The sequence below is a fragment of the Streptomyces sp. NPDC088354 genome, from assembly GCF_044753585.1.
GTDB lineage: Bacteria > Actinomycetota > Actinomycetes > Streptomycetales > Streptomycetaceae > Actinacidiphila.
On the sequence record NZ_JBIVNJ010000040.1, the window covers coordinates 1 to 57671 of the forward strand.

Annotated in this window: 50 protein-coding genes, 1 tRNA gene and 2 pseudogenes (1 of these 53 running past the window's edge); 27 read left to right on the forward strand and 26 right to left on the reverse strand. The window is 71.5% G+C overall.

Going from position 1 to position 57671, the window contains the following annotated elements; genetic code table 11:
- The first annotated feature begins 532 nt into the window (after window positions 1-532).
- From ACIP98_RS35135 to ACIP98_RS35145, 3 genes are all read left to right on the forward strand, one after another.
- Window positions 533-1135: an HNH endonuclease gene (locus ACIP98_RS35135; protein WP_401980056.1), complete on the forward strand. Its 603-nt coding sequence runs from the start codon at window positions 533-535 to the stop codon at window positions 1133-1135.
- A gap of 5 nt (window positions 1136-1140) precedes the next feature.
- The gene (locus ACIP98_RS35140) at window positions 1141-1782 is read left to right on the forward strand and encodes a hypothetical protein (RefSeq protein ID WP_401980057.1); all 642 of its coding nucleotides are present in this window, start codon (window positions 1141-1143) and stop codon (window positions 1780-1782) included.
- Window positions 1783-2172: 390 nt separating this feature from the next.
- Window positions 2173-4938, forward strand: coding sequence for a P-loop NTPase fold protein (locus ACIP98_RS35145; RefSeq protein ID WP_401980058.1), 2766 nt, complete (start codon window positions 2173-2175; stop codon window positions 4936-4938).
- A gap of 417 nt (window positions 4939-5355) precedes the next feature.
- Here ACIP98_RS35145 and ACIP98_RS35150 read toward each other — a convergent pair.
- The 4 genes and pseudogenes from ACIP98_RS35150 to ACIP98_RS35165 form a co-directional block, all read right to left on the reverse strand.
- Window positions 5356-5618: pseudogene (locus ACIP98_RS35150) on the reverse strand (tyrosine-type recombinase/integrase); the annotation flags it as partial.
- 45 nt (window positions 5619-5663) lie between these two features.
- A complete protein-coding gene (locus ACIP98_RS35155; protein ID WP_401980060.1) occupies window positions 5664-7169 on the reverse strand; it encodes a hypothetical protein in 1506 nt (501 codons plus the stop codon).
- A 642-nt stretch (window positions 7170-7811) separates the two neighbouring features.
- Window positions 7812-7934 (reverse strand) — tRNA-Lys (locus tag ACIP98_RS35160).
- Between the two features lie 320 nt (window positions 7935-8254).
- A complete protein-coding gene (locus ACIP98_RS35165; protein ID WP_401980062.1) occupies window positions 8255-9268 on the reverse strand; it encodes an NAD(P)H-dependent glycerol-3-phosphate dehydrogenase in 1014 nt (337 codons plus the stop codon).
- Between the two features lie 869 nt (window positions 9269-10137).
- Between ACIP98_RS35165 and ACIP98_RS35170 the strand changes: the two genes are divergently transcribed.
- Window positions 10138-10359, forward strand: a complete 222-nt coding sequence (locus ACIP98_RS35170; protein WP_319662546.1) for a hypothetical protein — start codon at window positions 10138-10140, stop codon at window positions 10357-10359.
- Window positions 10360-10399: 40 nt separating this feature from the next.
- On the opposite strand, the gene ACIP98_RS35175 is transcribed toward ACIP98_RS35170, so the two are convergent.
- Entirely contained in the window at window positions 10400-10852 is a 453-nt protein-coding gene (locus ACIP98_RS35175; RefSeq protein ID WP_401980065.1) for a DUF3592 domain-containing protein, read from the reverse strand.
- A 292-nt stretch (window positions 10853-11144) separates the two neighbouring features.
- On the opposite strand from ACIP98_RS35175, the gene ACIP98_RS35180 reads away from it, so the two are divergent.
- From ACIP98_RS35180 to ACIP98_RS35230, 11 genes and pseudogenes are all read left to right on the forward strand, one after another.
- Window positions 11145-11411: a hypothetical protein gene (locus tag ACIP98_RS35180; RefSeq protein ID WP_401980068.1), complete on the forward strand. Its 267-nt coding sequence runs from the start codon at window positions 11145-11147 to the stop codon at window positions 11409-11411.
- 368 nt (window positions 11412-11779) lie between these two features.
- Window positions 11780-12055: a hypothetical protein gene (locus ACIP98_RS35185; protein WP_319662549.1), complete on the forward strand. Its 276-nt coding sequence runs from the start codon at window positions 11780-11782 to the stop codon at window positions 12053-12055.
- 24 nt (window positions 12056-12079) lie between these two features.
- Window positions 12080-12532, forward strand: a complete 453-nt coding sequence (locus ACIP98_RS35190) for a hypothetical protein (RefSeq protein ID WP_401980071.1) — start codon at window positions 12080-12082, stop codon at window positions 12530-12532.
- Window positions 12533-12947: 415 nt separating this feature from the next.
- The gene (locus ACIP98_RS35195; protein WP_401980074.1) at window positions 12948-13514 is read left to right on the forward strand and encodes an RNA polymerase sigma factor; all 567 of its coding nucleotides are present in this window, start codon (window positions 12948-12950) and stop codon (window positions 13512-13514) included.
- Window positions 13511-14755, forward strand: a complete 1245-nt coding sequence (locus tag ACIP98_RS35200) for a CU044_5270 family protein (RefSeq protein ID WP_401980077.1) — start codon at window positions 13511-13513, stop codon at window positions 14753-14755. The genes ACIP98_RS35195 and ACIP98_RS35200 overlap by 4 nt, the downstream gene beginning before the upstream one ends.
- A 462-nt stretch (window positions 14756-15217) precedes the next feature.
- Window positions 15218-16015, forward strand: a complete 798-nt coding sequence (locus ACIP98_RS35205) for a L,D-transpeptidase family protein (protein ID WP_401980080.1) — start codon at window positions 15218-15220, stop codon at window positions 16013-16015.
- Window positions 16012-17268 carry an Ig-like domain-containing protein gene (locus ACIP98_RS35210; RefSeq protein WP_401980081.1) on the forward strand — a complete coding sequence of 419 codons (1257 nt, stop codon included), beginning with the start codon at window positions 16012-16014 and terminating at the stop codon, window positions 17266-17268. The genes ACIP98_RS35205 and ACIP98_RS35210 overlap by 4 nt, the downstream gene beginning before the upstream one ends.
- 168 nt (window positions 17269-17436) lie before the next feature.
- Window positions 17437-17906 (forward strand): annotated as a pseudogene (locus tag ACIP98_RS35215) (NUDIX hydrolase).
- Between the two features lie 10 nt (window positions 17907-17916).
- Window positions 17917-18546, forward strand: coding sequence for a DUF6461 domain-containing protein (locus ACIP98_RS35220; protein ID WP_401980082.1), 630 nt, complete (start codon window positions 17917-17919; stop codon window positions 18544-18546).
- A gap of 120 nt (window positions 18547-18666) precedes the next feature.
- Complete coding sequence (locus ACIP98_RS35225; protein WP_401980084.1) at window positions 18667-19272, forward strand: GNAT family N-acetyltransferase; 606 nt, start codon at window positions 18667-18669, stop codon at window positions 19270-19272.
- Window positions 19273-19276: 4 nt separating this feature from the next.
- Window positions 19277-19900 carry a YrhB domain-containing protein gene (locus ACIP98_RS35230; protein ID WP_401980086.1) on the forward strand — a complete coding sequence of 208 codons (624 nt, stop codon included), beginning with the start codon at window positions 19277-19279 and terminating at the stop codon, window positions 19898-19900.
- 34 nt (window positions 19901-19934) lie between these two features.
- Here the strand turns inward: ACIP98_RS35230 and ACIP98_RS35235 are convergent, their stop codons facing one another.
- Window positions 19935-20222 carry a hypothetical protein gene (locus tag ACIP98_RS35235; protein ID WP_319662558.1) on the reverse strand — a complete coding sequence of 96 codons (288 nt, stop codon included), beginning with the start codon at window positions 20220-20222 and terminating at the stop codon, window positions 19935-19937.
- A 178-nt stretch (window positions 20223-20400) separates the two neighbouring features.
- Between ACIP98_RS35235 and ACIP98_RS35240 the strand changes: the two genes are divergently transcribed.
- Window positions 20401-20673: a hypothetical protein gene (locus ACIP98_RS35240; RefSeq protein ID WP_401980090.1), complete on the forward strand. Its 273-nt coding sequence runs from the start codon at window positions 20401-20403 to the stop codon at window positions 20671-20673.
- 157 nt (window positions 20674-20830) lie between these two features.
- Window positions 20831-22942 (forward strand): restriction endonuclease, encoded by a 2112-nt coding sequence (locus tag ACIP98_RS35245; RefSeq protein ID WP_401980093.1) that lies wholly within the window; start codon window positions 20831-20833, stop codon window positions 22940-22942.
- 87 nt (window positions 22943-23029) lie between these two features.
- On the opposite strand, the gene ACIP98_RS35250 is transcribed toward ACIP98_RS35245, so the two are convergent.
- Window positions 23030-25822 carry an AAA family ATPase gene (locus ACIP98_RS35250; protein ID WP_401980096.1) on the reverse strand — a complete coding sequence of 931 codons (2793 nt, stop codon included), beginning with the start codon at window positions 25820-25822 and terminating at the stop codon, window positions 23030-23032.
- Between the two features lie 307 nt (window positions 25823-26129).
- Between ACIP98_RS35250 and ACIP98_RS35255 the strand changes: the two genes are divergently transcribed.
- Entirely contained in the window at window positions 26130-27329 is a 1200-nt protein-coding gene (locus tag ACIP98_RS35255) for an epoxide hydrolase (RefSeq protein WP_319662562.1), read from the forward strand.
- A 72-nt stretch (window positions 27330-27401) separates the two neighbouring features.
- Here the strand turns inward: ACIP98_RS35255 and ACIP98_RS35260 are convergent, their stop codons facing one another.
- The 4 genes from ACIP98_RS35260 to ACIP98_RS35275 all read right to left on the reverse strand — a co-directional run bounded on the left by ACIP98_RS35260 (window position 27402) and on the right by ACIP98_RS35275 (window position 32414).
- Entirely contained in the window at window positions 27402-28517 is a 1116-nt protein-coding gene (locus tag ACIP98_RS35260) for a ricin-type beta-trefoil lectin domain protein (RefSeq protein WP_401980098.1), read from the reverse strand.
- 831 nt (window positions 28518-29348) lie between these two features.
- A complete protein-coding gene (locus tag ACIP98_RS35265) occupies window positions 29349-29948 on the reverse strand; it encodes a helix-turn-helix domain-containing protein (protein ID WP_401980101.1) in 600 nt (199 codons plus the stop codon).
- A 49-nt stretch (window positions 29949-29997) separates the two neighbouring features.
- Window positions 29998-31629, reverse strand: coding sequence for an alkaline phosphatase D family protein (locus ACIP98_RS35270; protein WP_401980104.1), 1632 nt, complete (start codon window positions 31627-31629; stop codon window positions 29998-30000).
- Window positions 31630-31742: 113 nt separating this feature from the next.
- Complete coding sequence (locus ACIP98_RS35275; protein WP_319662565.1) at window positions 31743-32414, reverse strand: HNH endonuclease family protein; 672 nt, start codon at window positions 32412-32414, stop codon at window positions 31743-31745.
- A gap of 556 nt (window positions 32415-32970) precedes the next feature.
- Between ACIP98_RS35275 and ACIP98_RS35280 the strand changes: the two genes are divergently transcribed.
- Window positions 32971-33552, forward strand: coding sequence for a TMEM165/GDT1 family protein (locus tag ACIP98_RS35280; protein WP_319662566.1), 582 nt, complete (start codon window positions 32971-32973; stop codon window positions 33550-33552).
- Between the two features lie 27 nt (window positions 33553-33579).
- Here ACIP98_RS35280 and ACIP98_RS35285 read toward each other — a convergent pair whose 3' ends face one another.
- The 6 genes from ACIP98_RS35285 to ACIP98_RS35310 form a co-directional block, all read right to left on the reverse strand.
- Window positions 33580-34548: an SDR family oxidoreductase gene (locus tag ACIP98_RS35285; RefSeq protein WP_401980108.1), complete on the reverse strand. Its 969-nt coding sequence runs from the start codon at window positions 34546-34548 to the stop codon at window positions 33580-33582.
- A gap of 342 nt (window positions 34549-34890) precedes the next feature.
- Window positions 34891-35625, reverse strand: a complete 735-nt coding sequence (locus tag ACIP98_RS35290) for a Mut7-C RNAse domain-containing protein (protein ID WP_319662568.1) — start codon at window positions 35623-35625, stop codon at window positions 34891-34893.
- Between the two features lie 65 nt (window positions 35626-35690).
- A complete protein-coding gene (locus ACIP98_RS35295; RefSeq protein ID WP_319662569.1) occupies window positions 35691-36350 on the reverse strand; it encodes an HAD-IA family hydrolase in 660 nt (219 codons plus the stop codon).
- Between the two features lie 126 nt (window positions 36351-36476).
- Window positions 36477-37427 carry an SDR family NAD(P)-dependent oxidoreductase gene (locus ACIP98_RS35300; RefSeq protein ID WP_319662570.1) on the reverse strand — a complete coding sequence of 317 codons (951 nt, stop codon included), beginning with the start codon at window positions 37425-37427 and terminating at the stop codon, window positions 36477-36479.
- 849 nt (window positions 37428-38276) lie between these two features.
- Complete coding sequence (locus ACIP98_RS35305) at window positions 38277-38789, reverse strand: hypothetical protein (protein WP_401980137.1); 513 nt, start codon at window positions 38787-38789, stop codon at window positions 38277-38279.
- Between the two features lie 98 nt (window positions 38790-38887).
- Window positions 38888-39808: a peptidoglycan-binding domain-containing protein gene (locus tag ACIP98_RS35310; RefSeq protein WP_319662571.1), complete on the reverse strand. Its 921-nt coding sequence runs from the start codon at window positions 39806-39808 to the stop codon at window positions 38888-38890.
- Between the two features lie 183 nt (window positions 39809-39991).
- Between ACIP98_RS35310 and ACIP98_RS35315 the strand changes: the two genes are divergently transcribed.
- Window positions 39992-42046: an MFS transporter gene (locus ACIP98_RS35315; RefSeq protein ID WP_401980112.1), complete on the forward strand. Its 2055-nt coding sequence runs from the start codon at window positions 39992-39994 to the stop codon at window positions 42044-42046.
- Here ACIP98_RS35315 and ACIP98_RS35320 read toward each other — a convergent pair whose 3' ends face one another.
- Both ACIP98_RS35320 and ACIP98_RS35325 read right to left on the reverse strand, forming a co-directional pair.
- The gene (locus ACIP98_RS35320) at window positions 42047-42562 is read right to left on the reverse strand and encodes a hypothetical protein (RefSeq protein ID WP_401980115.1); all 516 of its coding nucleotides are present in this window, start codon (window positions 42560-42562) and stop codon (window positions 42047-42049) included. It abuts the gene before it with no gap.
- A 24-nt stretch (window positions 42563-42586) separates the two neighbouring features.
- Window positions 42587-42907 (reverse strand): antibiotic biosynthesis monooxygenase, encoded by a 321-nt coding sequence (locus ACIP98_RS35325; protein WP_319662573.1) that lies wholly within the window; start codon window positions 42905-42907, stop codon window positions 42587-42589.
- 97 nt (window positions 42908-43004) lie between these two features.
- Here ACIP98_RS35325 and ACIP98_RS35330 point away from each other — a divergent pair, with 97 nt between their 5' ends.
- Window positions 43005-43271 carry a DUF2087 domain-containing protein gene (locus ACIP98_RS35330; RefSeq protein WP_401980117.1) on the forward strand — a complete coding sequence of 89 codons (267 nt, stop codon included), beginning with the start codon at window positions 43005-43007 and terminating at the stop codon, window positions 43269-43271.
- Between the two features lie 6 nt (window positions 43272-43277).
- Here ACIP98_RS35330 and ACIP98_RS35335 read toward each other — a convergent pair whose 3' ends face one another.
- Window positions 43278-43907: a hypothetical protein gene (locus ACIP98_RS35335; protein WP_401980119.1), complete on the reverse strand. Its 630-nt coding sequence runs from the start codon at window positions 43905-43907 to the stop codon at window positions 43278-43280.
- 106 nt (window positions 43908-44013) lie between these two features.
- Window positions 44014-44685 (reverse strand): VTT domain-containing protein, encoded by a 672-nt coding sequence (locus ACIP98_RS35340; protein ID WP_319662576.1) that lies wholly within the window; start codon window positions 44683-44685, stop codon window positions 44014-44016.
- A 534-nt stretch (window positions 44686-45219) separates the two neighbouring features.
- On the opposite strand from ACIP98_RS35340, the gene ACIP98_RS35345 reads away from it, so the two are divergent.
- The 5 genes from ACIP98_RS35345 to ACIP98_RS35365 all read left to right on the forward strand — a co-directional run bounded on the left by ACIP98_RS35345 (window position 45220) and on the right by ACIP98_RS35365 (window position 52418).
- Complete coding sequence (locus ACIP98_RS35345; protein ID WP_319662577.1) at window positions 45220-46641, forward strand: family 2B encapsulin nanocompartment shell protein; 1422 nt, start codon at window positions 45220-45222, stop codon at window positions 46639-46641.
- A 220-nt stretch (window positions 46642-46861) separates the two neighbouring features.
- A complete protein-coding gene (locus ACIP98_RS35350) occupies window positions 46862-47638 on the forward strand; it encodes a DUF4097 family beta strand repeat-containing protein (RefSeq protein ID WP_401980122.1) in 777 nt (258 codons plus the stop codon).
- A gap of 89 nt (window positions 47639-47727) precedes the next feature.
- Complete coding sequence (locus ACIP98_RS35355) at window positions 47728-48972, forward strand: hypothetical protein (RefSeq protein WP_319662579.1); 1245 nt, start codon at window positions 47728-47730, stop codon at window positions 48970-48972.
- 672 nt (window positions 48973-49644) lie between these two features.
- Window positions 49645-51567 (forward strand): multicopper oxidase family protein, encoded by a 1923-nt coding sequence (locus tag ACIP98_RS35360; RefSeq protein WP_401980125.1) that lies wholly within the window; start codon window positions 49645-49647, stop codon window positions 51565-51567.
- 155 nt (window positions 51568-51722) lie between these two features.
- Window positions 51723-52418 (forward strand): type 1 glutamine amidotransferase domain-containing protein, encoded by a 696-nt coding sequence (locus tag ACIP98_RS35365; protein ID WP_319662582.1) that lies wholly within the window; start codon window positions 51723-51725, stop codon window positions 52416-52418.
- 612 nt (window positions 52419-53030) lie between these two features.
- Here ACIP98_RS35365 and ACIP98_RS35370 read toward each other — a convergent pair.
- The 3 genes from ACIP98_RS35370 to ACIP98_RS35380 form a co-directional block, all read right to left on the reverse strand.
- Window positions 53031-54272 (reverse strand): aminoglycoside phosphotransferase family protein, encoded by a 1242-nt coding sequence (locus ACIP98_RS35370; protein WP_401980127.1) that lies wholly within the window; start codon window positions 54270-54272, stop codon window positions 53031-53033.
- Between the two features lie 62 nt (window positions 54273-54334).
- A complete protein-coding gene (locus ACIP98_RS35375; RefSeq protein ID WP_319662584.1) occupies window positions 54335-54553 on the reverse strand; it encodes a zinc ribbon domain-containing protein in 219 nt (72 codons plus the stop codon).
- A 20-nt stretch (window positions 54554-54573) separates the two neighbouring features.
- Window positions 54574-55233: a class I SAM-dependent methyltransferase gene (locus ACIP98_RS35380; RefSeq protein WP_319662585.1), complete on the reverse strand. Its 660-nt coding sequence runs from the start codon at window positions 55231-55233 to the stop codon at window positions 54574-54576.
- Between the two features lie 23 nt (window positions 55234-55256).
- Between ACIP98_RS35380 and ACIP98_RS35385 the strand changes: the two genes are divergently transcribed.
- Entirely contained in the window at window positions 55257-55892 is a 636-nt protein-coding gene (locus ACIP98_RS35385) for a nucleoside/nucleotide kinase family protein (protein ID WP_319662586.1), read from the forward strand.
- Here ACIP98_RS35385 and ACIP98_RS35390 read toward each other — a convergent pair.
- Window positions 55873-56697: an HAD family hydrolase gene (locus ACIP98_RS35390; RefSeq protein WP_319662587.1), complete on the reverse strand. Its 825-nt coding sequence runs from the start codon at window positions 56695-56697 to the stop codon at window positions 55873-55875. The genes ACIP98_RS35385 and ACIP98_RS35390 overlap by 20 nt on opposite strands.
- A protein-coding gene (locus tag ACIP98_RS35395; protein ID WP_401980132.1) for a phosphoribosyltransferase crosses the window boundary here: on the reverse strand, window positions 56694-57671 show its end. The gene runs 1446 nt beyond the window's last position; only the last 978 of its 2424 coding nucleotides appear in the window; its start codon lies beyond the right edge, outside the window; the stop codon is at window positions 56694-56696. Before ACIP98_RS35395 ends, ACIP98_RS35390 begins: the two co-directional genes overlap by 4 nt.

Here is a 57671-nt window from a genome sequence, read left to right on the forward strand (position 1 = left end):
GCCTCCACCACTGCCTGACCAAGCGCATCCCCTACAGCGAAGAGATCGCCTTCCCCACCATGGCTTGACAGATCAACCGCATCGGATGTCTGCCTTCGTCCCGCTCCGGCCCGGCCGCCGGCCGCCCGCCACACGGCGAAGGGGTGCTGAGGAGACAACCCGCTGTGGCTGGGGCGGCCGACTCCGCGGCTTTACGCAGCCACCATGGGGCGAGCCTCGAAGATCGGGGCCCATATCGGGCTATTGCGGGCAGGTCAACAGACTGCCCGAGTCGCCAGCAGCTTACGGGCCCCGATCTCTCACCCCATGGCAGCTCCCGCCCAAAGCCGCTTCGCTTGAACCAGTAGTGCGGATTCGATGGGCAGGCAACACCAACGTCTGGCATCATTCAGGCCTACACACACAATCTTCACCTAAGGGGGCCCGAGTGGCGTGCTCTTCGGGACGGCCGAGCTTCAGCCAAGACGCCGATCGAGCCCTGTTTGCCGAATCTGCTGGCACTTGCCTCCTTTGCAATAACACCCTCTTCCCAATGGACCCGAAGCGCAAGAGATCAATTTCAATTGCCGAACGAGCTCATGTCGTGGCTCACAGCGATGAAGGTCCGCGCGCAAATTCTGAAATCCCACAGGAACAGCGTGACGATCCTTCCAACATAGTGCTCCTCTGTCCGAATTGTCACACGAAAGTAGACAAAGCGCCAGAGGGCTATCCGGCCGAATACCTGCTTAGAGCGAAAGAATCCAGACGGCAAGCCGTAGCCCTAATAGGCGGAACGCCTTCATTTCTCACCCGCGCCGACGCGCACAGAGCAGTGAAGCGCATACTATTGAAAAACAGACTCTCCTTTCAAGAGAAGGGCCCCGATCCCGAAAATGGAAACATTGAATCGCGAGAGCGGGCAGCAGTCTGGTCGAGTTGTGTCATTAATGAAATTGTGCCGAATAACCGCCTGATCGTGGCGCTAGTGGAAATAAATGAAGATTTGGCGTTCGAAGGCGAAATCGAGGTCGCGGAAATCCTTAGACAGCATACCGACGCCCTGGAGAGTAAGCATCTGGGCGAGGCCCTCCTGGGGCCGGCACCTCGTTTTCCTAGCGGGGTCGAAATGCTCTTTGCGGAGAGGGAAGAGTGAGTCCAGTGAAATATCTTGTCGATTGGTTTGGGCCGAAAATTGAAACGCATAGCGCGGTGGAATCGACCTCTTGCATCTCGGCCAATCGCCTCGGTGTGCACCGAAAGGGTGGGGACTTCCTGACAATCGCGCCAATACAGGTCGACGTCCTGACCCAGGCGGTGGCAGAAGAAGTGCTCAGAGATGGAGAGGCAACCATTATCTGTCTGGTGCCGAAAACCTCTCACTACCTGTGGGTGGCGCGGGAGCGTGCTAATCAACTAGGGTCTGACGTTCAGACGATGCGTGAAGTCTTCTGGGCGCTAGGCATGGTTGATCCGCAGGGATTCCTGGATAAAGATGTCGACTCGACAATAAGGATTTTGGGTCAGCACTCGCGCGTAGAGCGGGTCCAGATGATCTGTGAATCCACCATGAAGGTCGTACGACTAGGAGGGATGTCAGACGTCAAGGTCTCGGTCGCGTACGGATATGAGTTCGGTGAAGAGACCTTGGTGAAGGAACTGGAGCGTCACCCGGACGTCGATGTTGTGTTGAACTCAAATCCCAATGGGCGGGCGACTGCGTCGGCACTAGAGCATGCCAAGCATGCAGGCGTACGCCTCCTCGATTTGAGTTCTTTGATGGGGGAGTTGAGAAATTCCTAATCAAAACCCCTCTGCGCATGTTACAGAAGTGCTTGCCGAAGTTGTTTCACTCTGCTCAGAGCACAGACTAAGATCACATCTTTACGTCTTTGGTTCCGCTGTTCGGGGCTGCCAGTCACCGGGCGACATCGATATCCTACTCCTCTATAGAAGTGGAGATTTGAAGCTGGCACACGAAGTCTGTAGTCGCATGCGAGCACTTATTGTGTATCCGCCAGTCGACGTCCTGGCTCTTAGCGAAGCAGAAGAAAAAGAGACAGATTTCGTCAGGAGTGTCGGAGCGATGAAACTGTGGCCAAGGCTGGAGTAGCGCTAAACCAGAATTAAAACTTCCGGGGGGGGATCTCGGTGCTGCTATCGCTATTGAACGAACCGTGGCTGCGCCCTGTGGTGCGGTCCGTTCAACTCTTTGCGACACCGGGCCGTGATGACGTCTACGAGTGGTGTGTTGACGCCGCACTGGATGAATCCTCACGCGCACGAAAAATGGGAAAGAGGCCAGGAACGTCGCGGCTCGACGTCCGCCGTGAGATGCATCGGCCGATTTACCGCACTGCTACCTACACCCACGCCGATGGTCCGGAGCGGAACGAATACGATAAATCGATTTCCAATCTGGAACGTGCACGGACAAAGCAGCAAGCCGCTGCAGAGGAATCCGAGTGGAACTGGAAGATCGCCTGTAGCTTGCTCGTCGCAGCCAGCTTGATCTTGCTCATCGTCGGCGGCCTAATGACCCTGATGGTGGCGGTGTTCAGCGCAGCGCTGCTGGTCTTCATCCTTTTCTGGTGCGGCACCTCAGTATGGTTCAATCTCCGCTACTGCCTGATCGCGGCGATGCTCGGCTTCTCATGTGCCGCCGGACGCGTAGAGCTCGGCTATCGAGCGGTGCGCTGGGGTGTGGTCCTCCTGGACGCCGGCATCGTTCCCGTGATGGATGGCATGATCCGCCATCTCATGGGCGAAGACCCAGACTCTCTCTTCATCCCACAGGGAACGTCGAAGGGCCTGCGAGCACCACGCGCACCTGGGTTCGTCGTCCAGACCGAAGCCATGCAGCAGCTGCAACGTAAACTCAGCCACCTGGAAGAGGGCACCATCGCAGTCTGCGGCCCACGCGGAGTGGGCAAATCCACCATGTTGGAGAAGGCCAAAGAGGAAGCAGACTTCGGCGTCCTGATCCAGGCGCCAGCCACCTACGCTCCGCACGACTTTCTGGTATCGCTCTCGGTTCGCCTATGCCAGGATTATATCGATCATGAGGGATATCAAGCCCCGGATTTTGCGCGCCTTTCACCATTTCATCGAATGCTGAGAAGTGCACGCCGCAGAATCAGGATTCTAGGCATCTGGTTGTCCTTTGCGCTGCCAGCGACTGCACTACTCGTATTGGGCACCTCCTCGGCGGTTCGCTCATTGTACGCCCAGTACATAGCCTCAGCTTCCGGCCATGCCCACGCCTGGGAACGCATCTCCCAAAACTGGATCCAGGAAGTGTGGAGAGGTCACGCCGTGGTCACCAGCGTCGTGATCAGCATCGCGGGAATCACCTGGTGGCTCTCGCGTCATGATCCATGGCTCCCACGGTCGCTGTTGCGCTTGTTCAGGGTTCTGGGGCCCACACTGGGCATAGTCGTAGCTATCGGCAGCTTAGCCAGTGCCTACTTCGACCCTCAGATACGTGAGCTTGCACCCGATGTGCCTGCCAATAGCTTGCTCGGGGCTTTGGGGTTGAGTGTCGGATGGTTCTATGCTTTCGCGGCAAGTCATTTGGTTAAGGCAAACCTCGATGTGGGCCGATGGACCATCCATGCCAGTGACGTCTGCAAGATCCTCGCCACCTCTTTGATTATTTACCTTCTCTACTTTCTCGTCCGTACGCCACAGACCTACGCACTCCTCTCAGATTCTCAAAATCCCCTGCGGATAGCCGGCCTGGTCCTAGGCGCCCTGCTAGCCCGCGCTGCCGGATGGCATCCCACTCCTACAGAACCCGACCTCGTTACCCGCTGCCGCAACCATCTGTACCGGCTACAGACCATCCAGACGACAACGAACACCCTGACCAACAGCACTGCCCAGATCATGGCGGTGGGCGGCTCACACGCCACGTCCATCGCAACGGTTCCGCCCAGCTATCCGGCCCTAGTGGAGGAGTTCCGCAGCCTCCTGTCCGCCATAGCCAATACCTTGGCAGCCAGAAGACAACGCGTCCTCATCGCCATCGACGAGGTCGACCGGCTCGGCTCCGATGCGCAGGCTTTGGCTTTCCTTGCCGAGATCAAAGCAATCCTTGGCATCCGCCACGTCTACTACCTGATCTCCGTCGCCGAGGACGTTGGTGCAGCCTTTGTCCGCCGCGGCATCCCCCACCGGGACGTCACCGACAGTTCCCTCGACGACATAATTCATGTCGAAGCCTGCACCTTGGAAGAGTCCAAAACTATCCTTAAGAAACGTTCGGAGGACCACACTGCGCACACAGCACTCTTAGCTCATAGCCTCTCTGGTGGCCTCCTCCGCGACCTGCTGCGCTACAGCCTGCAGATCGAAGAGATACAGGCCCGAACCAACACATACGAACTCGCCCACATCTCACGCCAGCTAATCCTTGAAGAACTCTCCGAGACACTCGCTGGCTTCCGCACACTGCTAAGCAAACAACAGTGGTCGCAGGACACTAGCGGCATCCTCAGTGATTTCCGCACTCTCTGCGGACACCTCAAGTCGGCACAGTGCCCCTGTTCTGATGAACCCCTTCTTCAGGCCCTCGCACATTTCGCGCACCAGCCTAATGGCGGACACTCGGCTTCTGGTGAGATCACCGACGGCGCTAGGCAACTAATCGACGAAGCCGCCGCCTACAGCTTCTTCTCCCTCACTCTGCTTGAGATCTTCACTGCACCAGGACTCGATCGCCGCACCGTACGCGCCATAATGCAGGGTGAATGCGGCGGTCAGGAACAACTGGCGGAGGCCCGTCTAGAATTGGGAATATCCCCGTACAGTGCGCGTACTCTAATCATCAACATACGTAAATCGTGGTCTCTCAACGACATCCCCAGCATTGATGTCATGGGAGCCGCGCTGCGCTCACTGTCGTGCCACCTGCACGGATCGCGACCTGATGCTTTTGGCTTGAGAAGAAACAACTAAGGCCTGTCCCGTAATGATCGGGTACTACCCCATGAGACTCCTTCGTGCGCTGCAGAGGGGGAGTCGGTTGATCTGGGAAGGCTGAGCAAAGTTTTTGGCGTGGCGGTGGGGCAACATCAACCAGTGGTGTAGACGCCCGCTCCCTCGCATGGGAACCGAAGGAACGTTGGCATGCCACAACCGTGCCACATTGGGCGGTCAGCCACGGTCAACGACGGGGCACCGGGGTCGCGATGACTGGCTGGGCTGGGGACTCTGCAAAGTTGCACTGACCTGCGTGCCCTCAATGGCCCTGACCACCAGGCTTACAAGGCAGATGTCGGCGGTTCGAAACCGTCCACGCCCACCAGCGAGAAGACCCCCAGCCGGGCAGGGCTGGGGGTCTTTGACATCCCGATCTGACATCAACGGCCACGCTCACTCACCGCCGGGACGCCTCCGGAGCAGCCGGTCCATGTGGCTCACGGCCTCACGCCGGGTGTCCCGCACGACGTGTGCGCAGACGTTCATCGTGACCGCGATCTGGCGGTGCCCCAGGATCTCCGTCACCACGCGGGACGCGACGCCCGCCGCGGTCAGCAGCGCGGCGCAGCCGTCCGGGCGTCATGCAGCCGGATCACGCGACGACCGGCGCTGCCGGCGACGCGCGTGAACGAGCGGTGCAGGTTCCGCGGCTCGACGATCCCGGAGGAGGAAGCGCGGCTCTTCCATCCGGCATTCCGACGTCATGGCGATGTTCCTGGCCTGCTGCGCGGTCCACTGGGCGGTGATGTCGGCGAGGTGGACGCGCCGGGTGCGGCGGTGGCCCCAGCTGCTGTTTTCGCGGGCCACGGGCAGGATGGGCCGTTTGACGGCCGGTGCGGTGGATGGGCGGCCGGGGCCGCGGTGCTGGGCGAAGGTCCATTTGCGGTGGGCCACTTGCCCATGTCAGCGCAGCAGTGCGGTCGCGGTGACGGCGAAGGCCTCCCGCCATCGCCCGCGAGGGACCAATCGCGACAGCACGACCCGCCGGATCCGCTCGCCACGGTGACGGAGGTGGGGTTGCCGTTCACGGTCGCGGTGAACGTACCGGCAGCGTATGTGTGGCTGGTCTGCCCGCTCCCGGTGGCGTCCAGGGCGACGGTGACCGTCGGGCTGCCGTCCCCGAAGTCCACCACCGCCGTCCCGCTCGGAGTGCCCCCGGAAATGCTGAAGGTCACCGGTTGCCCGCACGTCGGCGACGTGGGTGAGGTCGTCACCGTCAAGGGCGAAATCTCCGTCACGTTGGCCGAATTGGCGTTGGTGACGTAGACGTTGCTGTTCTGCGCCGCCGCCACCGAGAACGGGAACGCGCCGGCGGGGACGGTGGCCAGGACCGTGTTATTGGTACTGTCGATCACCGTCACGTTGTTCGAATTCGAGTTGCCGACGTAGACGTTGCCGGTCGGCGCCACCGCTATCCCGAACGGGCCCCCGCCGGTGGGGACGGTGGCGAGGACGGTGTTGGTGGCACTGTCGATCACCGTCACGTTGTTCGAAACGGTGTTGGTGACGTAGACGTTGCCGTTCTGGGCCACCGCGAACACCCCCGGGACCGAGCCGGCGGGGACGGTGGCCACGACCGTGTTCGTGGAACTGTCGATCACCGTCACGCTGTTCGAGGTCTGGTTGGCGATGTAGACGTTGCCGTTCTGGGCCACCGCCGCCGCGCCCGGGAACCCGCCGGAGGGGAGGGTGGTCACGACGGTGTTATTGGCGCTGTTGATCACCGTCACGGTGTTCGCGTTGCGGTTGGCGACGTAGACGTTGCCGTTCGCCGCCACTGCCACCGCGTCCGGGACCGCGCCGACGGGGACGGTGGCCAGGACGGTGTTCGTGGTGCTGTCGATCACCGTCACGCTGTTCGACGTCGAGTTGGCGACGTAGACCCTGCCGTTGGGCGCCACCGCCAACGCGAACGGGCCCCCGCCGGTGGGGACAGTGGCCAGGACCGTGTTATTGGCGCTGTTGATCACCGTCACGTTGTTCGAGCTCTGGTTGGTGACGTAGACGTTGCCGTTCTGCGCCACCGCAATCATGGCCGGGTCCGAGCCGACGGGGACGGTGGCCAGGACGGTGTTCGTGGTGCTGTCGATCACCGTCACGTTGCCCGAATTGGCATTGCCGACGTAGACGTTGCCGTTCTGCGCCACCGCCGCCGCCAGCGGGGTCGTGCCCGCCGGGATCGTCACCGTGGAGAACGCCGCGCTCAACGCCTCAGTTTCTCCACCGGGTTTCAAGCGTTTGTGGAGCAGGTCTTTGCGTATTGCTGCGGAGGCGTGGGGAGCAGCGGTGGGCAGGAGGGCGAGGGAAAGCACAGCCAGGATGACGCTCAACCGGGTGAGCCATTGGTGCCGTGCGCTGCGGCGTAGGCCTGCGCAGAGGCCGCCGGATATGAGCTCAGGGGGGATGAGGGGCATCGTTCCTCCAGGCCGGTCGGCTCTTGGGAGCCGTCATGATGAATTGCGACGGCTGAGCAGTAAGAAGAGCCCAGCCGTCCGTCAATGCACATCCTTTGGGCCGCCACAGTGCTCTGCCAGCCGGAATGCTCTGAACGTGACCGCTTCCCGGGACTTCTCCCCCGGAAGCCTGCCGGCGCGAGCTACAGGGGGGAGCCCGCATCTTCCGAACGCCGGCTCGGTCGTGGCTGACATCACTGGATGACATCAGCGCCCGGGAACGACGACGGCACGAGGCAGCCGAAGACCGACCAGAGCGCGCCCGTGTGGGCGCCCTCTTGGGGCCCGCCCAGAACCCGCCCGAACTGACAAAGCCACGGATCGGCAACGAAGCGGAACGTGAGCCTGCCTCGGGGCATGACGCTGTCCGCTCGTGCCGAGGGGAGCGGTCGGGTGCGGCGCCGGCGGGATTCGAACCCGCGGGCTGGGTAGGGCAAGGGCCGCCCGGACCCGCACTGGAGCGTCGTAGGAGGGACCTTCCCCTACGACGATCGCAATCGACCGCTCTGCCACGGCGCCGCAACCTACGGGACCGCGCGATCCCGCTTCGGCGAGCGTGGAGGCAGTCTCGTGCGAAGGGCGACCACATTGTTCGCGGATGCGGGCCCAGCTCGCAGGACACGACCGTCCGACCCTCACTGCGGGTCGCGCAGGACGTGTTCCTTGCCACAGCCGTACCACAGCAGGCGGTCAGCCACGAACAGCGAGGTGTCGCCTTGGTCGCGATGACCGGCTGAGCTGGGGACTCTCCAAAGCCCCCTCTGACCTGCGCAACCTCGACAGCCCTGACCACCAGGCTCACGAGGCAGGTGTTCAGCGCGCACACGATTCCATGGAAGTCAGAGCTCGGGCTTGGGCGGCCGCTGCATCAGTACGGCGGCTGCCTCATCGAGGCTGACCTTCGCGTTGAGCAGGTCGGAGACGATTTCCGAGATCGGCATCTCGACACCGTGGGTATGAGCCAGGGCGAGGACCGCTTCAGCGGACTTGACGCCCTCAGTGGTCTGTCGAGTGGCGGCCGCTGCCTGTTCCACGCTGAGGCCCCGCCCGAGGTGGGTGCCGAACGTGCGGTTGCGCGAGAGCGGGGAGGAGCAGGCGGCCACCAGGTCGCCCATCCCCGCCATACCGGCCAGGGTGGCCGGGTGGGCGCCCATAGCCGTGGCCAGCCGGGTGCTCTCGGCAAGCCCGCGGGTGATGAGCATGGCTGCGGCGTTGTCGCCCAGGCCCATGCCCGAGGCGATGCCGGCCGCGAGACCGATGACGTTCTTCACCGCGCCGCCCAGCTCGCAACCCACCACGTCGGTGCTGGTGTAGGGCCGGAAGGAGGGACCATGGCACGCCTGCTGGAAGCGGCGTGCGACGTCCTCGTCGGGGCACGCGATAGTCGCGGCAGCGGGATGTCCGGCCATGATCTCGGGAGCGAGGTTCGGACCCGAAAGCACCACGACACGGTCCGCGCTCACGCCGGTCACCTCGGCGATGACCTGACTCGCCCGCAGGCCGCTGCTCCGTTCAATGCCCTTCATCAACGACACGATCACGGCGTCGGACCCGATGTGCGATGCCCAAGAGGCGAGACTGGCCCGCAGCGACTGCGCGGGGATGGAGAGCACGAGGAAGTCGGCACCGCGCAGCGCGGTGGCCGGATCGGTCGTCGCGGTCACGCAGGCGGGCAGCTCGAAGTCCGGAAAGTACCCAGGGTTGCGGTGAACCGTATTGATCGCGTCGGCGATCTCGCCGCGGCGGGCGTGCATGATGACGTCGGTGCCGGCATCAGCCATGATCTTGGCGACAGCGGTGCCCCAGGAACCAGCCGAGAACACTGCCGATCGGACAGGACGGTGCTGGGGCAAAGCGGGTCCTCTCGCTGTGCGTCGGCATACGGCCGGCCCGACGGCCGGACCCGGGCAGCCTATCGACCGACCCAGGCACGGCAGCGGCGTAGCGTCGCCCCGCCGCTGTCGCCCGCAAAGGACTCGACGGCTCGGCGCCTGCTCCCGTTGCGGCTGGCATCAGCGCAAGAGGACGACCCCCGGAGCCAGGCTCACCGGAGACTGACCAACGGCCGCCCGTGCAGGCCTCTTCCGGCAGGACGCAGAGAGCTTGGCCCGAACCCGCAAGGCAGATGCCGACGGTTCGGGACCGTCCTTTTGAGGCCAACAGCCCAGGCCGCCCGGCATGACCGGCCGCCGGCTCCCGCTCGAGCGGGCCGGCAACCCTGGCGGCACATTCGGGTGACGGCACCCTTGCGGGGGGATGCGGTGAGTCGGCAAGGGCCGTGGAGACGATGCCGGTGCCCATGACGAAGGCGAGCGCACCCGCGTTGACGTCGGCCACCGCGGCGGAGAGCGCCGCGCGGCGTCCGGAAGGCGCCTGCTCATCGTTCCTGCGACGGATGATCTTGACCATCGGGCATCCTCCGGTCGCTGAAGCGGTAGCAGCATTGTGCCGATCTGCGCATTCCATCACCTTTCGGGCATGGCCGCGGCGGCCCGCGCCAGAGCCTCCATGACGCTGTCCGTGACGGCCCGTGGAGTCAGGCCCGCGTCCACGAGGATCGGCACGGGTGGCCTGCCGGGGAATCAGTCAACCCGCGTGCGCCGGTGCCGCCGGCGCGGGCCAGGACCTGTCCGGTCGATCGCGGTTCGACTGCCCGGGGACCTGAGCCCTCCGGTACAGCGGTTGCCCGTGACCAGGCGTTGGCAGGTCTTACGATCAGTCCGTGACTGATACTCCGACGCATTGGACCGTGCGCCATTTCTCGCAGGCCAACCCCGCCGGCCCCGGCTGCGACAGCGTTCCGGCTCTCCTGCGGCGGCTGGCCGACTCCATCGAGGAGTTGGGCCCGGTTGAGATCCAGCACGTGGTCATCGAGGACGAGATGACCGAGCACGGACCCTGGCGCTCGGGCACCGTCTACTTCCACCTGCCGGAAGACGAATGAGGACTGAACCGCGGCCACATACCGGCCGGGCAGCTTCTGGCTAGCCGAGGACGAGCAGGGCGAGCGAGAGCACAAGCGTCGTTGCCGAGCCGACCACGAAGAAGAGCGCCACTTTGCCGCTCCCCACGTTGTCGGGAGTCAGCACGTTGACCGGTTCCCGCGGGTCGTAGACCACCTCGACCACGCCCCCCACGCGGGCGGGCGGGAAGTTGAACGGCCCGATCGTGGTGCGTATGTCCTCACCGCTGTCCGACGTGAACCGGATCATGAGCGTGACGCTTCCATTCGGCCCTCCTCCGATGTTCACGCACGTCGCTCGGGTCCGGACCCCGCGCTTGCGCAACGCGGCACCTCCCTGGCGGACGCGCCACGAGAGCCAGAGGACGGGAATCGACACCACGGCCACCGGAATCGCCGGACCGAACACTTCATCCCCCCAGATGTCAGCCACCGGACCGCCCAGCGGCGGACCTTCGCAACCGGCGGCAACCACGCGTCACTCCAGGGCTGTCGGTCCCCGCGCGTCACGGACGTGATCCACACGCCCGACACGGGCAGGCAGTCCGAGTCGTCGCCGCGTCTCGCGTGGGGCCTGGCGGTTCGGCCTCGGGTGACGCTTGACTGCTCAGTGGGCAGGTTTACGGACCGCCCGAGCCGCCGCAGGCTTACGGGCGGCTTCCGTCCGAACGCCGCTCCCCCGTCGCCCGCCCCGGCACGTGCCTCTTGACGGCGCGAAACCGCGCGTGAGGTGATCACCCCACACGTCAGCCTCATCGGGATGGGCCATGATCCGCTCGTACGCCGCGGCACAGCAAGGTTCGCCGTCAGCAGGCCACTTGCTCTTCATCGCAGTGGGTTTCCTGCTGGCCGGGGGCTACCTCGTCCACTGGGTCGGTCAGTGGAAGGGCGAATCCCCCGGCCTTGATCGGTCCGTTGGGCAGGCAGCCGTCACGGCCTTCGGGCGCAAGGCGTACCTCGTGTGCGGATGGACGTGCCTGGCCTTCGGCACGTTGTGCCTCGTCTCGGCGGTCGGCATCGCGCTGACCGGTTGATCCGGCGGTCGGAAGCAGCGCCGTGGGCCGTCTCCGCGCCGATGACAGGCGATCGCGGCGTCGACGCGGGCGTGAAGCCGTGCGCGGCGCCGCCTGCCTGGCGCAGGTCCGCCGCAATGCTCCTTCGAGGGCTCCCACGACACGATGACGCGTCGACCGGTCCCGCTCTTCCCACGTCGTCCAGGGTCAGCCAGGGGGCGACCAGCGGCACCGAGCCGGCGTGCGCGTGGTGGCGCGCTGTTCTAGTGTCGGACCGAGGGGTGGTCTGCCGAGCCGACGGGTACGGGGCCCGGTTCACGGTAGTGCTGCGGTCGTGCCCGCCTCGGCGCCTTGAATCCCCGACCAGCCCCGGAGAGCAGGTGCCTCCCATGCGCACGTCGATCCGAATCGCCGAAGTCCTCACCGGTCTGGCCGTCGCCCTCGGCGGTGCGGCTTTCGCCGCGCCCGCCGCCCACGCGGACATCCCGGCCTGCACGAACATGGTCCAGCAGACGGGCGTCGAGGTCTCCGGCGCCGTCACGTCGGCATGCACCCTCGGGGTGCACGGCGATCTGCAGGGCTGCGTGAGCGGCCTGACCGCGCTCGGTGTACCGGGCGGCGCCGCCACCGGTGCCTGCCGGGCAGCGGCCAACCCTCCGCGGTAGCATTCGGGCGCCATGGGGGGGTGGATGGCTTCTCTTACGTTGACGTGGACGCCGCACCATCACGGCTGGGCCTTCGTCAACATCGCTGACGGTCACGGTGAGGCCGAGGTCTTCGCCTCCTACGTCACGGATGCGCCGGGGCAGTTGTTGTCCGCGATCACACGGCTTCTGCGTGGCGACGAAGACGCGGGAGCCGAGTTCGAGGGGGAACCTCAGGTCTACCGGTGGTTCTTCCACCGAGACGGGTCCGACGTCGGTATCCGGCTGGTCGAGGTGAAGGACCGTCGCACGCCCGACGGTTCAGGGACCGTCCTGTGGTCGGGACGCCACGCCGTCAGGGCACTCGCACGGGTGGCTGTGCGCGCATTCGACCAGGTCGTTCATGAGCTGGGTGAGGAGGGCTACGCATCCCGATGGGGCCGTCCCTTCCCCCGATCCGAGCTCGAGGCGCTACGGGCCGGGATGCGCGCCCACTGATGTCCGGGCACGGCGGTGCGGCCGGCTCTCGCGGTGCCGGCCGCCACGTTTCGGGCAGGCGTGGAACCCCTGCGACGCCGGGGTGGACGACGCGGCCGACCACGGCTTCCTCTTCCTCTGCTCGGCTGGAGCCGGCCGAGCTCCGCGTGCCCGCGTCCTCGCGGTGACGCTCCTCGCCGTCTTCAGGGGCGGCGCCACCACCACGCCCTCGTGCCCCAGCGGCGTGCGTCCCCGGGGGCCGGGCTTCCCGCCGGCCCCGGGATTCCGGGCGACGGGCTCCGCACGCCGCGCCGCCGCGCCGCCCCGCCACCGCGTGACATGGGCCACATCCGCCGGAATCTTCGCCTCGGGATGTAAGAAGCCCGCCTCCGCGCGCATTGCTCGGTGAGAGAGAGCCGAGATGGAGGGACGGAGCGTGACACATGCCCAACGCTTCCGGGACGTCTACGAGGAGTGCTATCCGCGGGTCCTTGCCTATGCCACCAGCCTGGTGGGGCGACAGGTAGGCGAGGACGTCGCCAGCGAGACGTTCACCGTCGCCTGGCGGCGGGTGCGGGACATCCCCCAGCCGGCACTGCCGTGGCTCCTGGGCGTGGCCCGCAACCTGGTGCGCGAGCTGCGCCGCCGGGACGCCCACCAGTACCTCCTCGCCGCCGAGGAAGCGCGGCGCATCAGCAGCGGCACCGGGACCGACGCCGGTGACGTCGCGGCGGAGGTCACCGATCGGCACGACGCGCTGCAGGCCCTGGCGAGCCTGCCGGAGGCCGACCGGGAATTGCTGACGCTCATCGCCTGGCACGGTCTGAGCGCCAAGGAGGCCGCCCAGGTCCTGCACTGCACCACCGCGACGCTGACCGTCCGGCTGTACCGGGCCCGCCGTCGACTGGAGAAGGCCCTGGAGGCGGCACCCGCGCCGCAGGCCGCCTCCGCACCTGCCGTAGAGGCCCCGTACCCCACCCACCGCGAAGGAGCACCCGCGTGAAGAACACCCACAGGCCGTCCGGGCGGCCCGACGTCATGAAGGTGCTCGCCGACGCGCGGCCGGGCGAACTGGACCCGTCCCGGCTGGTGGACCCCGTACGGCAGCGGGAGGACCTCGCACGGATCGTCGCCGGGGAGACGGACGGCCGCGCGGCACGCTTCCTCGCACCGCGCCGCAGAAGTGGGTTCCGGCCGCTGGGAGCCGTGGCGCTCGCCGCCGTGGCGGCGTCCGTGGTGGTCGTGAGCACGCTCGACTCGCAGGGGCCGGCCGATCGGACGGCCGCGCAGCCACCGTCCTCCGCCGCCGCCCCCTCGGACGGGGCGGGACCGGGCGCCGGGGAGGACCTCCGCGTCGACGGCCACTTCGAACTGCTCAGCGCGGCCAGGAAGGCGGAGTCCTCGGCCGCCGAGGGAACGTACTGGCAGACCACCACGCGCTCGGAGCACCTGGAGGTCACCGAGGCGAAGGGGCAGGTCTTCGCCGTGCGCAGCACGTCGACCGACGAGTGGTCGGTGGGCGTGCGCCCCGGCACCGCCAGCCTCATGGTGTCCGGCCTGGAATCCGCGACCGGGCCGCGGACCGCGGCGGACACGGCGCGCTGGCACGCCGCGGGCTCTCCCCGCACGGTCGAGGTCGGGATCGGGAAGGCAGCCGGGACCGGCAAGATCATGTTCACGATGGGAACCGGGCGCGGGCCGATGGTCATGCGGACGAACGTCGACGACAAGATCTACGCCGTCGGCCCGAACAACGTCACCTACAAGGACCTGCGCGCACTGCCCTCCACCAGCGGCGCGTTGAGCCGCTACCTGGAGCGGCTGCATGCCCAGGACAACGGTGCCGACACCGGCGCCGGGAACCGCAGTGCCTGGATGCTGCGCCAGGCGGCCAACCTGGTCACGATGCCCGTGAAGCCCGGCGTCCGGGCGGCCGCGTACCGCGTGATGGCGGATCTGCCCGGCGTCCGGGTGACCGGGCGCGTGACCGATCCCCTGGGGCGTGCGGGCGTCGGCGTCGACTTCCCCGTGAGCTACCGGACGCCGCTGGGGACCACGCGGGAGCGGCTGGTCGTGGACCCGTCCACCGGCGCGATGCTCAGCGACGAGGTCGTGCTGCTCGAACCCTCCGCCCAGGCGAGGACGGCGGGCCTCGGCGCGGGCACGACGGTCAACTACTCGGCGACGACCCGGATGAGCTGGGGCGAGCGCCAGATCACGGTGCCGAAGAACGCCCGTAGCTGAACCGCGGGGCCGGGGCCGGGGCCGCGCCGCGCGCAGGACACCCGTCCCGAGGCGACTCGCCCCGGCCCGCACCCACCGGCGACCCGGAGACCTGCCGCCGACCGCCGCCGACCGCCGCCGACAGGCCGCGGCAGGTCTCCGGGCGACGCCCACGGCCCCCGGCCCGCCGAAGTCTCCCGCGCCCCCGGCCACCCGGGGCGCCCCGTTCCCGCATCCCACCCGGCCCCCGGCCCCGCCACGCCCCAGCCCGCGCCGCTCCGACGTCCAGGCAACCCGAACAGGAGTCCGCCTGGTTGAACGGGTGTGGAACCACCCCCGCGGCCCCGGACCGCGCCCATGACGTGGGCGGCGACGCCAGGAGTGCCGCATCCCCCTTGGACGCGGGCCGGCCCGCCGGACACGCGAGCCCCGCCGCAGGGCTGCCCCCGCAACGTCTCCCACCTCTTGAGAAAGCCCGCGCCCATGCGCCTCCACAGGCCCTACATATCCATGTCCGCCGCGGTCGTCGTCTCCTCGCTGGGGATCGCCACGTACCTCCAGTCACCCGAGGGCAATGCCCACTCCGCCCCTGAGACCGCCTCGGTCGTCCAGGACGCCGCCGCCCCCGCGACCGGTCAGCCGGCCGCCGTCCCCGCGGCACCGCGGACGACGGCCCCGCCGGAGCCGGAGTTCCCCGCCCGGCTGCCGGGGCTCGGGCCCGAGACCCTGTCGCGGATCCCGGCCCGCACCCGGCAGGTCGTCCTGGTCACGGGCACCGGCAAGAAGTCGGCGTCCTCCAGGGTCGTGCTCTGGCAGCGCGTCGACGGTGGCTGGCGTCCGGGGGCGGTGTGGGCCGCGCACAACGGCTACCGGGGCTGGACCGACGAGCACTACGCGGGCGACCTGCACAGCCCCATAGGGGTGTTCGGTCTCACCGACGCCGGCGGACGGCTGGCCGACCCCGGCACCAAGCTGCCCTACCACCGCTCCGGCGCCTTCTCCATCAGCGGTACCGGTTTCGAGGGCGAACCGCTCGCCGGGTCCTTCGACTACGTCATCGCCATCAACTACAACCGGCAGCCCGGCACTTCACCGATGGACGGCGCCCAGCCGATGGGCGCGAACCGCGGCGGCGGTATATGGATCCACGTCGACCACGGCGGCCCCACGCACGCCTGCGTGAGCCTCTCCAAGACGCACATGCGCCAGCTGCTGCGGGTCCTCGACCCCGCCGACCACCCCGTCGTCGTCATGGGCGACGCGGCCTCTCTCGCCCGATGACAGTCCCGCGGTCCACAGGAGTAAGCGTGTCGTCCCTTTCCCACCGCACCGTGATCGCCCTTGCCGTCGCCGGGGCCTCGGTACTCACCGCCTGCGCGGGCCCGCACCCCGCCGCCACGCCCGCCGCGCAGGCGTCGGCGCCGTCCCGGGCCGCCTCGGGCGAGCCACGGTCCGCGGCAGCCCTCCGGCTCACCACGGGGGCCGCCGACGGCGAGCGGCACGCCTCCGTCGCCGCCGCCGGCGACGTCGAGGTCTCCGGCGGGAAGATCTCGTCCGTCACCCTCACCACCACGACCGGACAACAGGTACGCGGGACCGAGGCCGGCGATCACCGCCGCTGGTCCCCGGACGCCGCCCTGGCGTACGGGACCGCGTACCGCCTCGTCGTCCGGGCCGCCGACGAGGCGGGCCGGGAGCAGACCCGCCGCCTGTCCTTCACCACCCTCGCGAAGGACGAGCGCCTGGTCGGCACGTTCACCCCCGAGGACGGCTCGACCGTCGGGGTCGGCATGCCCGTGTCGCTGACCTTCAACAAGCCGGTCACCGACAAGAAGGCCGTCGAGGGCGGCATACGCGTCACCAGCGGAAGCGGCCAGCAGGTCGTCGGCCACTGGTTCGGCGACCAGCGCCTGGACCTGCGTCCGCAGACGTACTGGAAGGCGAACACCCGGGTCACCCTGAGTCTGCGCCTGGACGGCGTGAAGGCCGCGGCGAACGCCTACGGAACCCAGGACAGGACGGTCCGCTTCACCGTCGGCCGCCGTCAGGTCTCCACCGTCGACGCCGCCACGCACACGATGCGCGTCGTCCGCGACGGCCGCACCGTCCGCACGATCCCGATCACCTCCGGCGCACCGGGCCGCACCACGTACAACGGGCAGATGGTGATCTCCCAGAAGCTCGTCTCCACCCGCATGGACGGCGCCAGCGTGGGATACGCCGGGGAGTACGACATCCCCGACGTCCCGCACGCGATGCGCCTGTCGACCTCCGGCACCTTCATCCACGGCAACTACTGGGCGCCGGACTCCACCTTCGGCCACGCCAATGTCAGCCACGGCTGCGTGGGGCTGAACGACGTCCGCGGCGGCGGCGACTCCGGACAGGACGCGGCGTGGTTCTACAACCACTCCCTCCTCGGCGACGTGGTCGTGGTCAAGCACTCCCACGACCACACGATCGCCCCCGACAACGGCCTCAACGGCTGGAACATGTCCTGGGACCAGTGGAAGGCCGGCTCGGCCCTCGCCTGAGGCTTCTCCCGCGATGCGTCCGGCCCGCCCGCGCGCACGGCCGCGGCCCGGGACCCCGACGGCGGGATGCCGGGCCGCTGTGCCGCGCCGCGGCTCACCGACGGCATCCGATGCCCCGCCGGGCCCGGGTCGCCTGACCGGGAAGGACGCCTGTGCGAGGCTGGAGTCATGGCCCGCGCCGACTGCGTCGACGACCCGAACGCCCCGAGGGCGAACAGCATCGTCCCTCGGTCACGGCCGTCGCCCTCAACGGGGCCGGCGAGATCCTGCTCATCCACAGGACCGACAACGACCTGTGGGCGCTCCCCGGTGGCGGCGTCGACATCGGGGAGTCCGCGCCGGCCGCGGCCGTGCGGGAGACGGAGGAAGAGACCGGGTTCGACGTCGAGGTGACCGGCCTGATCGGCATCTACACCGACCCGGCCCACGTCATGGCCTACGACGACGGCGAGGTGCGCCAGCAGTTCTCCCTCTGCTTCCGGGCCCGCATCACCGGCGGCGAGCTCCGCACCAGCAGCGAGAGCAAGGACGTGGCCTTCGTACCCCCGAGCGAGTTGGACAAGCTCCGCATCCACCCCTCCATGCGGATGCGGATCGACCACGGATTGAGCGGTCGTACCGAGCCCTCCATCGGCTGATCGGCGCGGAGTGCCCCTCGCATGGGCACCGCACGGCAACTCGTGGCCCACGGGAGTCCTTGGGACAGGCGGCGGAGTTCAGTGGATCACCACGGCCTTTGACACCTACTGCCTGACCTTCGCGCGCGGGCTGGAGATCGGCGAACTGGTCCGCCGGATGGGGGATGACCCCGGTGCCATCCGCGAAGGACTCTCGGCCGACGAGGCGATGGACTGGTCGTACGAGAAGGGGCTCGTGGCCCGGCTGGGCAGTTGCGGTGGGTGGGCGTTCGCGCTGGAGCACTGGAGCGCCGAAGGTATGGAGCGCGGGGCGCTCCGCGACGTCTCGCGGGGAACCGAGGCGGTCGTGTACCTCGACGGCGGCGCTCCGCCTCGTTGGTTCCTGTACGCCGAAGACGGGCGCGTGCTCGGCGACTTCGAGCCTGGTTGGGGAGCCCCCCAGCTCGGCGGGGACGATCCGGGCCGGCTGGTGCCGGCGATGCGGGAGGTGGGACTGCTGCTCACCGACGGCACCGCCGCACCCGACGTGGACGCGGAGACGAAGATCCTCGACATGGGCGAACGCCACTTCGGCCTGGGCCTCCCGCGCGAGGCCGTGGAACACGGCACCCTCGCCGCGGTGAGCTTCGCCCCCTTCTAGCGCCTCCTGCCCGGGTGGGCCCCCGATGGACGGGACGCGCCGGGGGAGGACGGTCACACCCGACAACGGGCTGTCGATATTGCGTTGTCGGCCTCAGCCGGGCCGCGAGAGCATCCCGGCATGGACGACGAGCCCTCCGCACCTGCCGAAAGTATCCGTTTCGACCGGGTCGAACTGCGCCGATGGCACATGAACGATCTCGACGCCCTGGACCGGGCGACCACCGAATCCCTGGACACGCTCCTGCCGTGGATGGTCTGGGCGGCCGGCCACAACCGGCAGGCGACCGCCGACTTCCTGGCGCGTACCCACGACGACTGGGAGACCGGGGAGGCCTTCGGCTATGCGATCACGTCGGGTGGTGCCGTGATCGGCAGTTGCGGCCTGCACCGCCGCATCGGGGCGGGCGGCCTCGAGATCGGCTACTGGATCCACCCCCGGTGGACGGGTCAGGGACTCGTCACGATGGCCGCGGCGGCTCTTGCGGGGCAGGGTTTCCGACTCCCCGGCGTCGACCGCGTCGAGATCCATCACGACGCCGCCAACACGGCCAGTGGCGCCGTGCCCTTCCGCCTGGGCTTCACCGAGGTCGAACGCTTCCACGTGCCGGGCGGCCCTGCCGCCCCCGGTGAAGTGGGGATCGACGTCGTCTGGCGGATGACGGTGGACCAGTGGCACGCCGCACAGCCGGTTTCCCGCCCAACCCGCGCCGCAGGTCAGGCATGAGCGCATGATCCCCATGGAGCGGGCCATCGCGCTGGTCGAGCAGGTGCTGGCGCGCGAGGAGGCGGAGTCGCCGCACACCGCCGCCCCTCCCATGGTCGTCTGGAAGACCCGGCGGCACGCCCTTGGCTGGCTCGTCTTCGCACAGTCCGCGGCGTGGGTCAGGACCCGGGACAGCAGGGCCGTGTTCCTCGGGGTCGGCCCCTACCTGGTGGACGCCGTTGACGGCAGCGTCCACACGATCGGCTACGTCGCGTACCGCATGGGCGAGTGGGAGGACGACTACCGTCACCGTGTGAAGGGCCGCCCACGGCCGGCCGCGCCGGACGACCTGGGTGTCGTGGCCGCCCGTGTCCTGGCGGCCGAGGGCCGCGTCGCGGCCATGCGGTTGCTGCGCAAGCGCGCAACTCACCTGACGCTGGGGCAGGTTCGCGAGTACGTCGCCGCCCTCAATCGCGGCGAGGAGCCGTCGGAAGACCTCGCGGAGCGTGCTGCCGGGCCCCGTGGAGCCGTTCCTCTCCTACCGGTCACCACGGTCATGGGCCCAGCGGACCCGCCGGTTCGACCGCAGCGCCGCGGGGCCCCGGCCATGTCCTCTTCTTCGGCACGCGGTGAGAGAGGGACAACGTGATCGGCGATGGCCCCGCGACTTGCGCGGCGCGGCCTCAGTTCACCGTGGTGTTGAGGATGACCGCGATCGCGAGCCAGACCAGGTAGGCGGCCAGGACGACGCCGGTCATGGCGAGCGCCTTGAGCGGCGCCGGGAACTGCTTCCTGGCGATGGAGGTGTTCGCGGCGATGCCCAGCAGGCCGATGCCCGCGCCCAGCGCGCCGCCGACGAACAGGCCGAACGGCAGTACCGACAGCACCCACTGCCACCAGGTGAGCCCGCGGAACCTCGACCAGTGATCGGTCTTGCCGAGATCCGGTCTGGCACCCTTGACCCGCTGCATGTGAAGACCCCTCCCCCACTCTCCGGGGGCGGCAGTGTGCCACGGTCATATGTCGCGCCGAAGACCGTGACGCGAGCGGTGTCTTGACGCCGGGCGGCGCGCGGGGGAACCGTGGGGCGCCACACCGGTCGCGGACGCGGTCCGCGGCCGTCTGGCGGACCTGGCGCGTGTCGAGCCCATGATCGACGAGTCGGGGGCACCGGCGCAGACCGTCGCGGACTGGCTGGAGGCGCGGGACAGGATCGCCGAGACCGCTCCGCACCCTCCCGAGCGGGCCGCGTCGCCGCTCCTGCTCGCCCCGCACGAGATGGACGACGTGTTCGCCGGCTCGACCGTGGACGATCCCGGGCGCGTGCTCGTCCGCGAGCTCGCGGGAGACGACCGCGACCGGGGCGGACGCGGCTGGTGGTGGAACCGGCGGCCGGATCCTCTGCCGTGGCATGACGCCTGACACCCCGGGCAGCAGTGGGCCAGCGGTTCAAAGCGTGCGCCGAGCCCGTGGGAACCGGGCCGAATCGCGACTAAGGTGTCCGGTTACCGCTGGTGGGGAGCCGGCGGACGAACGGTTGTGTGGGGCGATGGTGTCCCTGGGGAGGACGTGTACCGCCATGAGTCGTCGTTCCAGCGGACTGGCCGGGATCTGGGCCGAGGCGCAGCGCCAGCAGCAGCGGCAGCGGGAGGCGCAGCTGCGCTCGCAGGTGCAGCGTCAAAGGGACGCGGAGCGGAAGCAGCGGGCCCACGAGCGCGACATGGCGCGCGGCCATCGTGAGCAGCAGGCGGCGTACCGGCGGCACCGGGAGGCGGACGCGCGTCGCCGCACCGAGGAGCTGGACGCGCGGGTCGCGGCCCTGGGGGGTCTGCTGGCCGCCGGGTGCCGGGCTCCGGCGTTCCGGTCGGCCGCGCTCGTCCGGCCGGAGCAGATCGAGGCGTTCGCCCCCGGCCCGCTGGCCCGGCCCCTCGCGATGCCGGACCCGAACCAGTACCAGGCGCAGGGTGGTTGGGGCCTGGGGGCGCATCGGCGTGCCCAGGCGCAGGACGAGGCGCGGGCCCGGTTCGAGCGCGACTGGCACGCCGCGCAGGCCGCCGAACAGCAGCGGCAGCGGCAGCTGGCGACGTACCGGCAGCAGTACGACCAGTGGGCGGGCGCGCAGCTGGCGGAGATACGCCGTCACAACGCCGCGATAGCGGAGATGGCCGCGGCGCTCCGCGACGGGGACCCGGACGCGGCCGTGGAGTACTTCTCCGCGGCGCTGTACGCGTCCTCGGCCTGGCCCGAGGCGATGCCGCGGCAGCTGTCCGCCGCCTACGACCCGTCCGGGCGGCAGCTGGTGGTGAACTGGGAACTGCCCGCGTACGACATCGTCCCGGAGGCGAAGTCGGTGCGCTACGTGCCGTCCGCCGACCAGGACAAGGAGACGGCACGCCCGGTCGCCCAGCGGCGGGCGCTGTACCGCGACGTGCTGGCGCAGTGCCTGCTGCTGGTGCTGCGCGACCTGTTCGCGGCCGACGAGTTCGGGGCGCTGGAGTCGGTCGCGCTGAACGGCTTCGTGGACGACCACGATCCGGCGACCGGCCGGCGTGCCGAGATCGTCCTGGCGACCGTCATGGCCGCCCGCCCGGCCTTCGCCGCGCTGAACCTGGAACAGGTCAACGCGGTGGACTGCCTCGTGGACGGCCTCCGCGGTCAGCTCTCCGTGCGTCCCGACCAGCGCGCCGCGGTCAGGCCGGGGCGGCTGCCCGGCGACGTCGGCGGGGACGTCGTCACGCACGGAGGGGACGACGAGCCGGACCTGTACACCATGGATCCGATCGCCTTCGAGTCGCTGGTCGCGGACCTGTTCCGCGCCATGGGGATGCGCGCGGTGACGACGCAGCGCTCGAACGACGGCGGCGTCGACGTCGAGGCGGACGATCCCACCCCGATACGGGGCGGGAAGATCGTCGTGCAGGTCAAGCGCTACCGCAACACGGTCCCGCCGACCGCGGTCCGCGATCTGTACGGCACCGTGCAGGACGCGGGCGCCAACAAGGGCGTGCTGGTCACCACCTCCGGGTTCGGCCCGGGGTCCCGTACGTTCGCGAACGGCAAGCCGCTGGAGCTGGTGTCCGGCGGCGAACTGGTCGACCTGCTGCACCGTCACGGGCTGCGCGGCAGGCTGGGCGACGGCGGGTCCGGCGCGTCCGGCGGTCCCGGTCGGCGGCCCGCCCCGGAGCGCGCGGCCGGCGAACAGCCCGTCGATCACAACGTGCTGGGCATGTCGTGGTCGGGCGCCGTCGCCGTGGACGTGTGCGCACTCGTCTGCCGGGGGTCCCGGGTACTCAGCGACGACCACTTCGTCTTCTACAACAACCCCGGGACCCCCGAGGGGGCGGTCCGCTCGGTCGGCGACGCGGCGCCCGACAAGGCGGCGCTCCGCGTCGCCTTCGACGCGCTGCCGGAGCGGGCCGACCGGCTCGTCCTCGTGGCGGCGGTCGATCCCGTCGCCGACCCCCGGGCGGACCTGTCGGGTTTCACCGACGCGGGCATCCGGCTCCTGGACGCCTCGGGCACCGAACTCGACCGCCTGGAGGTGTCCGACGGCCGCCCGGGCGAGACCGCGCTGGTCCTCGGTTCGTTCCGTCGTCGCGCCACCGGCGACTGGGACTTCGTCATCGGCGGCAAGGGCTACGCCGGAGGCCTGGAGGCCCTGGTCCAGGAGTACGGCATCGAGGTGGCCTAGGCGTCCGGGAAGCCCGTACGGCCCGGGGTCGGCGCGTTCGTTCGTCGCCCGTCCGGAACGATCACGGGGGAGGAGGCGCTACCGGGATCACGGCGGGGAGAGCACCGAGCGGAGCTGTCTGCGGGAGCTGACCCCGAGCTTGGCGAACACGTTGCCGAGGTGCCACTCCACCGTGCGCGGGCTGATGAACAGCTGGGCGGCGATCTCGCTGTTGGTGTACCCGTCCCTGGCCAGCCCGGCGATCTGGGACTCCTGGCCGGTGAGTTCGGTGGCGGTGTCGACCACCCGCTTCCGTACGGTCTCCCCCGTCGCCAGAAGCTCCCGGCGGGCCCGTTCGGCGAAGCCGTCCGCTCCGAACCGGCTGAACGCCTCGTAGGCGGCGCGCAGTTGGGTGCGGCTCTCCCGGCGGCGGTTCTGGCGGCGCAGCCACTCGCCGTACACCAGACGGGCGCGGGCGAGGTGGACGGCGATCCGGCAGTGCTCGAGGCGGTCGATCGCCTCCCGGTGGAGCGCGTCCGCGGCCCGGTCGTCGCTCAGCAGGGCGCGTGAGCAGGCCTCCACACCGAGCGCCCACTCGGTGCCGGCGGCGCGTGCACGGTGCGAGAGCCTGTCCAGCGCCGACACGGCGGCCTGCGGCCGCCCGCTGCGGGCGCCGGCCTCGATCAGTTCGAACAGGGCCCATCCGAGGAATCCCGGGTCCTCGTACCGGCAGACGTGCGTCGCGGCGGCCAGGGCGGCGTCGTAGTGGCCGAGGCCGTTCTCCAGGACAGCGGTGGCGTACTCGGCCAGGCTCAGCGCGCGGCCCTCGCCCCGGGCCGCCACCTCGTCGGCGGTGGCCCGGATGAGGTCCCGCGCCGGGGACTCCTCGGCACGCCAGGCGGCGAGCAGCAGTGAGGTGTACATCATGGGTACCCCGCCCACCGCCTCCGAGATCGCCGTCGCCTCGTCGATCAGGGCCTCGGCGGTGCAGAACCCGCCGGCGAACACGTGGAAGCACGCCTGGTACGTCAGCGCCATCGGGAGCACGGCGAGCGCCCCGGCCTCGCGGGCCATGCCCACGGCGCCGGTCGCCAGTTCCTGCCACGCGTCGTCGTCCCACAGCTCCGGCGCGAGGGGCTCCGGGGTCACCCGGCAGGCCAGCCACATCCAGCGCCGGTCCGCATCCGTCGCTCCCGCCCCCTGCTCCTGCCGGACCACGTGCAGCGCCCGCCGGACCTCGCCGGCGGCGGCGTGGCCGTCGATGACCAGGCCCGCCATGCTGTCCAGAAGGACGTCGACCATCCGCGGCGGGGACGACGGCGGCGGTCCCGCGCGGGCCGCCTCCGCCACCTCGCGCAGCCCGGGGCCCGTGCTCAGCCGGCCGGCGAACATCGCCGCCCCGAACGCCTCCAGCAGGGTGTCACGGGCCAGAGCGCTGTCGAGCGGCGCGAGCCGGTGCGCGGCGTCGAGCAGCAGGCCGGGCGCGTCGCCGCCCCGCACCTGCGAGAACACCAACCGCGCCCGCAGCCGCTCCAGCCTCGCACACTGCAGGTCGTCGAGCGGGCCGGCCTCCGCGACCGCCAGCAGGTCGTGGGCCTGGTCGGCCCCGCCGGCGTCGACGGCGGCCTGCGCGGCGGCCAGCGCACGGTCGACCCGGCGGGCGGGACCGGGCGTCAGCTCCGCCGCCCGCCGCAGGAACGCGGCGGCCGCGGCGGCTCCGCCCCTGCCCTGGGCCCGGCCCGCCGAGCGCTCCAGGTCGACGGCGACGCTCTCTTCGGGCCGGGCCGCCGCGTGGGCGCGGTGCCACGCCCTGCGATCGGGATCGAGGTGCGGATCGGTGGCCTCGGCCAGCGCCCGGTGCGCCACCCGGCGATTCGGCACCGGCGTCCTTCGGTAGACGGCCGAGCGCACCAGGGGGTGGTGGAACCGCACCCTGGCCCCGAACTCCACCAGTCCCGCGGCCTCGGCCGGGGCCGCGGCATCCGCGGGTATCCCCAGCAGGCCTGCCGCACGCCAGAGCAGGCCCACGTCCCCGGTCGGCTCGGCCGCGGCGGTCAGCAGGAGCCGCCGGCTGTCCTGGGGCAGGGAGCGGAACCGCTGGTGGAAGGCGGCTTCGATGCCGTTCGCGACAGGGCGGCCCTCGGGAAGCCAGAATCCGCCCGCCAGCTCGGCGGGACCGAGCGCGCTGGGGAGCTGCAGCAGGGCCATGGGGTTGCCGTGCGCCTCGGCGACGATCCGATCCCGAACCAGGGGATCCAGGGGTACGCCCACGACCGAGGCCAGCAGGGCCCGTGCGTCGCGCTCGCTGAGACCGCCGACGACCAGCTCCGGCAGACCGGCCAGGGTGCGGTCGCCGTCGGGCTCCCGCACCGCGAAAACCAGAGCGATCGATTCGGCCATCAGCCGCCTGGCGACGAACGCCAGGGCCTGCCCGGACGCGTCGTCCAGCCACTGCGCGTCATCGACGAGGCAGGCCAGCGGCCGGGCCTCGGCGACGCGGGCCAGCAGGCTGAGCACGGCCAGTCCCACCAGGAACCGGTGCGGCGCCGCCCCCTTCGGCTCTCCCCCGCCCTCCCGCAGACCGAACGCGACGGACAAGGCGTCCCGCTGCGGTCCGGGCAGCTCGTGGAGCCGGTCCAGCATGGGCGCGCAGAGCTGGTGGAGGCTCGCGAACGGGAGCTCCATCTCCGACTCGACGCCCGCCACACCGACGGTACGGAACCCGGAGGCCCGCCGGGCGGCATGGTCCAGGAGGGCCGTCTTGCCGATCCCCGCCTCACCGCGGAGCACCAGGACCGCGCTGCTGCCCGCCCCCGCCGTGGTCAGCACCCGCTCCAGCGCGGCCAGCTCCGGACCCCGGCCGTGAAGTGCGACCTGTGTGTCGACGACGGGTGCGCCCATGGACCGACTTCCTGATCCGCTCCTGGTGCGTCGCACGGCCCGTGCGACCGCTGCGATCGGATGCGCCGCGGTCGGCGTGGCGCCGTCCGCCGGACGCCGGGCGGGCTTTCGCGGGATCCGCCCGACGTGCACATTTTATCCCTTTTGTGCATGCCGTCCGCTGTCCAGGCCGGGGGCCCCTCCCGCCCCCGGGGGTCCGGCCCCGGGGCGGACCCCCGGGGGTTCCCCTGGGGCGACGCGCACCCCGCGGATCCATCGTGGACCGGTCGGTGTGCAGCGAGCCGCCGACGACAGCAAGGAGAACCACATGTCTGTGACCCCCGAAGAGACAGCGATCCGCCCGTTCACGTTCGAGTTCCCCGATGCGGTACTCGAGGACCTGCGCGCGCGGATCGTGGCGACGCGCTGGCCCGAGAGGGAGACCGTCGCAGATCAGTCCCAGGGCACGCAGCTCGCGACGATCCAGGAGCTCGCACGCTACTGGGCCACCGAGTACGACTGGCGCAAGGTCGAGGCGAAGCTGAAGGCCGTACCGCATTTCATCACCGAGATCGACGGGCTGGACATCCACTTCATCCACGTCCGTTCCCGGCACGAGAACGCCCTGCCGCTGATCGTCACGCACGGGTGGCCCGGGTCGGTCGTCGAGCAGCTGAAGATCATCGAGCCGCTCACCGACCCCACCGCGCACGGCGGCGACGCCTCCGACGCCTTCCACGTGGTGATCCCGTCGATGCCCGGCTACGGCTTCTCGGGCAAGCCGACCGCGAAGGGCTGGGGTCCCGAGCGCATCGCGAGCGCCTGGGGCGAGCTGATGAAGCGCCTGGGCTACACCAAGTACGCCGCGCAGGGCGGCGACTGGGGCGCGGTCGTCACGGACCTCATGGGCGTGCAGGAGCCCGAGGGCCTGGTCGGCATCCACACCAACATGCCCAAGGTGGTTCCGCCCGCCATCGAGGCGGCGATCGTGGCCGGCAACCCGCTGCCGTCCGACGTCGTTCTGGCCAACGACGAGGAGAAGGCGGCCGTCGCGCAGCTGGACTTCGTGTACCGGCACGTCTACTACGCCTACATGATGGGCTCGCGCCCGCAGTCGCTGACCGCGTTCGCGGACTCCCCCGTCGGCCTGGCCGCCTTCATGCTCGACCACGACGCGGCCAGTCTGGCCCTCATCTCCCGGGCCTTCGACGGAGTGGCCGAAGGCCTGTCCCGGGACGACGTCCTGGACAACATCACGCTCTTCTGGCTGACGAACACCGCGGTGTCCGCGGCGCGTCTCTACGCGGAGAACACGTCACCGTTCTTCGGTGCCAAGGGCGTCAGGCTCCCGGTCGCGGTGAGCGTCTTCCCCGACGAGCTCTACCAGGCGCCCAAGAGCTGGGCCGAGCAGGCCTACCCCAACCTCGTCCACTACAACCGGCTCCCCAAGGGCGGCCACTTCGCCGCCTGGGAGCAGCCGGAGCTCTTCGTGAACGAGGTCCGCACGGGCCTGCGGTCGCTTCGGTAGCCGACCGGCGGTTCTCCCGGTGCCCCGCCACGTCGGCGTGGCGGGGCACCGGGGCCGGCGCGTGCCCGTGGATCAGTGGGCCGTCCACTTCTGGCCGGCGGCGGAGCCGCACGTCCACAGGTGCAGCCTGGTGCCGTTGGCACCCGAGGCGTCCTCGAGGGTGACGCACTTGCCGGCCTGCAGATTGACCAGCCGGTGCGCGGAGTCGAACCGGAACTGCTGGGCGCCGGTGCCGTTGCAGTCGGCGAGCTGGATCCCCGCCCCGTCGTCCCGTGAGCCGTTCACGACGTCCAGGCACCGGCCCACGGACCGGATGCTGGTGTCCGGCATGACCTGCCAGGTCTGCTGGGGGCTCCCTGTGCAGTCCCACACCTGCAGCGGCGTGTTGTTCGGGGTGCTGTTGTCGATGCAGCGGCCGGAGGCGGGGTTGAGGATGGCCCCGTCCGGCACGGTCTCGTCCGCCGGGGCGCCGGTGGACGAGGTGCCCGCCGTGGGCTGCTGCGCGGTGCCGCCGGGCTTCCCGGCTCCGCCCGGCTTCTCGTTCCCGCCGGTCCGGTCCGGGGACGGGGTGGAGCCGGCGCTGTCACCGGCGCTCGCGCTGGTCCCGGGCGATTGCCGCGGACTGTTCGGGGCGGAGGGCGACAGCGCCGCGGACGGGCTCGCGGGGGCCGTGACGTCCCCGGGGATCCGGTCGCCCGAGGCGGCGTCGGTGATGGTGACCGTCGCCGCGCCCCGGCCGTCGCCGTCGACGGCGCGCACGGCGAAGGGGACGCATGCGAGGACGCCCACGGCCAGGACCGCGCCGATGAGGACGGTCCTGCGGGACCGTGGGCGAGGAGCGGAGGGCGCCGCGGCGCCGGCCGCGGCCTGGGCGGCTCCCCCGCCGCCGGTCTCCTCGGTCGCCGGGCGCGGCGCGAACGCGAGCCCCGCCGCGAACCCGTCGGCGAACGTGGACCCGGGCGCCCCCGAGGGGTCCTCGGGCTCCTCGGGGATCTCCGCGGCCCGCCGGGAGCGCTCCGTCACGGTCCGGCCGTCGGTCCAGTCCGCGGGCGTCGCACTCGTACTGGCGGCTGCCTCGGCGATAGCGGTCGTCCTCTGCGTCCGGCGGGGCAGCGGCGTGGAGCCTGCGGGCGGCGCCGCCCGGGTCCCGTCGGCTGCCGCCGTCCCGTCGTTGGGAGAAGCCGTCATTGCGTCCTTCCAGGATCAGAAGTGGCGAGAAGAAGCCCGGCCGCACGAACAGGGAATCCGCCCGCTCGTCCGTCCTCGGGCACCCCGCGCCGGCGGACCGGCCGACCGCGGGCGGCCGGAAGGCGTGCGGGGACCCCTTCTGCCTGGGGGACGCAGATACGGCGAGGGGCGCCAGCCGTGCTGCGCCTTGTGCCTTGGAGTACGGCGCCTCGGGGAGCGCCACACGGACCCTAGCACTCGGCGTCCGCTGACACGGTGTGGGAGGTGGCACACTCCTCTGCCGGGCGGGCGTCCCGCAGGCCGGTCCACCGGCCAGGTCACGACGTGACCCGCGGATCCACCACACCCGGGGCGAGTTGCGGCAGGCGCGGCGGGCGGGAGGCCGCACCGCACGCCCTCCGGCCAGGACCCCGTCTCGCAGTGCCACGGTGTGCGTGCGCACGGTCGCGTGTCACACCGTCTCGGCCGCGAGTCCTCACGCCGGAGGCGGCCGCGAGACCCGCGGGCGGACGCAGTGGTGCGCCTGCCTCGACATGACCCGCACGGAGCACGGCATCGACGTGCCCGTCCCGCCGCACGGGACCGCATCGGCCGGCACGCGAGCCCGGACCGGTGGCACGACTGGTGAGGGGCGGGCCCCCGGCGCGCGGTCGGCGACGGCCCGCGCCATCGACCGGCCCGCCGCTTCGGCCTCATGCCAACGGCCAGAGCTGTGAGGCAGGTCGGTGTGGCGCGTCGTCGCGATCAGTGAGACGCGGCGGGTCGGCGGGATGCGGCCGCGCCGCCGCCCGCTCGCACAGGGCGAGGCCGCAGGGCTGACGGCCCGCCCGGTCAGGCGCCGCCCGCCCCTGAGGGACGCGGTGCGGCGCGGACGTGCATGCGCTCGCCCCGGCGGCCGAAGAGACTCAGGATCTCGACGGGGTGGTCGCCGGCGCTGCCGAACCAGTGCGGTCGGCGGGTGTCGAACTCGGCCGCCTCGCCGACGCGGAGGACCAGGTCGTGGTCGTCCAGGACGAAGCGCAGCCGCCCCGCCAGGACGTAGAGCCATTCGTACCCGTCGTGCACACGCGGGTCCGGCTCGTTCTGGGAGGCGGGGATGATCACCTTCCAGGCCTGCAGGGCGTCCGGGCCGCCGGTCAGGGGAACGACGGTCCTGCCGTTCACCCGGCGCGGGGCCGGGGGGACGCGGGGGTCGCCGGACGGGGGCGCGCCGACCAGTTCGTCGAGCGGCACCCGGTGTGCCCGGGCGATCGGCAGCAGCAGTTCGAGGCTCGGGCGGCGCCCACCGGTCTCCAGCCGGGACAGCGTGCTCTTCGAGATGCCGGTGGCCTCGGACAGTACGGCCAGCGTGACGCCCCGCCCGGTGCGCAGGCGCTTGAGCCGGGGGCCGACCTCGGCGAGGGTGGCGGCGACCGCCGGTGAGTGCTCCACGCCGCCATTCCACCGCGCCCGTCCCGGGGTCGGCGATCCGGGTCGCCGTTCAGTCCGTGAGCCGGGTGTCCAGCACCGTCTCCAGCCGGGCCTTGGGCTCCTCGGCCCGGGTCTGGTCCAGCCGCAGGCGCGCGGCGCGCCCCCGCAGGGTCAGTGTCATCAACTGGTTGCCGAACCAGGGGCCGCCGAGCCTGCTCCACGTCAGGGAGGTCGCGGGGGCGCGGCCGTGGCGGGTGAGGGCGCGGCCGAGGAGGCGGGCGGGCCGGGTCCACGCGAGACGGAAGGCGACGCGCATGAAGCCGGGGATCGTGTTGTGCACCGGCGAGCAGGTCAGTTGGAGGACCCGGGACCGCATGGGGGTGCCGGACCGGTGGGCCTCGGCGGTGTAGGCGTGGTGGACGTCGCCGGACAGGACACAGATCGTGGCGGGCGCCTCGGGGTGGTCGGCGGCGGCGGTGAGCAGCCCGGCCAGGTCGTCGAAGGAGTTGGGGAAGGCCGACCAGTGCTCCAGGTCGCCGGCCCGGCGCAGGCGTTCGCCGCGCCGGCTCCAGCGGTGGCCGCGGTTGCCGCGGACGAGGGCGGAGCTCCACGCCTCGACGTCGTGGACGGCGTGCGGGAGCAGCCAGGGCAGCGACGTGCCGATGAGCAGGTGGTCGAACGCCCCGTCGGGGTGGATCTGCCGGCGCAGCCAGTCGAGTTCGTCCGGGTCGAGCATGGCGCGGCGTTCCTCGGCCAGGACGCGGGCGGCGCGGGAGTCGACCATGAGCAGCCGGGTGCGGCCGAGGTCGCGGCGGTAGCTCCAGCGGTTGTGCGCGGGGTCGGCGTCGGAGCGGGCGGCGAAGGCGCGCAGCAGCTCGGTGCCGTCGTCCTCCGCCCGTATCGCCGCGAGGAGTTTGTCACCCGCGAGTTCGGCGGGGCTGAGGTTGCCCAGGTGCTGGTGCACCCAGTACGAGGCGAGGCCGCCGACGATGCGCTCGTTCCACCACGCGGTGTCGCGCATGTCGGCGCGCCAGCTGTGCGAGGTGTTCCAGTCGTCGATCACGTCGTGGTCGTCGAAGATCATGCAGCTGGGCACGGTGGACAGCAGCCAGCGGATGTCGGGATCGAGCCAGGACTCGTAGTAGAGGTGGGTGTATTCCTCGTAGTCGGCGACCTGGTCCCAGGGCGGTTCGCCCAGGTCGCGGCGCCGGGCGAGCCAGGCGCGGGTGGCGGCGGAGGTCTCGTCGGCGTAGATCTGGTCGCCGAGCAGGACGAGCAGACCGGGTCGGGGCGCGGTGCCCTCGGCTATGTGGTGGGCGAGGGTGTCGAGCGCGTCCGGTCCGATCGGGTCGGGCTCGTCGGGCGGCGGGGCGGCCCAGCGGCAGGAGCCGAACGCGACGCGGAGCTCGCCGTCCTCGCCGGCCGGGGTGTCGATGGTGCTGGGCGGATAGGAGGACCCGGCCAGGGGCCAGACCTCGCGGCCGTCGAGCAGCACCCGGTACGGGGTGCTGGCGCCGGGGCGCAGTCCGGTGACGGTCACGATGGCGTAGTGGTGCCCGGCGATCTGCCAGGTGCGTTCGCTGCCGGCGGAGCCGTCGTCGCAGCGGATCTCGGCGGTGGCGGGGCGGTCGGCCTCCAGCCAGACGGTCGCGGTGTCCTCGTCCACGTATCTGAGCAGCGGGCCCAGGCGCAGCTCTGCCATGCGGTCGGCCTTCCCTCCGTCGTCACTGGGTACGGACGTCGGAGGGAAGGCATGAGTTCCCGCTCGCGGTCCCGGCGGCCGGACGGTGGGGGGAGGACAGCCGGCCGCGGGGGTCAGCAGCCGCTGAGGACGCTGGTGAGCTTGTTCTTCTCGGCGGTGTCGACGGACAGGCCGTAGTAGTACTTCACCTGGACCCAGGCGCGGACGTAGGTGCAGGCGTAGGCGGTGCGCGACGGCATCCACGTGGCCGGGTCCTGGTCGCCCTTGGCCTGGTTCACGTTGTCGGTGACGGCGATGAGCTGCGGGCGGGTGAGGTCGTTGGCGAAGGACTGGCGGCGGGCGGTGGTCCACGCGGAGGCGCCGGAGTCCCAGGCCTCGGCGAGCGGCACGAGGTGGTCGATGTCCAGGTCGGAGGCGGCGGTCCAGGTGGCGCCGTCGTAGACCGAGTACCAACTGCCGCTGGTGGCCGAGCAGGAGGAGTTGGTGACCACGCCGCTGCCGTCGCGCTTGAGGACGGTCTCACGGGTGTCGCAGGCACCGCTGATGGTGATCCAGTGCGGGAAGAGGTCGCGGTCGTAGCCGGTGCGGTTCTCGGCGGCGACCTTGAGCGACGCCAGGTAGCTGCGGGCGGTGGCCGCGCTGACGGGCGTGGGGAGCGCGGCCTGGGCGGCGGGCCCGTTGAGGGTGCCGAGGGTGGCGAACAGGCTGGTGAGAGCAGCGAGCAGACCGAGGTATCGACGCGCGTAGACACCGGGGCGCGTGAAGGCGAGGCGTATCCGGGACATGGAGAACTCCCTGTGATGTGGGGGTGTTCGGCCGATGGAGCCGACGGCCATCCTTGTGTCGCTACGTTTCGTGGGGGCGTGCGGCAGGTAACAGCCTGCCGACATGAACACGTCATGTCGAGAGGTGCGGCACGAGCGATCCACCGCCGCCCCGATGTGGCGTCGGTCACACCACTCGCCGACCGGGGCCCGCGCCCTCCCCGCCCAACCCCCGCCCCGCTCACGCGTCTTGGCCCCGCTCCCCCGGTGGACGGCCCCGGCAGGCACGCCCGGGCAGCCGGTAGACTGGGAGCAGCAGAAGGGGAGTAGCTCCTCGCCGGACCGTCGACATACTGCCCGTCCGTCGCCCGTCCACCCGCCGGTGGAATGTGCTCACGCACAACGGATGACGGCCAGGCCGGCGCCCGGAGCCCGGTACACGCGTCATCGTCGCCCGCGAGGCACGGCGGCGGACCGGGCCAGCGAGACCTTCGGCCGCAGTGTCAGACGCTGCCGTGCCGAAGCGACCCCTTTCACGGAGTTCCTGGTGCGGCCCGAACTCAGAGGAACCAGTCCGTTGTTCAGCCTCACCGTCGCCGCCATCACCTTCGGCGTCATCTTCCTGGCCGAGTTGCCCGACAAGACCGCGCTGGCCGGTCTGATGCTCGGGACGCGCTACCGCGCCTCGTACGTCTTCTGCGGCGTGGCCGCGGCCTTCCTGGTCCACGTGGCACTGGCCATCGCCGCCGGCAGCGTGCTGACCCTGCTCCCCCACCGCTGGGTGCAGGGCGTGGTGGGCCTGCTCTTCCTCGCGGGCGCGGCCGTGCTGCTGTTCAAGAAGGACGAGGACGAGGAGGAGGTCAAGGCCCCGGCCGACCAGAGCTTCTGGAAGGTCTCCGGCGCCGGCTTCATGCTCATCCTGGTCGCCGAGTTCGGCGATCTCACGCAGATCATGACCGCCAACCTGGCCGCCCGCTACGACGACCCGGTCGCCGTCGGACTCGGCGCCGTGCTGGGACTGTGGGCCGTCGGCGCGATCGGCATCCTGGGCGGCCGCACCCTCATGAAGTACGTTCCCCTGCGGCTGATCACCAAGGTCGCGGCGGCCGTGATGCTGCTGCTGGCCGGCTTCAGCCTGTACGAGGCGTTCGCCGGCTGAGTCCCGGGCCCGCGCGCCTGTCGCGGATCAGTTCCCGGAGCGCTGCCCGGCCCCGGCCGCCCCCGCGGCCGGGGCGGGGAGGGCGACCCCGGTCAGGCGCTCGGCCTCGGCCCACAGGCGGGCGTTGACCGCAGGGTCCTGGGCCCGGCGGGTGATGCGGGCCGGGGCGGAGGGACCCACCAGACCGAAGCGCCCGCCCGGCCCGTAGTAGCCGCCGGCGACGGCGTCCGGACCGGTCGCCGCGTACAGCAGCGGCTCGGTACCGGGCTCGACGGCCTGCGAGGGCAGCAGCGCGTTGAGGGCGCGAAGGGCCGGGTTCGGCCGGTACGGCGTCTCGCGCCCCAGGCTCGCACCGGCGGTCTGCAGGTTGGTGCGGGTGTAACCGGGGTGCGCCGCGGTGCTCAGCAGGTGCCAGCCGCGCTCGGCTGCGAGGCGGGCGAGGTGGACACTCATGATCAGGTCGGCGAGCTTGGACTGGCCGTAGGAGAGGAACGGGTTGTAGCGGCGGCGCTCCCACTGCAGGTCGTCGAAGGCGATACGGCCGAAGTTGGCGGTGCCGCTGCTCATCGTCGCCACCCGGGGCGCGGGCGCGGCGAGCAGCGCGGGCAGCAACCGCACGGTGAGCGCGAAGGGGCCGAGGAAATTGCTGCCCATCTGCAGCTCGAAACCGTCCGCCGTGGTCATCCGGGTGGGCGGGGACATCACCCCGGCGTTGTTGACCAGCAGGTCCAGCGGGGTGCCGTCGGCCGCGATCGCGTCGGCGAACGCCTCGACGGAGGCCAGGTCGGCCAGATCGACCCGGCGCACCTCCAGCCGGGCGTGCGGGTGCCGGGCGAGGATCTCGGCGCGGGCCTGCTCGCCCTTGGCGGGCGTGCGCACGGCCAGGACGACCCGGGCACCGGCCTCGGCGAGACGGCGGGCGGCCTCCTTGCCGGTACCGCTGTTGGCTCCGGTGACGACGGCGAAGGTGCCGGTGCGGTCGGGGACGTCGTACATGGGAACTCCCGGGAGCGAGGACGGGCCGAGCATCAACAGACCGGTGGTCCGTTGAACGCGACGTTAGCAGACCCCCGGTCCGATAACAACAGACCGGTGGTCCGTAGATGGGGTCATGGCAGGCCCGGCCGCCGACCGACGCAGGGCGGTTCGATCACACGAGGCCGTTCGGCCGGACCGCTCCGTGCCGTGCGACCCGGCAGCACGCAGGCCACCGCACACGAACGCAAGGTCACCGCCGAGAGCGTGCGCTTGGCCACCGCGGCGGTCATGGTCACGGGCGCCATCCGGCCTGACGGCGCGCGCCATCGGGCCGGACGGTACGCCGGGGCCGCGACGCGGTCAGGCGGCCGGACGCCCGAACTCGCTCAGCGCGTCCTCGACGATCGCCTCCAGGCGGGCGTGGTGGGCGCCGCGCCAGTACAGCCGCTCGCACGCCGTGCAGCGCGCGAAGACGTCGTAACTGCGGCGCGTGCCCTGCTCCAGGTGGTCCAGGACGGCGTGCTTGTCGGCGTCCTCCAGTTCCCCGTTGCAGGCGGTGCAGCGCGTCCACGGCGCCAGTTCCGGGGCGAACCGGCTCAGCACGTCGCGCAGTTGCTCGTCGGGCCGGTCGCTGTAGACGTACGCGCCGGCCCACAGCTCGCGCCGCCGCAGCAGCCCGCGGTCCCGGGAGAGCAGCACGCGCCGCTCCGCGGCCGAGCGCCGCGCCAGCGCCGGGTCCCCGATGTCCTCGCTCTCGTACGCGGCGTCCACGCCCAGCAGCCGCAGCCGCCGCGCCAGGGTGCCCAGGTGCACGTCGAGCAGGAAGCGCAGCGGCGCTCCGGGCACCGCCTGCGGGCGGGTGACGGGGCACACGTCCACATGCTCCCCGGCGCGCGGCACGTGCGAGAACGGCGCCTCGCGGCCGTCGACCACGAGGCTGCCCACCTCGGTGAGGGGCACGCCCAGCGACTCCACCACATGTCCGAGCGAGGACACCCCGTCGGTGACCACGCTCGTCCGTCCCTCACGCCGCGGGGCCGCGGCGAAGAGCCGCAGCCCGGAGGCGAAACTGATCCCGATCTCCGGCCCGCTCACCCCGTCAGCATGTCACCGCGCCGGGCGGATCACACGCAGGTATTCCGGCCGCGTCTCGCCGGACGTCAGCCGATGCGCAGGACGAGACCGCCCTCCGGGGCGGTCTCGACGCGCACCTGCTCCAAGGAGTCCACGTGCACGGTGGGCGCGTGCGCGGCGGCACGCGGGCCGACGCCGACCACGCGCATGCCGGCGGCCTTGGCGGCGGCGATTCCGACCTCCGAGTCCTCGAAGACCACGCAGTCCTCCGGGCCGAAGCCGAGCTCCGCGGCGCCCTTGAGGAAGCCCTCGGGGTCCGGCTTGCTGGCGCTGACGCTCTCGGCGGTGATCATCACGTCGGGCAGCGGCAGCCGCGCGGCACCCATGCGGGCGCGGGCCAGGGCGTCGTCCGCCGAGGTGACCAGGGCGTGCGGCAGATCCCGCAGCGCGGCCATGAAGGCGGGGGCACCGGCGATCGGCACGACGCCGTCCACGTCGGCGGTCTCCTCGGCCAGCAGGCGCTTGTTGTCGGCGAAGTTCTCCGCCATGGGACGCTCCGGGAGGAGCACGGCCATCGTGGCGTAGCCCTGGCGGCCGTGGACCACCCGCATCACGGCGTCGCCCTCCAGGCCGTGCTCCGCGGCCCAGCGGCGCCAGCAGCGTTCGACGACCGCGTCGGAGTTCACCAGCGTCCCGTCCATGTCCAGCAGCAGCGCGCGGGCGGGGACGGCGGTGGACGACGACATGGGGGCTCCCTCGGAAGAACAGGACAAGTGGCCCGCCCGCCGGTCAGGGGAAACGGGCGGAACCACTTTGTTCCTACACGATACAAAACCGTGCGGGCATCGCGCCAGGGGGCCCCTCGCTCCGCGTCAGGTACGCGCCGGCAGGACCGCGTCCGCCGACATCTCCCACAGCCTCGCGGCCGCCTCCGGGTCCAGGGCGTGCGCCGCGACCCCGCCGTGCACACCCGGCCGGTGCGGCAGCGCCTCGTTGGCGTCCTCGAAGTAGCGGCCACCCACCCCGTCGAGCGCCGGCCAGGTCGCGACCAGGACGGACGTCGCCGCGCCCTGCTCGCGGGTCTTGAAGGTATAGCCCCCGTTCGCGACCGCGCCGTCCAGGGCCTCCTTGCTCATGTGGCGGCTCAGCCCCGTCTCCAGGATCGCGCCGGGGTGCACGGCGTTGACGGTGATCCCGTCGTCCGCCCAGCGCCGCTGCGCCTCGACGGCGAAGAGCGCGTTGGCCGTCTTGGAACGGGCGTACGCGACGGACGGGTCGTACGCCTGCCGCAGGAAGTGCGGATCCTCGAAGTCCACACCGGAGCGCAGGTGAGCGATGGAACTCAACGCGACCACCCGCGCGCCGCGGGCCGACGCCAGTGCCGGGTGGAGCCCGGTCGCCAGCGCGAAGTGGCCGTAGTGGTTGGTCGCGAACTGCAGCTCCCAGCCGGACGGCGTACGGGTCTCGGGAGTCATCATCACGCCCGCGTTGTTGACCAGCAGGTGCAGCGGCCCCGACCACGCGGAGGTGAACGCCGCGACCGACGGGAGGTCGGCCAGGTCCAGGTGCGCCACGTGCACCCGCGCGCCGGGGGCCGCCGACGCGCGGATGTCCTCCGCCGCCCGCTCGCCCGCCGCGGTGTCACGCACCGCCAGCGTCACCTCCGCGCCGGCCCCGGCCAGCGCGCGGGCGGTCTCGACGCCGATGCCGGAGGCTGCGCCCGTGACGACGGCACGGCGGCCGGTCAGGTCGACGCCGGCGACGACCTCGGCGGCGGTCGAACTGCCGTCGAAGGGCGTGGTGATACGGGGTGTTCCAGTCATGGGGGGTGCCTTTCCTCGATGCGCGAGGGGCGTCCTGCACGCCCCGGCGACGCTCTCCAGGCAACCAGGGGGTTCCTTGCGGTGGGCGCCGTAACGGGGCCCTGCCAGTTCCCCCTTGGCGCGGTTTTTCCCCGCCCGCCCGCCCTCCCCCAGCCCGGCGCGGTCAGTCACCCCGGCGCGCGTTTCGTGGGGGCCGGGTGCGGGGCCTCCGGGGCCGGCCATTCTGGACAGCACATTTAGGTGCCTCACGCACCCTCAACTGATCACCCCGGGTCATGCACCCACATATGCTCCACAGTCCAGAACACCCACCCTCCCCCAGCCTCCGGCCGGAGGTGCCCCCAACTCCCCCGCCCCCTCCGTAAGTTGTCGCGCCTGTCCCCGGAGGGTGGTGGAGACGGCACCGCGCTCGGGCCACCGTTGGCGCAACGCAGTCCGCGGGGCCCGCCATCGCGCGGCAAGCCGCGGGGGCAAGAGTGAGGCGACCGGGGTCACCCGGACCGCTTCATCCCCCCCACCGGCGCGGACCGCGGGGCCAGCCCATCTCGCGGCAAGCCGAAAGGGCGGAGTCAGGCAACCACGGTCACCCCGGACCGCCTCCATACCCCCCACCGGGGATCAGGCGCGACAGCTCACGGAGGGGGCGGGGTCGGAGGGGTGGATGTTCTGGACGCTGCGGGATATTTGTGCGCACCATCCGGGCAGGGACGGGATGAGCAGGTGCTGGAAACGCGCGTAAATATCCCAGTCCAGGACGTGCAGCCCCGGAGGCCCCGACCCCGGCCCCTACGACACGCGCGCCGGGGCGCGTGACTTCACAGGGCACACGGGCGGGAGGGCGGGAAAAAACTACACGCGGTCCACGGACTGGAACAGGCCATACGTGAAGTGGGCGATCCGCGTCCCCCCGTCAAGGGGATCCGTGAACGCCAGCCGCCACCGCGTCGGCGCATCCCCCTCGAGCGGCGTCGCCGGCGAGAACGCGTGCGCCAGTTCGTCGACCGTGCAGGACCACGGTTCGATCTCGTCGGCCGTCGCGGGCCGCGGGCCCGTCTCCCCCGGGGCGCGCACCAGCCACTCGTTCCAGACCGCGCCGCCGCCGGGCGCGCACAGCACCTCGAAGCGGAGCGTCGGCCAGAGCGGCACGGGCCACAGGGAGGCGGGGCAGAGCAGGTCGCCGACGCGGCGCTGGGCGACGGCTTCGGGCGCGCCGAGCACGGCGCGGTAGCGCCGCTCGCCGCGCGGGAAGCCGCGGGCGTGGCCCCAGGCCTGCCAGCGGCGGTTGGCCTCCCGCATGTCGGTGCGGCTCACGCCGAGCGTGCGCAGCGCCTCCTCGACCAGCTCGGGCCGGTGGTCGGCCATCCGGCGCAGCAGCACGAGCTGGAAGCCCACCGGTCCGAAGTCGTCGATCGCCACGGGACAGATCCTGCCAGCCCCGCACGCCGGGAGGCGCGGCGGGGCTACGCGGTCGCCTCCTCCAGGGCCTTGCGGGTGTTCGGGCCGTAGACACCGTCAGGGTCGCCCGTGACGTGGTGGAAGTACTGGAAGCGGGAGACCGCGCGGCTCACGCCCTGGTCGTACTGGCCGTCGGAGTCGCGGTAGTACAGGCCGGCCTTGCGGAGGCGGTCCTGGAGCTCGACGACCTCGGGTCCGCTGTCGCCGGGCCGGAGCGTGGCGGGGGCGGCGGGGGGCGCGCTGGTGGGGGGCTTGGACGTCGCGGCGGTGGGCGGGGCGGACACGGAGGCGGGGGCGGAGGCCGGGGCGTGCGACGCGGACGGTGTCGCGGTGACGCCCGGGTAGTAGGCGGTGGCCGAGCTCAGCCCCTTGCCCGAGGCCAGGGTGGACGGGCGCTCGCTCGGGGAGGCGGACGCCGACGGGCTGGCCGCGGCGGTCGGCCGGGCGCTCGGCGGCAGTTCGAGCGCGGGCTCGGAGGCGCCGCGGTCCGGGACGGCCTCGGTGCGGTCCGGGACCCGCGTCAGGTGCGCGGTCAGCAGGACGGCACCGACCGCGAGGACGACCGCGGCACCCGCGGCGCCCGCGATCACCGCGGCGCGGCGCGGCCCGGCGGCCCGGCGGCGACGGGCCCGCCCGGCGGGAGCGGCCGCGGCGGTCCCGGCAGCGCCCACCGGTATGTACGGTTCCACTTCGCGCGAGGCCCGCGAGACCGGCACGGGCAGCCGGTCGGCGGACGAGACCGTGCCGAGGTCGATGAAGTCGACGTCCGCCGCGGCGGCTTCCTGGTCGGCGTCGCGCAGCGCCCTGGGCAGTGGTGCCGGCTCCCCGCCGGGCTCGCCGGGATCGGGCCCCGGAACGTACGGCCGCACGCGCAGCGACTCGTACTCGTACTCGTCCTCCGGAGATCCCGGCCCCTGCGACGCCACCGGCGCCCCCTCCCGACGTCCCGACAGTGGCAGTGATTATGCAGACAGGCCGCCACGGCCGCGCAGCCGCCTCCGGCTCCGCCGGTCGTACAAACCGCGCGCATGATGTGGAATGGGTGTGAATCTTCGTGAAGAAGTGACGGGCAGGCGGTACCGGGCACCCCGGTGCCCGAGCGGAGCGACATGGCGCGGGACGACATCGAGGACACCAAGGCCACCGGGGAACCGGCCCCGGCCGGCCCCGTCGAGATCGGCGACCGGCGGGCCGTGCGCCTGGCCATCGGCGCGCTCGCCCTCGGCCTGCTGCTGGCCGCCCTGGACCAGACGATCGTGTCCACGGCGCTGCCCACCATCGTCAGCGACCTCAGCGGGCTGGACCATCTGTCCTGGGTGGTGACCGCCTACCTGCTGGCGTCGACCGCGGCGACCCCCTTGTGGGGCAAGCTCGGTGACATGTACGGCCGGAAGAAGCTCTTCCAGGCCGTCATCGTGATCTTCCTGATCGGCTCGGCGCTGTGCGGCCTGTCCCGCAGCATGGGCGAGCTGATCACCTTCCGCGCGCTGCAGGGCCTGGGCGGCGGCGGCCTGATCGCGCTGTCGATGGCGATCGTCGGCGACATCGTCCCGCCCCGTGAACGCGGGCGCTACCAGGGCGTCTTCGGCGCGGTGTTCGGCGCCAGCAGCGTGCTCGGGCCGCTGCTCGGCGGACTGTTCGTGGACACCCTCAGCTGGCGCTGGGTGTTCTACGTCAACCTGCCGATCGGCCTGGTCGCGCTCGCCGTGATCGCCACCGTGCTGCACATCCCGGTCCGCCGCACCTCGCACCGCATCGACTACTGGGGCATGGCGGTGGTGGCGGCCGCCGCGACCTGCCTGGTGCTGGTGACCTCGCTGGGCGGCACCACCTGGGCCTGGGACTCGTGGCGGATCATCGGGCTCGCCGTGCTCGGCGTGCTGCTCGTCGCGGTGTTCGTGGCTGTCGAGCGGCAGGCGCAGGAACCGGTGCTGCCGCCGCGGCTGTTCCGGATCCGCACCTTCTGGCTCTGCTCGGTGATCTCCTTCGTCGTCGGCTTCGCCATGTTCGGCGCGCTGACCTTCCTGCCGACCTTCCTCCAGGTCGTGCACGGCTACTCGCCGACCTGGTCCGGTGTGCACATGATCCCGATGGTGGTCGGCATGCTGGTGGCCTCCACGGGCTCCGGCCAGATCGTCTCGCGCACCGGGCACTACAAGGTCTTCCCGATCTGCGGGACCGCCGTCACCATCGTCGGGCTGTTCCTGCTGCACCGGCTCGACGAGTACACCGAGGTCTGGGTGCTGAGCACCTTCCTGCTGGTGTTCGGGCTGGGGCTGGGCCTGGTGATGCAGGTGCTGATCCTCGCCGTGCAGAACGCCGTCGGCTACGAGGACCTGGGCACCGCGACCTCGGGCGCGACCTTCTTCCGCTCCATCGGCGCGTCGTTCGGCGTCTCCATCTTCGGCACGATCTTCACCACCAGCCTGGCCCGCGGGATCACCGACGCGCTCTCCGGCCGTACGCTGCCGCCCGGCTTCGACCCCGCGGTCGTGCAGGCCGACCCGCGCGGGGTCTCCGCGCTCCCGGCCGACCTGCGCGGGCCGGTGCTGCACGCGTACTCCACCGCCATCACCGGTGTCTTCCTGTGGGCGGTGCCGGTGTGCGCGGTCGCCTTCGTGCTGGCCTGGTTCCTCAAGGAGGAGCCGCTGCGGCGGTCGGTCACCGTGCCCGACGCCAGCGAGACCATCGGCACCAATCCCGTGAGCCGTTCCTCGCTCGACGAGATCGCCCGCTGCCTGAGCGTTCTCGGCGGCCGCCAGGCCGGCCGCGACCTGTACATCCGCATCATCCGGCTGGCCGGGCTCGACCTGCACCCCGCCTCCGGCTGGCTGCTGCTCTACCTGGCCCGGGCCCGCAGCGCCGACCCCGCGGACCTGGCGCGCCAGACGACCGTCCCGGCGGAGGTCATCGACCGCGCCGCCCGCGAGGTCGAGGAGCGCGGGTACGCGGTGCGCGAGGGCGACCCGCTGGTCCTCACCGAACGGGGCCAGGAGGTCGCCGCGCTGCTGACGGAGGCCCGCCGCAAGCTCCTCGCCGACCTGCTCGGCGACTGGGACCCCGAACGCCACGAGGACCTGGCGGCCCTGCTCACCCGGCTGACCGGCGAGCTGTGCGGCCAGGACCAGGACCGCCCCGGGCACGGCCCGGACCGGGCCGCGTAGCTACCCGCCGTTCGCGAAGCCGGCCAGCGCGGCGAAGTCGCTCCCGCGCAGGCCGATCCGGGGATCGACGTGGTGCAGCAGCGCCGGCGAGGGGTGGTGGGCGGCCACGTACGCCGTGTCCGCCGGGCTCTGCTCGTCGTCCACCCAGGCGAACGGGCGTCCGGCGGCGTGCGCCACGAGCGTCGCCGTCTTCCAGTGCACGAGGTCCGGCCGGTGGGCGAACAGCACGTCGGTGAAGTCGACGTACGGCAGCCGGGGCAGCCCGAGGACCGGGCCGATCCAGGTGTTCGCCTCCGCCATCCACGTGGTCGCCCAGCACAGTTCGTAGCCGAGGGCGAGCAGCGCGGGGCCGTGCGCCGGGTTGAGCCACACCCGCAGCGGCCCCGTCGCCACGCCGACCGGGGGCACGCGCAGCGTCGTGTACCCGTCCGGCCGGCGGGTCGGCTTCGCCGCGTACGGGTTGAGCGGCCCGTCCACGTCCAGGTAGAGCAGCGGCCGGACCGACGACGCGCTCACCGGCTCACGCCCGCCCGGCGCCCTTCAGGCCTGCTTGGGGGCGGCCTGCTGGACGACCTCGAAGGACCACAGCGTCGAACCGGTCGCCGCGGGCTGCGGGCGGCCCTCGCCGCCGCCCTGGTGGGCCTCGCGCATGGAGCCGGACATCCAGTTCTTGAAGTCCTCCTCACTGCGCCAGCGCGTGTAGACCAGGTACTGGTCGGTGCCCTCCAGGGGGCGCAGGAGCTCGAACCACTCGAAGCCGTCGGAGTTCTCCACGGCGCCGGCGCGGGCGGCGAAGCGCTTCTCCAGGACCTCGCGCTGCTCCGCCGGGACGGTCAGGGCGTTGATCTTCACGATGCTCATGTCCCCATCGTGCCAGCCGGAATTCAGGTGCCGGGGCCGGGGCGGGCGTGTCAGGCTGCGCAGCGGTCGGTGAATCGTCCGTACGAAGGAGAGTGTCGTGTCCGAGACCGGTGCGCACGCCGTGTCGGCCCTGTTCCGCGACGGACGGCTGACCGTCGTCCCCCGTCGCGCGGCGCGCCGCGAGCAGGTGCTGCGGCACCTGGCCGAGACGTTGTTCCGGCCCGGCGTGGTCTATGACGAGAGGGAGGTCAACGAGGTGCTGCGCACGGTGCACGACGACTGTGCGGCCCTGCGGCGGTACCTCGTCGACGACGGCTGGCTGGAACGGTCGGCGGACGGCACGGCCTACCGCAGGATCCGCTAGGGCACGTCAGCGGGTCTGTTCGGCCTGCGGCCTGCGCCGCCCGGGCAAGCCGGCGAGCCAGACGCTGACGGCGATGATCCACAGGCCGGCCAGGCCCAGGCCGATGAAGCCGGCGAACGGGACGAACATCAGCACGCCGAGGACGAAGGCGATCCACCCCAGCCAGTGCGGCAGCGGCCCGGAGGACCGGGCCGTGCTGAGCCCGGCCGCCAGCAGCATCACGCCGACCCCGCCGAGGAACGGCATGAACAGGTCGCCGCTGAGCACGTTGAGCGCCTGCAGCGCGCCGCCGCCGACGATCTGCTCGCCCGCCGCCTCGATGAGGCAGAGGGTGAGCCCGGCGCTGATCCAGAAGCCGAGGGCCGCGAGCGCGCCCCCGACGAGGGCGATGTCGGGCAGCCAGCCGGAGCGGTCGGTCCTGGCCAGGGCGTGGCGCAGGCTCCCGGCGAAGAAGACCAGGAAGATCCCGGCGACCAGGAGCAGGTACAGGCCGATGCCCTGGGCGGTGTCGTGCTCGGTGTAGAAGAGCCGGACCGTGAAGCCGGAGCTGCCGACACGGGGTGTGGCGCCCTGGAGGGCGAAGGCGATGGCGGCGAGGATCACGGCCACGAGGCCGTTGAGGGGCCCGAGTCGCATCCGGGGCCTCCGTCCGTGCGTCCGTGCTGCTGCCGCCCCCGGCACCGGCGATGCCCGTAATGATGTTTGCACGGGTGCCAGGGGGCCGCCATCGGCGGACGGGGCCTCAGCGGGCCTCCGCCACCGCCGCCCGGTCGGGGGTGGCCGTGGCCTGGACGGGCAGGGAGACGGGCACGACGGAATGGGTGCGGCGCTCGCGCTGGAAGACGTAGGCCGCGATCGAGCCGGAGCCGATCAGGGCGACGGCGGAGGTGGCGGTGCCGAGCCAGCCGGCGCCGAGCCAGTGGCCGCCCGCGTAGCCGAGACCGACGCTGTACGCGGCCCACACCAGGCTGGCCAGCGCGGACCAGGGCAGGAACTCGCGGACCCTGCGGTGCGAGGCGCCGGCGGTGAGGCTGACCACGGAGCGGCCGGCCGGTGCGAAGCGGGCCAGCACGACGAGCGCGCCGCCGCCACGGGCCAGGACCGCACCGAGGACCTCCTGGGCGGAGGACAGCCGGCGGGAGTTGGCGACCCGGTGGTCGAGCCAGTCCCCGCCGCGCCAGGCCAGCCGGTACGCGGCCAGGTCGCCGAGGGTCGAGGCGGTGGCGGCGCACAGCAGCAGGACGACCACGTCGAGGATGCCGCTGGCGCCTCCGGCGGTGGTGCCGGCCGTGGCGGCCGAGATGAGCAGGACGCCACTGGGCATCACAGGCACGAAGACGTCGAGCACGATGGACGCGGCGACCAGGGCGTAGATCCACGGTGAGTCGAACAGCGAGCCCGCTCCGGTCAGCACCGTGCCTCCTCTCCCCTCTGGTGCGCGGCGCCCTCCGGGGTGTGTGGCGGTCTCGCGCAGAAGCGGTTCTTCTGCGACCCGCCCTCAGCCGTACAGCGTACGCCAGAGACGCTCCGAGGATCCCCTCGGGGGCGCGTGACGTTTTCCTCATCATCGATGGCGAGGTTGGGGAATAGCACGCGAATTACCGGGGAGTCACCTGGATCACCCTGCGATCGCACCATTCCGCGCGCTCACCGCGAGGCCGTGACCTCAGCCGATGCATCGCCGCCCGGCAGACCCCCGCCCATGGTCACGATTCGGCACACGTGAGCCGACGGAAGAACGGAAGCCCTCGGATCTACCCAAGTCGCTCATTCCGGATTCTCATCCATACGAGTGAGTGCAGGCCGCTCCGTCCCCTGGGTAGCTTCCGTGAGGACAGCGGCCGAGGGCAGGGGGGCTCCCACAGCGAACGTCGTTTCACGGTGAATTGATTGCATTAACCACGCATTTGAGCGCGTGGGCCACGAGGCCGCAAGGGAAGGACCATTCATGACGGTTGAGCCGGGTGTCGCGTCGGAGTCGGCGACAGAGAACGGCCAGTCTCAGCAGAGTCTGAGCACCGCTGCGGCGCGGAATTTGGCGACGACCACCAAATCCGCGCCGCAGATGCAGGGAATCACCTCGCGCTGGCTGCTGAAGGTACTGCCGTGGGTCCAGGCGGCGGGCGGCGCGTACCGGGTCAACCGGCGACTGAGCTACTCGGTGGGTGACGGGCGCGTCGACTTCGTCCAGACCGGCTCCCAGGTGCGGGTGATCCCCGCGGAGCTCGGCGAACTGCCCCTGCTGCGCGGATTCGACGACGGCGCCGTGCTCGCGGCGCTGGCCGGTCAGTTCGAGCAACGGGAGTTCGCGCCCGGGGAGGTGATCGTCTCCGCGGGGCAACCGGCCGACCACGTCTTCCTGGTCGCCCACGGAAAGATCAACAAGCTGGCGCCCACCAAATGGGACGGCCAGGGCGTGGTCGGCACCATCGCCGACGGCGACCACTTCGGCTCCGAGGGGCTGGCCGCCGCCGACGCCACCTGGGACTACACCGCCAAGGCCGCCACCACGGTGACCGCCCTCGCCCTGCCGCGCCAGGCCTTCCAGGCCCTGATGCAGCAGTCCGACGGACTGCGCGAGCACGTCGCCGGATTCGTCAGCGGCACCCAGCAGGCGCAGAACAAGTACGGCGAGAAGGCGATCGCCCTCGCCTCCGGCCACATCGGGGAGCACGAGCTGCCCGGCACCTTCGTGGACTACGAACTCTCGCCGCGCGAGTACGAGTTGAGCGTCGCCCAGACCGTGCTGCGGGTGCACAGCCGCGTCGCCGACCTGTACAACCAGCCCTACAACCAGGTCGAGCAGCAGTTGAAGCTCACCATCGAGGCGCTGCGCGAGCGCCAGGAGCACGAACTGATCAACAACCGCGAGTTCGGCCTCCTGAACAACGCCGACTACCGCCAGCGCATCACCACCCACGCCGGACCGCCCACCCCCGACGACCTCGACGAGCTGATCAGCCGCCGCCGCGGCGCCCAGTACCTGCTGGCGCACCCGCGGGCCATCGCCGCCATCGGCCGCGAGTTCAACAGCCGCGGCCTCGTGCCGCACACCGTCGACCTGCACGGCAACCACGTCCCCTCCTGGCGCGGCCTGCCGATCCTGCCGTGCAACAAGATCCCGATCACGAAGGAGAACACCACCTCGATCCTGGTGCTGCGCACCGGCGAGGACAACCAGGGCGTGATCGGCCTGCACCAGACGGGACTTCCGGACGAGTACGAGCCGGGCCTGTCCGTCCGCTTCATGGGCATCGACGAGAAGGCGATCATCTCCTACCTCGTCAGCGCCTACTACTCGGCGGCCGTCCTGGTCCCCGACGCCCTCGGCGTGCTGGAGAACGTCGAGATCGCCCGCCGCGGGGAGTAGCACGCCCCGGCCGGCCCGGCCCGACCCGCGTCCGGGGACCGCGCGACCGCGGCCCCCGGGAGCGGCGGCGCGTGCTCGCGGCGGACGGCGGCCCCACGCGGCCCACCGTCCGCCGCGAGCACGGCCGTTGACCCCCGCGCCAAGCGGGGGGTTTGCCCCACCCCGCATCCGGTGGGCGGCCTGATTCCGGCTCCGCGGCGCTCTCCGTACCGTCCTTGACATGACGGACACGACGAACGGCAAGCGCATTCTCAGGACCCTGACCGCCGCCGGTGCGGTGGCCCTCGCCATGACGGTCTCCGCCTGCGCGGACTCCTCCGACGACACCCGGCCCGAAAAGCGCGACTTCGCGCTGGACGGCACCCGGCTGACCATCGACGCCGCGGACAGCTCGGTCGTGGTCAGGCCCGCCGACGTCCACGACGTCGAGGTCACCCGCTGGTTCGACGGCTGGTCCGTGCTCGGCGACACCCCGAAGGCCACCTGGTCGATGGACGGCCACACCCTGAAGTTCCGGGTCGCCTGCCAGGGCGTGATGCAGGACTGCTCCGCCCGGCACGAGGTGCTGGTGCCGCGCGGTGTGACCGTGACGGTGACCAACGGGGACGGCCGCGTGGAGGCCAGCGGCTTCACCACCCCGCTCACGCTCACCACCAAGGACGGCTCGGTCCGGGTCAGCGACGTGACCGGCCCCCTGGAGCTGTCCAGCGGCGACGGCCGGATCGAGGCGACGGGCCTGGGCTCCCGCCGGGTCACCGCGCACACCTCGGACGGCTCGCTGACGCTGGCGTTCGTGCGGGCCCCCGACAGCGTCGAGGCCCGCAGCGGTGACGGTTCCGTGCGGGTGGCCCTGCCCAAGCAGGGTTACCAGGTGAGCGCGAGCTCCGGCGACGGGCATGTGCGCGTCGCCGTGCCGCGCGACGACCGCAGCCCGCGCACCGTCACGGTCCGCACGTCCGACGGATCGGTGAACGTCGTCGAGGCGGACGCCGGCTGACGCAACCGACCGGCCCGTGTATTCGTCCCTGCCGGGTGGGAGACTGGAGCGGACAACCACCGGCGGCGGACCTGCGGGAGAGGGCGACTGTGACGACGGCACGCTCGTGGTGGCGGCGCGGGGACAATCTGCGCGCCGACGCCCAGGCCGCGAAGGACGCCGCCGCGCAGGCTTTCTACGAACTGGATACGGCCCAGCGCGACCTCGTGATCTCCATAGAGACGGTCACCGCGGTGGACGACACCCCGGCCGCGCGCCGCGCCGTCGCGGACTTCCGGGCGCTGGGCGAGCGCATCGACCAGGTCAGCGCCGGCTACATCGCCGCCGTCGACGCCTACGACCTCGACCATGACGAGCTGGACGCCTCGACCGCGGCCCGTGCGCGCACCGAGCTGACCCGCGCCAAGGACGAGCTGACCCGCGCCAGGACCGACCTGGACACCTTCGCCCGGAACCTGACGCCCCTGCTGGAGAAGGCCGAGACCCAGCTCGCCCGGCTCGCCCCCGCGGTCGAGCGCGCCCGGCAGGCCCTGCTGGCCGCCTCCAACGCCCTTGACGCGGTACGCGCGTCAGGGCTGCGCGCGGACGACCTGGCCGCCCGGCTCGCCGCACTCGGCCCGGAGCTGACCAAGCTCAACCAGGGCGCCGGCCGGCACGGCGTCCAGGAGACCATCCGCCGCGCCGACGAGGTCCTGCGCACGGCGGAGGGGATCCGCGCCGAGGCCGAACGGCTCCCCGAGCGGGCCCGCGAGATCGACAAGCGCCTTGTCTCGCTGCGCACCCGTACGCAGGCGCTGGCCACCCGCAGCGAGGGTGTCACACCGGTCCTCAGTGAGCTGCGGCGGCGGTTCTCCATGGCCTGCTGGGAGGACCTCCAGCAGGTCCCGCAGCGGGCCGCCGAGGCGGTCGGGCGCGCCGAGCAGAAACTGGTGGAGGCCGGCAAGGCCCGCGAGGAACAGCGCTGGCCGGACGCCACGGCGCTCCTGGCGACCGTACGGGCGCAGCTCGACGACGCCGACGGCGCCGTCTCCGCGGCCGGGGACCGGCTGCGCCGGCTCAACGAGGTCAGCAAGGACCCCCAGGGCGAGATCGACCGCACCCGCTTCGCCCTGCGCGACGCCCAGCGCCTGGCCATGCAGGGACGCTCGACCCCGGAGCCGCGGCACGCGCGCCCGCTCGACGACGCCGTCGGCCGCCTCGACCGCGCGGTCGCCGGGCTGGAGGGCCGCCACCCCGACTGGTGGCACTTCCTCCAGGAAATGGCGGCCGTGCGCGATGCCGCCGCCCATGTCGTCACGGCGATCCGCGAGGACCGCGCGGGCGGCCGGGGCTAGACCCGAGCCACCGGCCCTGGCCGGCGGCGACCACACGTGTGCCGGTCGGGAAACGGTGGTGCGACGCGGCCCGCGGGGGTGATCCGCGCGCTCTGCACCTGTGCGTGAGGGGGTTCCTGCACGCCGGCGTCGGTGATGTAGAGGGTGGTTCCGCGCACCGCGGTGGCGGTGGGCGGGGTGTGCGGTCGTCCGCCCGCCCACGGGGGTGGCCTTCCCGCCGTGACTCGTCGGGCCGGGCCGGGAGGCGCCGGGGCAACGGGCGCAGTGCCCGCGGATCGTCGCCCGCACCGCGGTGACGTGGACGAACGGAGCACGTCACCGGCGTGCCTGCCGCAGTTTGAGTGGCTATCAGACTACTTGCAGGTACAAATAGTCCAATGTTCTACTTGATTGACCCAGCAAGCATTGGGCTGAGGACGCACCTTGCCCACCTTCGGGGGCGTGACCTCCAGTGGCGATCCCACTGCGAGTCCGCGGGCGCCGAGCACAGCGAACCGGCGACCTCTTGCCCACCACGTCGGGGAGACCATCTGACGCGCCCTCGCGCGCGGCTCCCCCCTCGCCCCCGGTCCGCCGGCGCACCCTCTCCGGCGCCGCGTCCCCTCACTGACCAGAACCCAGAACAGGATGAACACCTTCATGTCATCGACCAGCAGGCGGACCGTTCTCGGTATGGCCGGGGCCACGGCCGCAGCCGTGGCCGTGGCCGGCACGGGAGTCCTCGGTGCCACCGGCGCCTTCCAGAGCAGGGCGGAGGCGGCCGACGCGCTGGAGGGCGTCAACGAGCCGACGTTCACCACGCTGAAGCCGTTCCGCGACCCGCTCCGCGTGCCGCCGACGCTGCGCGCGAAGGGCCACCGGATCACGGAGATCGACCTGGTCGAATCGCAGGTACGGCTGCACTCCCAGATGCCGCGCACGCGGATGTGGACCTACGCGGGCCATTTCCCCGGCCCGACCGTCGAGGTGCGCGGCGGGGACCAGGTCCGCGTCGCCTGGAACAACAAGCTCAGAGGCACGACACCGGTCAAGGCCGTGTGGGTGCAGCCCGAGGGCCCCGGGCCCGGCCTGCTCCCGTACAACCGCCCCGGTTCCCTGGGGAGCACCCCGCGTCCCGAGGTCGACCGGCTCACCGCCTGGACCACCGTCCATGTGCACGGCGGTCACCAGAACGCCCTCAATGACGGGGCCGCCGAGTACGGAGTCGCCTCCGGCAGTTCCCAGTTGGCCGAGTACGCCAACGACCAGGCGGCGACGCACCTCTTCTACCACGACCACGCCATGGCGGTGACCTCGCTCAACGTCACGGCAGGTCTCATCGGCAACTACATCGTGCGCGACGCTGAGGAGGACCGGCTCGGCCTGCCCCGCGGCAAGCACGAGATCCCCCTCACGATCCAGGACGCCAACTTCGACACGGACGCCCAGGGCCGGCTCAACGGGCAGATCCTCGCCAAGCGCATCGTGGGCGGCGGCGCGATGCCCATGCCGGGCTCGATACCGCCGTCGCTGGCCTCGCTCGCCCCGTTCACCATGGTCAACGGAGTCGTGTGGCCCCACCTGGACGTCGAGGCCCGCGCCTACCGCCTCCGGCTGGTGAACGTCTCCGGTGCCCGCATCTACCGCCTGGTCGTCGTCGACGAGGAGACCGGCAAGCCCGTCCGCGGCGTCATGAAGCTCATCGGTACCGACTTGGGCCTGCTCGGCAAGCCGCAGACCATCGACGAGGCCCTGTCCCTGTCACCCGCGGAACGCGCGGACGTCGTCATCGACTTCGCCGCCCACCCCGGCAGGAAACTCACGCTCGTCAACACCGTCGAGGGCCAGACGCCCGGCGCCGCCCTGCCGGACTTCATGATCCCCTACCCCGAGGTCATGCAGTTCCGTGTAGAGAAGCAGCGCCACGCGCCGCTCCGGATGCCGACAACGTTGTCAGCCTCGTTCCGGAGGCTCGGCCCCGCCGACGTACCCAAGGACGCCACCGAGCGCTTCGTCATTCTCGGCTTCGACAGGACCGGCGCCATGCCGCAGATCTGGGAGATGCAGGAGGTACCCGCCGGCACGGCGCCGGGCTCCGGCATCGTCACCGTCGACATGCCCGGCGGTACGCGGACACTGCGCCGCACCGGCACCATGTTCGAGGACACGACCACGTTCTTCGCGGCCTCCGGAACCTGGGAGAAGTGGCACTTCATCAGCGCCGCGCCGGCCGGCGTTCCCATCTACCACCCGATGCACATCCACCTGATGAACTTCCAGGTGATCGACCGCCGGAGCATCGACACCTCCGGGATGGACTTCGCCTCGGCGCAGACCAGGCGGCCCCTGACCGTGGGCGGGCCCGTGCCGGTAGCACCGGAGGAGTCCGGCTGGAAGGACACCATCACGGTCAACGCCAACACCCTCGTCACGGTCGCCGGGCGACTGGCGAACCAGACCGGCAAGGTGATGTACCACTGCCACCTCCTCGACCACGAGGACGAGGGCATGATGCGCCCCTTCGTGATCATGCCGTCGGCCGTGCACGACATCCACCACATGATCATGGCCATGAACGGGGGAACGGAGCGCGACATGAAGGGCATGAAGATGTAGCCCGGCACCGGCGGAGGGACACCCCGGGGCGGTACCGCGTCGAGCGGAGCCGCCCCGGGCTCCGGAAGCCCTCGCCGTCCCCCACATGCGCACGTTTCGCCGGGTACCTACGCTTTTGTTGTGGATCGGATGACCGAGGCACGGAGGTGGACCTGATGGCGACGGTGCTGTTCATCGTGAGTGGTGCGACGTACTGGGTGCTCAAGGACGGGACCAGGTACGCGACCGGGTACTGGGCCGAAGAGTTCGCCGTGCCGTACAAGAAGGTCACGGAAGCCGGTCACGCGGTGGTCGTGGCGACGCCGGGCGGTGTCGTACCGAACGTCGACATGATGAGCCTGCGCCCCTCCATGGCGGGCGGTGAGGACGGCGCCCTGGAACTCGAGGCGATCATCCGTTCCGCGGAGGTGATGCGGCGGCCGCTGGCGCTGTCGAACGTCCGCCTGGAGGACTACGACGCGGTGTACCTGCCGGGCGGCCACGGCCCCATGGCGGACCTCGCGTGGGACGCCGACGTCGGCCGGCTGCTGACGGCGCAACTCGCCTCGGGCAAACCGCTCTTCATCGTGTGCCACGCGCCCGCCTCGATACTGGCCACCCGCATCCATGGCGAATCGCCCTTCAAGGGCTACCGGGTCACCGGCTTCACCAACGAGGAGGAGGAGGGGGTCGGCCTGGCCCCCCGGGCGCCGTGGCTGCTGGAGACGGAGCTGAAGGAGAAGGTCGGCGTCGAGTTCAGCCGGGGCCCGATCTGGGAGCCGTACATGGTCGAGGACCGCAATCTGGTGACCGGCCAGAATCCGCACTCCGCCGGGGTCCTGGCGGACCGGCTGCTGGAAGTCCTCAAGTGAGGGTCGGCGGTGCCGCGCCTCTCGCGTGAGCTTTCCCCGCCCGCCCTCCCGTGTGCCCCGTGAAGTCTGGGCGCCCCGACGCGCGTTTCGTGGGGGCCGGGTGCGGGGCCTCCGGGGCCGGCCATTCTGGACAGCACATTTAGGTGCCTCGGGCGCTCTCAACTGATCACCCCGGGTCATGCACCCACATATGCTCCACAGTCCAGAACGCCCACCCTCCCCCAGCCTCCGGCCGGGGGTGCCCCCAACTCCCCCGCCCCCTCCGTTTCGTCATGCGCCTGATCCCCGGTGGGGGGTATTGACGGCACCGTGCTTGGGCCACCGTTGGCGCAACGCTGTCCAAGGGCGCAGCCGTCACCGCCCACACACCGGGGGGATTCGGGCAACTGCGGTCACCCGGACCGCTTCATCCCCCACCGGGGATCAGGCGCATGGAACCACGGAGGGGCGGGGGAGGTGGGGGCACCCCCGGCCGGAGGCTGGGGGAGGGTGGATGTGCGCAGGGACGGGATGAGCAGGTGCGGGAAAGGCGCGTAAATATCCCAGTCAGGACGTGCAGCCCCGGCGGCACCGCACCCGGCCCCCACGACACGCGCGCCGGGGTGCGTGACTTCACGGGAGGGCGGGCGGGGAAGAGGCCCAGGCGGCCAGCGCAGCGCGGATCTCGCCGACCGGATCGCCCTCGTGGTAAACCCGCTCGCTCCGCTCGATGTTGTCCAGGAACTCCTGGTAGCGCACGGCGTACAGCAGATGCGCCAGCGGTGCGCCGACGGCGAGCGCACGGCGCGGATCGGATCCGGGCACCAGGTGCGACCAGGCCTGGACCCAGGCGTCGGCCGCGTGCTCCCAGCTGCGGTCGTCCAGGAAGTCGCGCGGCCGCAGGCCGTCGAGCACCGGGTGGCCGAAGTGGCTGTCGGCGAAGTCCACCATCACGATGCGCCGTCCGTCGCTGCGCCAGTTCCCCGGATGGAAGTCGCCGTGCACGACGGTGTGCGGGAGCCCGCAGGCGTCGAGTTCGGCGATCGACGCGGGCAGCCGCGCCGTCAGCCGGCGTGCCCCGGCGGCCTCCCGCGCGGTGAGGTCGCGGCCGGCCTCGCCGTCGAGCAGCCGGTCGATCAGGCCCGGCAGGGTGGCCGGTGTGCGGTCCCGCAGGCCCGGCGGAGGCGTCGGGGAGGCGATGGCGGCCTGGGCGGCCGCCAGGCGCCGCACGGCGGCGCTCGCGACGTCCGGGTCGGCCCCGTAGCAGTCCTTGCCGTCCACGTGGCCGAGCAGCACCCGCCGCCGCGGCGTGTCGGCCGCCACCACGTCCGGTACGAACTCCCGGTCCCCGGCGGCGAAGAGGCGGATGACGGTGGCCTCGCAGGCGTTGAAGCGGGGGCTGGTCGTCTTCAGCCACACCGTGCGGCCGTCCTGCGGCGCCATGCGGAACAGCCCGGACAGGTTCCACGTCCTGACCTGCTCGGCCGTGCCGCCGCCCAGCTCGCCGAACGCCCACGTCAGGGCATCCCACAGGCCGGTCGTCGTCGCCCAGTCGGCGCGCAGGTCCGCGGGTGCCAGGAGGCCGTCGGTGCCCGGCCCGGCCGTGTCCTCGCGGAGCGCGCCCTCGCGGGGCCTGCGCAGTGCCTCCGCGTGGTAGGTCACCGCCCCGTCGCGGCCGCCCTCGCCGCCGTGGACGCGTAGCAGCCGGAGCACGACCACCGGCACGCCCAGCAGCGCCTCCAGATGCGCCACGACCTCCGTGACGTCGGACCACCACGGCCGTACGACGGGGAAGGGACCGGTCGTCCCGAGCCGTTCCCCGTCGTACGTCACCACGACGTCGACCGTGCGCCCTGTTTCCTGCTGTTCCGTCACGCGGGCAGTGTCCCGCCCGGGAGCCGTGCCCGCGAGCGGTTATCGGGCGCCGCCGCGGTGCGTCAGCCGCAGCACCCGCCGCCGCAGCAACCCCCGCCGCCGGACGGGCCGGTGGCGGCGCCCGCGGCGGAGGCGGTGCCGCCGACCGCGACGGCCGACAGCAGCTTGACGGTGTCGTCGTGCCCGGACGGGCACTGCGCCGGGGAGGAGGACTCGGCCATGGGCCGGTTCAGCTCGAAGGTGGTGCCGCAGGACCGGCAGCGGTATTCGTATCGGGGCATGTGCACAGGTTAGCCAGGGTTCAGCGCTTGCGCGCCAGGGTCAGCCCGTCGGCGACCGTCAGGAGCAGGGCCTCGACGCGGGCGTCGGCCGCGACGTGGTCGTTGAACCGCCGGATGGCCGCCGCGGCGCCGCCCGCGGCGGGGTCGGCCACGAGGCCGTGGAACAGGGTGTTGTCGGCCGCGAGGACCGCGCCCGGTCGCATGCGGGGCAGCAGTTCCTCCCAGTAGGCGACGTAGCTCTCCTTGTCGGCGTCCAGGTAGACGAGGTCGATCGCGGGCTCCTGGGGCAGCGCCCGGAGGGTGTCGAGCGCGGGCGCGATCCGCAGGTCGATGCGGTCGTCCACCCCCGCCTTGGCCCACGCCTCGCGGGCGACGGCAGTCCATTCCTCGGAGACGTCGCAGGCGAGCAGGCGTCCCCCGGCGGGCAGGGCCTGCGCCATGGAGAGCGCGGAGAAGCCGGTGAAGGTGCCGACCTCGACGATGTTCCGGGCGCCCAGCAGCCGGACCAGGAAGGCCAGCAGCGGTCCCTGCTCCTGTGCGGACTGCATCCCCGCCGCGTCGCCGAAGCGGGCGTGCGTGATCTCGACCAGCTCGCGCTGGACGGGGTCCAGGGGCGGGTTGTGGTCCAGTACGTAGGCGTAGAGCTCGGGGGTGAGCGGGGGATTCTTGGTCTCGGTCACGGCTGCTCCTTAAGGTGGCGGGCATGTACGTGGATGACGCCGTCGCCTTGGTGCCCAGCATGCCAGGAAGGCGGGTGCTGCTGGGCGTCGCCGGAGCTCCCGCCGCGGGCAAGTCGACCCTGGCCAGGTCGCTGGTGGAGGGGGTGAACGCGCGGCTCGGCGCGGACACGGCCGTGCACGTCCCGATGGACGGCTTCCACCTGGCCAACGCCCAGCTGGACCGGCTGGGGCTGCGCGGGCGCAAGGGGGCGCCGGAGACCTTCGACGTGGACGGCTACGTCCATCTGCTGCGGCGGCTGCGCGCGGCGCAGGGCCGCACGGTCTACGCGCCGGACTTCGACCGGGCGCTGGACGAGCCGGTGGCCGCGGGCATCGCGGTGCCGGACGGCGCCCGGCTGGTGGTGACCGAGGGGAACTACCTCGCCGACGACGGCCCCGGCTGGCACGAGGTGCGGGACCTGCTGGACGAGCTGTGGTTCCTGGAGACCGACCAAGCGGTGCGCGAGGAGCGGCTGCTCCTACGGCATGTGACGGGAGGGCGCACCGAGCCCGAGGCACGCGCCTTCATCGAGGCCAGCGAGCGGCCGAACGCGCTGCGCGTCGAGTCGACGCGCAGCGCGGCCACCCGTGTGCTGCGGATCAGCGACGGGACACGCTGAGCATCCGGCGCAGGATCTCCTCGCCCGCCGCCGCGCCCGCCAGGGTGAGCGCGTCGATGTGCGGGGCGGTCCAGCCGGAGTCGGCAAGTTCGCCGTGGCCCGGGCGCCAGCCGGTGTGCGCGGCGAGCAGCAGGTCCGCGTCCAGGAGGGAGTCGCCGGCGGCCAGGACGTGCTCGGCGCCGGTGCGCCGGACGACCTCGGCCAGGGCGGCGGACTTGGTGAGCGGCCGGGGCACGGCGTAGATCTTGCGGCCCTGCAGCGACACCGTCCAGCCCCGCTCCTCGGCCCACTCGGCGAGCTCCTTCACCCAGTTCTCGGGCAGCGCGGACCGCTCGACGACGAGGTAGACGAACAGGTCCTCGGCGACGCGCTCCTTGCGCAGCCAGGACTCGTCGGAGGTGCGCGCCATGTAGGCCCGCACCTCGTCGAGCGGCGCGCACCCCTCCGCGAGGCGGCGGCGCATCTCGGCGTTCCAGTCGTGGTCGGTGTGGCCCTTGACGAGGATGTGCCCGCCGTTGGCGCAGATCGCGTAACGCGGCACGGGGCCGGGCAGGTTGATCCGCCGGTACTGCTTGCGGGTGCGTGTGGTCGCGGGGACGAACTCGGCGACCGCGGCGAGCTTCTGGAGCAGGCCGGCCGCGGTCTCGGTCATGAAGGACAGCGGCCGTCCCTCGTGGACCTCCACGCACAGCAGGCGTGGCGCGTCCTCGTCGGGCACGGTCAGGGTGAGCGCCGACGGGGAGTAGACGAGGGTGCGGTCGAGGTCGCTCGCGACGAGCGTGCGCTGGTCCGGACGCTGCTTCACTGGGCCGTCACGGCCTTTCCGTTGGTACCGGTCGCGCCCCGGGTGAAGCGCGGGTGGATCAGCCCGACGCACGAGTACGGCAGGTCGTCCACCTCCTCCACCGGGACGCCCCGCTGCTCGGCGAGCAGCCGGATGTGGGCCAGGTCCGCGCCTGCCCCGCGGCGGGCGAGCACCCGCCAGGGCACACGCCGCAGCAGGACCCGGGTGGTCTCGCCGACGCCGGGCTTGACCAGGTTGACGTCCCCGATGCCGTACTCCTCGCTGATCCGCTCCACGGCCTTCCAGCCCTCCCAGGTGGGCGTGCGGTCGGCGGCCCGGAGCTCCTTGAGATCACCGGCCACGTCCTCGGCCACGTCGTCGAAGCGGGCGGCGACCGCGTCGAGGAAGAGCGTGGAGACGTCCGAGCCGGCCAGCTCGCGGTAGAACTTCGCGCCGTGGAAGTCGTCCGGGCCGATCAGGTCGGAGCGCAGCACGGTGCGCGAGATCAGGCCGGAGACCGTGGAGTTGAGGCACGCGGACGGGATGAGGAAGTCGTCCCGGGTGCCGTAGGTGCGCACGCAGGACCCCGGGTCGGCGAGCACCGCGATCTCCGGGTCGAAGTCCCCGTAGGGGGCGACGGCCTCGGCCAGTTCACGGGTGATCGCGCCCTTGCCGGTCCAGCCGTCCACGAAGACCACCCGGGCCGGGTCGTGGTGCTCGGCCAGCCAGCGCAGCGCGGTGGTGTCGATGCCGCGGCCGCGCACGATGGAGACCGCGTAGTGCGGCAGGTCCAGGCCGTGGGCGTGCCGGGCCCAGCGCCGCATCAGCACGCCGACGGGCGTGCCCGCGCGGGCCAGCGACACCAGCACCGCGTCGGGGCCGCGCTCGGCGAGCACCAGGTCGGTGACGGCGCCGACGGCGCGGGCGATCCGGTCCGCGGACTCCTCCAGGGCGGCCCGGAACAGCTCCTGGTACTCCGCGCTCGGCTGGTACTC

Excerpts from the sequence above, each read along its gene's own strand:
- ACIP98_RS35135 (WP_401980056.1), top strand. The coding sequence starts at position 533 with ATGGACCCGAAGCGCAAGAGATCAATTTCAATTGCCGAACGAGCTCAT.
- ACIP98_RS35180 (WP_401980068.1), top strand. The coding sequence starts at position 11,145 with ATGATCCGCTCGTACGCCGCGGCACAGCAAGGTTCGCCGTCAGCAGGC.
- ACIP98_RS35185 (WP_319662549.1), top strand. The coding sequence starts at position 11,780 with ATGCGCACGTCGATCCGAATCGCCGAAGTCCTCACCGGTCTGGCCGTC.
- ACIP98_RS35190 (WP_401980071.1), top strand. The coding sequence starts at position 12,080 with ATGGCTTCTCTTACGTTGACGTGGACGCCGCACCATCACGGCTGGGCC.
- ACIP98_RS35205 (WP_401980080.1), top strand. The coding sequence starts at position 15,218 with ATGCGCCTCCACAGGCCCTACATATCCATGTCCGCCGCGGTCGTCGTC.
- ACIP98_RS35210 (WP_401980081.1), top strand. The coding sequence starts at position 16,012 with ATGACAGTCCCGCGGTCCACAGGAGTAAGCGTGTCGTCCCTTTCCCAC.
- ACIP98_RS35225 (WP_401980084.1), top strand. The coding sequence starts at position 18,667 with ATGGACGACGAGCCCTCCGCACCTGCCGAAAGTATCCGTTTCGACCGG.
- ACIP98_RS35230 (WP_401980086.1), top strand. The coding sequence starts at position 19,277 with ATGATCCCCATGGAGCGGGCCATCGCGCTGGTCGAGCAGGTGCTGGCG.
- ACIP98_RS35235 (WP_319662558.1), bottom strand. The coding sequence starts at position 20,222 with ATGCAGCGGGTCAAGGGTGCCAGACCGGATCTCGGCAAGACCGATCAC.
- ACIP98_RS35240 (WP_401980090.1), top strand. The coding sequence starts at position 20,401 with ATGATCGACGAGTCGGGGGCACCGGCGCAGACCGTCGCGGACTGGCTG.
- ACIP98_RS35245 (WP_401980093.1), top strand. The coding sequence starts at position 20,831 with ATGAGTCGTCGTTCCAGCGGACTGGCCGGGATCTGGGCCGAGGCGCAG.
- ACIP98_RS35250 (WP_401980096.1), bottom strand. The coding sequence starts at position 25,822 with ATGGGCGCACCCGTCGTCGACACACAGGTCGCACTTCACGGCCGGGGT.
- ACIP98_RS35255 (WP_319662562.1), top strand. The coding sequence starts at position 26,130 with ATGTCTGTGACCCCCGAAGAGACAGCGATCCGCCCGTTCACGTTCGAG.
- ACIP98_RS35260 (WP_401980098.1), bottom strand. The coding sequence starts at position 28,517 with ATGACGGCTTCTCCCAACGACGGGACGGCGGCAGCCGACGGGACCCGG.
- ACIP98_RS35270 (WP_401980104.1), bottom strand. The coding sequence starts at position 31,629 with ATGGCAGAGCTGCGCCTGGGCCCGCTGCTCAGATACGTGGACGAGGAC.
- ACIP98_RS35275 (WP_319662565.1), bottom strand. The coding sequence starts at position 32,414 with ATGTCCCGGATACGCCTCGCCTTCACGCGCCCCGGTGTCTACGCGCGT.
- ACIP98_RS35285 (WP_401980108.1), bottom strand. The coding sequence starts at position 34,548 with ATGTACGACGTCCCCGACCGCACCGGCACCTTCGCCGTCGTCACCGGA.
- ACIP98_RS35295 (WP_319662569.1), bottom strand. The coding sequence starts at position 36,350 with ATGTCGTCGTCCACCGCCGTCCCCGCCCGCGCGCTGCTGCTGGACATG.
- ACIP98_RS35300 (WP_319662570.1), bottom strand. The coding sequence starts at position 37,427 with ATGACTGGAACACCCCGTATCACCACGCCCTTCGACGGCAGTTCGACC.
- ACIP98_RS35305 (WP_401980137.1), bottom strand. The coding sequence starts at position 38,789 with ATGGCCGACCACCGGCCCGAGCTGGTCGAGGAGGCGCTGCGCACGCTC.
- ACIP98_RS35315 (WP_401980112.1), top strand. The coding sequence starts at position 39,992 with ATGGCGCGGGACGACATCGAGGACACCAAGGCCACCGGGGAACCGGCC.
- ACIP98_RS35325 (WP_319662573.1), bottom strand. The coding sequence starts at position 42,907 with ATGAGCATCGTGAAGATCAACGCCCTGACCGTCCCGGCGGAGCAGCGC.
- ACIP98_RS35335 (WP_401980119.1), bottom strand. The coding sequence starts at position 43,907 with ATGCGACTCGGGCCCCTCAACGGCCTCGTGGCCGTGATCCTCGCCGCC.
- ACIP98_RS35345 (WP_319662577.1), top strand. The coding sequence starts at position 45,220 with ATGACGGTTGAGCCGGGTGTCGCGTCGGAGTCGGCGACAGAGAACGGC.
- ACIP98_RS35350 (WP_401980122.1), top strand. The coding sequence starts at position 46,862 with ATGACGGACACGACGAACGGCAAGCGCATTCTCAGGACCCTGACCGCC.
- ACIP98_RS35360 (WP_401980125.1), top strand. The coding sequence starts at position 49,645 with ATGGCCGGGGCCACGGCCGCAGCCGTGGCCGTGGCCGGCACGGGAGTC.
- ACIP98_RS35365 (WP_319662582.1), top strand. The coding sequence starts at position 51,723 with ATGGCGACGGTGCTGTTCATCGTGAGTGGTGCGACGTACTGGGTGCTC.
- ACIP98_RS35375 (WP_319662584.1), bottom strand. The coding sequence starts at position 54,553 with ATGCCCCGATACGAATACCGCTGCCGGTCCTGCGGCACCACCTTCGAG.
- ACIP98_RS35385 (WP_319662586.1), top strand. The coding sequence starts at position 55,257 with ATGTACGTGGATGACGCCGTCGCCTTGGTGCCCAGCATGCCAGGAAGG.